At 70.2% G+C, this 57,671-nt stretch carries 40 protein-coding genes (1 of these 40 running past the window's edge); 25 read left to right on the top strand and 15 right to left on the bottom strand.

Translation table 11 applies throughout. The annotated features are described in order from the left end of the window. Window positions 1-100: 100 nt before the first annotated feature. Entirely contained in the window at window positions 101-946 is an 846-nt protein-coding gene (locus C7C45_RS28715; RefSeq protein WP_110567278.1) for an SseB family protein, read from the bottom strand. Further along, complete coding sequence (locus C7C45_RS28720; protein ID WP_110567280.1) at window positions 943-1,362, bottom strand: YbaB/EbfC family nucleoid-associated protein; 420 nt, start codon at window positions 1,360-1,362, stop codon at window positions 943-945. Before C7C45_RS28720 ends, C7C45_RS28715 begins: the two co-directional genes overlap by 4 nt. Window positions 1,363-1,461: 99 nt before the next feature. Between C7C45_RS28720 and C7C45_RS28725 the strand changes: the two genes are divergently transcribed. From C7C45_RS28725 to C7C45_RS28735, 3 genes are read left to right on the top strand one after another with little or no spacing between them, the layout of a single operon-like run. Then, a complete protein-coding gene (locus tag C7C45_RS28725; protein WP_110567282.1) occupies window positions 1,462-1,794 on the top strand; it encodes a hypothetical protein in 333 nt (110 codons plus the stop codon). Continuing rightward, window positions 1,791-2,852, top strand: coding sequence for a WXG100 family type VII secretion target (locus C7C45_RS28730; RefSeq protein WP_110567284.1), 1,062 nt, complete (start codon window positions 1,791-1,793; stop codon window positions 2,850-2,852). Before C7C45_RS28725 ends, C7C45_RS28730 begins: the two co-directional genes overlap by 4 nt. A gap of 14 nt (window positions 2,853-2,866) precedes the next feature. Then, a complete protein-coding gene (locus C7C45_RS28735; RefSeq protein WP_110567288.1) occupies window positions 2,867-3,772 on the top strand; it encodes a hypothetical protein in 906 nt (301 codons plus the stop codon). Window positions 3,773-3,785: 13 nt separating this feature from the next. Here C7C45_RS28735 and C7C45_RS28740 read toward each other — a convergent pair whose 3' ends face one another. Continuing rightward, a complete protein-coding gene (locus C7C45_RS28740) occupies window positions 3,786-4,757 on the bottom strand; it encodes an aldo/keto reductase (protein ID WP_110567290.1) in 972 nt (323 codons plus the stop codon). 186 nt (window positions 4,758-4,943) lie between these two features. On the opposite strand from C7C45_RS28740, the gene C7C45_RS28745 reads away from it, so the two are divergent. From C7C45_RS28745 to mshC, 6 genes are all read left to right on the top strand, one after another. Then, on the top strand, window positions 4,944-5,996 hold the full coding sequence (locus tag C7C45_RS28745) for an LLM class F420-dependent oxidoreductase (RefSeq protein ID WP_110567292.1): 1,053 nt from the start codon (window positions 4,944-4,946) through the stop codon (window positions 5,994-5,996). Then, window positions 5,993-6,829: an undecaprenyl-diphosphate phosphatase gene (locus C7C45_RS28750; protein ID WP_110567294.1), complete on the top strand. Its 837-nt coding sequence runs from the start codon at window positions 5,993-5,995 to the stop codon at window positions 6,827-6,829. The genes C7C45_RS28745 and C7C45_RS28750 overlap by 4 nt, the downstream gene beginning before the upstream one ends. A 146-nt stretch (window positions 6,830-6,975) precedes the next feature. Further along, entirely contained in the window at window positions 6,976-7,689 is a 714-nt protein-coding gene (locus tag C7C45_RS28755) for an MSMEG_4193 family putative phosphomutase (protein ID WP_110567296.1), read from the top strand. Between the two features lie 187 nt (window positions 7,690-7,876). Then, complete coding sequence (locus tag C7C45_RS28760) at window positions 7,877-8,455, top strand: DUF3090 domain-containing protein (protein WP_110567298.1); 579 nt, start codon at window positions 7,877-7,879, stop codon at window positions 8,453-8,455. Next, window positions 8,452-9,270: an SCO1664 family protein gene (locus tag C7C45_RS28765; protein ID WP_110567299.1), complete on the top strand. Its 819-nt coding sequence runs from the start codon at window positions 8,452-8,454 to the stop codon at window positions 9,268-9,270. Before C7C45_RS28760 ends, C7C45_RS28765 begins: the two co-directional genes overlap by 4 nt. Window positions 9,271-9,336: 66 nt before the next feature. Beyond that, window positions 9,337-10,575 carry a cysteine--1-D-myo-inosityl 2-amino-2-deoxy-alpha-D-glucopyranoside ligase gene (gene mshC / locus C7C45_RS28770; protein ID WP_110567301.1) on the top strand — a complete coding sequence of 413 codons (1,239 nt, stop codon included), beginning with the start codon at window positions 9,337-9,339 and terminating at the stop codon, window positions 10,573-10,575. Window positions 10,576-10,911: 336 nt separating this feature from the next. Here the strand turns inward: mshC and C7C45_RS28775 are convergent, their stop codons facing one another. From C7C45_RS28775 to C7C45_RS28795, 5 genes are all read right to left on the bottom strand, one after another. Then, window positions 10,912-12,084 carry an alpha/beta hydrolase family protein gene (locus C7C45_RS28775; RefSeq protein ID WP_244200619.1) on the bottom strand — a complete coding sequence of 391 codons (1,173 nt, stop codon included), beginning with the start codon at window positions 12,082-12,084 and terminating at the stop codon, window positions 10,912-10,914. Between the two features lie 251 nt (window positions 12,085-12,335). Further along, complete coding sequence (locus tag C7C45_RS28780; protein ID WP_110567306.1) at window positions 12,336-12,668, bottom strand: winged helix-turn-helix domain-containing protein; 333 nt, start codon at window positions 12,666-12,668, stop codon at window positions 12,336-12,338. Next, window positions 12,665-13,399, bottom strand: coding sequence for a hypothetical protein (locus tag C7C45_RS28785; protein ID WP_146247434.1), 735 nt, complete (start codon window positions 13,397-13,399; stop codon window positions 12,665-12,667). The genes C7C45_RS28780 and C7C45_RS28785 overlap by 4 nt, the downstream gene beginning before the upstream one ends. A gap of 216 nt (window positions 13,400-13,615) precedes the next feature. Then, on the bottom strand, window positions 13,616-14,407 hold the full coding sequence (locus C7C45_RS28790; RefSeq protein ID WP_110567436.1) for a GntR family transcriptional regulator: 792 nt from the start codon (window positions 14,405-14,407) through the stop codon (window positions 13,616-13,618). 144 nt (window positions 14,408-14,551) lie between these two features. Next, window positions 14,552-15,421 (bottom strand): PAC2 family protein, encoded by an 870-nt coding sequence (locus C7C45_RS28795; protein ID WP_110567310.1) that lies wholly within the window; start codon window positions 15,419-15,421, stop codon window positions 14,552-14,554. Between the two features lie 277 nt (window positions 15,422-15,698). Between C7C45_RS28795 and metH the strand changes: the two genes are divergently transcribed. From metH to C7C45_RS28815, 4 genes are all read left to right on the top strand, one after another. Then, on the top strand, window positions 15,699-19,199 hold the full coding sequence (gene metH, locus C7C45_RS28800) for a methionine synthase (protein WP_425271182.1): 3,501 nt from the start codon (window positions 15,699-15,701) through the stop codon (window positions 19,197-19,199). A 122-nt stretch (window positions 19,200-19,321) separates the two neighbouring features. Further along, entirely contained in the window at window positions 19,322-26,851 is a 7,530-nt protein-coding gene (locus C7C45_RS28805; protein WP_110567314.1) for a SpvB/TcaC N-terminal domain-containing protein, read from the top strand. An 11-nt stretch (window positions 26,852-26,862) separates the two neighbouring features. Further along, window positions 26,863-33,888, top strand: coding sequence for a neuraminidase-like domain-containing protein (locus C7C45_RS28810; protein ID WP_110567316.1), 7,026 nt, complete (start codon window positions 26,863-26,865; stop codon window positions 33,886-33,888). A 9-nt stretch (window positions 33,889-33,897) separates the two neighbouring features. Beyond that, a complete protein-coding gene (locus tag C7C45_RS28815) occupies window positions 33,898-37,191 on the top strand; it encodes a Tc toxin subunit A-related protein (protein ID WP_110567318.1) in 3,294 nt (1,097 codons plus the stop codon). A 158-nt stretch (window positions 37,192-37,349) separates the two neighbouring features. Here C7C45_RS28815 and C7C45_RS35260 read toward each other — a convergent pair whose 3' ends face one another. After that, the gene (locus C7C45_RS35260) at window positions 37,350-37,523 is read right to left on the bottom strand and encodes a hypothetical protein (RefSeq protein ID WP_244200620.1); all 174 of its coding nucleotides are present in this window, start codon (window positions 37,521-37,523) and stop codon (window positions 37,350-37,352) included. 491 nt (window positions 37,524-38,014) lie between these two features. Here C7C45_RS35260 and C7C45_RS28825 point away from each other — a divergent pair, with 491 nt between their 5' ends. Further along, on the top strand, window positions 38,015-38,848 hold the full coding sequence (locus tag C7C45_RS28825; RefSeq protein WP_110567320.1) for a metallophosphoesterase family protein: 834 nt from the start codon (window positions 38,015-38,017) through the stop codon (window positions 38,846-38,848). Further along, entirely contained in the window at window positions 38,845-39,498 is a 654-nt protein-coding gene (locus C7C45_RS28830) for a 4'-phosphopantetheinyl transferase family protein (RefSeq protein WP_110567321.1), read from the top strand. The genes C7C45_RS28825 and C7C45_RS28830 overlap by 4 nt, the downstream gene beginning before the upstream one ends. 31 nt (window positions 39,499-39,529) lie before the next feature. On the opposite strand, the gene C7C45_RS28835 is transcribed toward C7C45_RS28830, so the two are convergent. Then, window positions 39,530-40,381, bottom strand: a complete 852-nt coding sequence (locus C7C45_RS28835) for a helix-turn-helix domain-containing protein (RefSeq protein WP_110567323.1) — start codon at window positions 40,379-40,381, stop codon at window positions 39,530-39,532. A 118-nt stretch (window positions 40,382-40,499) separates the two neighbouring features. Here C7C45_RS28835 and C7C45_RS28840 point away from each other — a divergent pair, with 118 nt between their 5' ends. The 6 genes from C7C45_RS28840 (at window position 40,500) to C7C45_RS28865 (ending at window position 44,717) form a co-directional block, all read left to right on the top strand. Beyond that, window positions 40,500-41,687: an MFS transporter gene (locus tag C7C45_RS28840; RefSeq protein ID WP_110567325.1), complete on the top strand. Its 1,188-nt coding sequence runs from the start codon at window positions 40,500-40,502 to the stop codon at window positions 41,685-41,687. Window positions 41,688-41,835: 148 nt separating this feature from the next. Beyond that, a complete protein-coding gene (locus C7C45_RS28845) occupies window positions 41,836-42,279 on the top strand; it encodes a hypothetical protein (RefSeq protein WP_110567327.1) in 444 nt (147 codons plus the stop codon). Window positions 42,280-42,381: 102 nt separating this feature from the next. Then, a complete protein-coding gene (locus tag C7C45_RS28850; protein WP_110567329.1) occupies window positions 42,382-43,131 on the top strand; it encodes an MBL fold metallo-hydrolase in 750 nt (249 codons plus the stop codon). Window positions 43,132-43,345: 214 nt separating this feature from the next. Beyond that, window positions 43,346-43,786 (top strand): VOC family protein, encoded by a 441-nt coding sequence (locus C7C45_RS28855; RefSeq protein ID WP_110567331.1) that lies wholly within the window; start codon window positions 43,346-43,348, stop codon window positions 43,784-43,786. Between the two features lie 209 nt (window positions 43,787-43,995). Beyond that, window positions 43,996-44,199: a hypothetical protein gene (locus C7C45_RS28860; protein WP_110567333.1), complete on the top strand. Its 204-nt coding sequence runs from the start codon at window positions 43,996-43,998 to the stop codon at window positions 44,197-44,199. A gap of 68 nt (window positions 44,200-44,267) precedes the next feature. Next, entirely contained in the window at window positions 44,268-44,717 is a 450-nt protein-coding gene (locus C7C45_RS28865; protein WP_110567335.1) for a GNAT family N-acetyltransferase, read from the top strand. Here the strand turns inward: C7C45_RS28865 and C7C45_RS28870 are convergent. Next, the gene (locus C7C45_RS28870; RefSeq protein WP_110567337.1) at window positions 44,674-45,627 is read right to left on the bottom strand and encodes an NAD-dependent epimerase/dehydratase family protein; all 954 of its coding nucleotides are present in this window, start codon (window positions 45,625-45,627) and stop codon (window positions 44,674-44,676) included. The genes C7C45_RS28865 and C7C45_RS28870 overlap by 44 nt on opposite strands. A gap of 161 nt (window positions 45,628-45,788) precedes the next feature. Next, complete coding sequence (locus tag C7C45_RS28875; protein ID WP_110567339.1) at window positions 45,789-46,274, bottom strand: MarR family winged helix-turn-helix transcriptional regulator; 486 nt, start codon at window positions 46,272-46,274, stop codon at window positions 45,789-45,791. A 184-nt stretch (window positions 46,275-46,458) separates the two neighbouring features. On the opposite strand from C7C45_RS28875, the gene C7C45_RS28880 reads away from it, so the two are divergent. The 3 genes from C7C45_RS28880 to C7C45_RS28890 all read left to right on the top strand — a co-directional run bounded on the left by C7C45_RS28880 (window position 46,459) and on the right by C7C45_RS28890 (window position 50,805). Then, window positions 46,459-48,744 (top strand): MMPL family transporter, encoded by a 2,286-nt coding sequence (locus tag C7C45_RS28880; RefSeq protein WP_110567341.1) that lies wholly within the window; start codon window positions 46,459-46,461, stop codon window positions 48,742-48,744. A 226-nt stretch (window positions 48,745-48,970) separates the two neighbouring features. Further along, window positions 48,971-50,167 carry a sensor histidine kinase gene (locus C7C45_RS28885; RefSeq protein WP_110567343.1) on the top strand — a complete coding sequence of 399 codons (1,197 nt, stop codon included), beginning with the start codon at window positions 48,971-48,973 and terminating at the stop codon, window positions 50,165-50,167. After that, window positions 50,155-50,805, top strand: coding sequence for a response regulator (locus C7C45_RS28890; protein ID WP_110567345.1), 651 nt, complete (start codon window positions 50,155-50,157; stop codon window positions 50,803-50,805). The genes C7C45_RS28885 and C7C45_RS28890 overlap by 13 nt, the downstream gene beginning before the upstream one ends. Window positions 50,806-50,839: 34 nt before the next feature. Here C7C45_RS28890 and C7C45_RS28895 read toward each other — a convergent pair whose 3' ends face one another. Together C7C45_RS28895 and C7C45_RS28900 are read right to left on the bottom strand one after the other, a co-directional pair. After that, window positions 50,840-53,446, bottom strand: a complete 2,607-nt coding sequence (locus C7C45_RS28895) for an ABC transporter permease (protein ID WP_244200621.1) — start codon at window positions 53,444-53,446, stop codon at window positions 50,840-50,842. Next, entirely contained in the window at window positions 53,443-54,270 is an 828-nt protein-coding gene (locus C7C45_RS28900) for an ABC transporter ATP-binding protein (protein WP_110567349.1), read from the bottom strand. Before C7C45_RS28900 ends, C7C45_RS28895 begins: the two co-directional genes overlap by 4 nt. 187 nt (window positions 54,271-54,457) lie before the next feature. On the opposite strand from C7C45_RS28900, the gene C7C45_RS28905 reads away from it, so the two are divergent. Continuing rightward, entirely contained in the window at window positions 54,458-55,402 is a 945-nt protein-coding gene (locus C7C45_RS28905; RefSeq protein ID WP_110567440.1) for an acyltransferase domain-containing protein, read from the top strand. Between the two features lie 48 nt (window positions 55,403-55,450). Here the strand turns inward: C7C45_RS28905 and C7C45_RS28910 are convergent, their stop codons facing one another. After that, on the bottom strand, window positions 55,451-57,671 hold the 3' portion of the coding sequence (locus tag C7C45_RS28910) for a PQQ-dependent sugar dehydrogenase (protein WP_110567351.1). The gene runs 611 nt beyond the window's last position; the window shows 2,221 of its 2,832 coding nt (coding positions 612-2,832); its start codon lies beyond the right edge, outside the window; the stop codon is at window positions 55,451-55,453.

A 57,671-nucleotide genomic window follows, 5' to 3' on the forward strand; every position in this document is an offset into this window, starting at 1 on the left:
GTACATAGAAGCGTCTTGCAGTTTCGGTTGCCGAGATGAGTGGAACGCCCGCTATGCCGCGACAGCAAGTGCAAGATCGCGGAAAAGTGGGGGCGGGGCGTCAGCCGGTGCGGACGTTCGCAGTCAGCAGGGCGGCCAGTGCTGGTGCGGCCAGGGCGACCGCCCGGGCGCTGCCCGGGTCGACCGCCAGCCCCCAGGACGGGTCCGGCCAGTCCTCGAACAGGTCCGCGCAGGGCAGCGCGACGAACGGCACCCCGTCCCCCGTGAACGCCGCGAGCGCCTCGGGCGAGGTGAAGACCGGCAGTAGCGGCGTGCCGGTCGCGTCGCCGACCACCGTCCACGGGAAGCTGGCATCGGGCGCCGGTTCCCCGGCCAGCGGGACGCACACTGTCGCGCCGGCCAGCGTTCCGAGGTAGCCGGGCAGGTCACGCCGGTCGACGGCCGCGGCGAGCACCGCCGCCACCGTCGGCTCGGTCGGTGCCGTCCCGGCCGCAGTCGGCTCGACCTGGGTCACCTCGACCGGTGCAGACTCGTTTGGTGCCGGCCGGGTCGCGACCGATCGCGTCGTCGGGCCCGGGCCCGCAGCCGATCGTGCCTCCGGGCCACGGCGCGCGGCCGGCGGCACGGGCCGGCAGGAGAGCGCACCCGGCCGGTGGGTGAGTACCTCGGCGGCGGTGCGGGTCACGAACACGCTGAGGCGCTCCACCTGCTCCGGAGTGCGCGGCGCCTCGTACCACCAACCCCCGCCGTCGGTCGGGCGGTGCCAGCCGAGCACGGCCAGGCGTGCCTCGTCGTGACCCGGGCAGACCACCCGCACCGCCTGGCGGCGCACCAGCAGCCACATCCCGCGCGGACCGGCGGAGAGCTCCAGGTCGGTGTCCCGGTCGCAGCGGTCGATCGTGTCGCGCAGACGTGCGGCGATCTCCGGCCAGGTCGGCGACGTCACGCCGGTGAGCCCGGGAGCCGGTCGTCGAGCCGCCCGAGCCGGGCGACGGTCTCCTCGAGACGGCCGAGCGCCGAGAAGTCGCCGGGCTTGCCGAACAGGTCGGTGAGGCCCGCGCCGAGCGCGACCTCCAACCCCTCGGTGTGCTCGTCGACGTGCTCGGTGGCTGCCACACGGGCCCGCCGGTACGCGTCGAGCACCAGCTCGGCCACCCCCTCGGTGCCGGCGCGCAGGGCGGCGGGCGTGATGGTGAGGCCGGTCAGCGCGCCGGTGGCGTCGACGGTCGCCGAGACCAGCCCGCTCTCGTCGGTCGCGGTGCCGGACAGGTCGGCCAGGTCGTCGCCCAGGCCCGCGAATCGGCGTTCGATGTCGGCGATCCGCCCGGCGAGCGCGTCGAACGCGGACGTCGGGTCAGTCATGAGAATCCTCCCCCGTGGATGGTGCCACCGGGACCGGGTGGTGCCCGGCGGCCGGGGAATCGTATCGTCGGTGCGCTCGACTCATGGGGGAGGAACGGTATGCCACCGGACATTGAAGTCGACGTGCAGGCGGTCCGTCGACTGGAGACAGCCGCCAAGCAGGTCGCCAGCTCGCTCGCCGCGTTGGAGGGGCAGATCCTCTCGGCCGGTGACGTGCCGTCGGACGCCTTCGGCCACCTGCCGTTCGCCAGCGACCTGCTGCGCGAGAAGTACGCCGAGCAGGTCACCGGCGGTAAGGAGTTGTTCGGCTCGGCGAATGCCGCGTTCGGTCGGGTGGCCGGCGCGTTGGCCGACACGGTCGAGGCGTACGAGCGCAACGAGCAGGACCTCGACGACGGGTTCAAGGCCATCCAGTCGGGGCTGCCCGGATGAGCGGGCCGGCCGGCAGCGCCGTCCAACTGTGGAACGGTCTCGACAGCGCGCTCTCCGGGGTGCAGGACGCGGTCGACAGCGTCTGCCGAACCCTGGCCTGGCCGCTGATCCAACTCGTCGACATGGTCGACGGTGAGCCCGCCGTCCTGCGCGCGAAGGCCGCCGAGTGGGACGCGTTGGCCACGCAGGTGCGCGAGCTGGCAGACGGGCACCGCGGCGCACGCGAGGCCGCGCAGCCCGGGTGGCGCTCACCCGCAGGCGAGGCGTACGGCCAGCGGCTGGCCGAGGTCGAGCAGCAGATGCTCGACGTCGCCGAGCAGTTCGCCGCGACCGCCGAGTACCTGCGCGGCGTCGCCGACGGCCTGCAGACCGTGCACGACGTGCTCGTCGACCTCTGCGTCGAATTCGTGAACTTCCTGTTGGTCACGTTGGTGACGGCGTTGCTGATGGCGCCGGTCACCATGGGTGCGTCCTGGGCGGCCGGCATGGGCGTCGCCGTCACCAGGGGCATGATCGTGCTCACCCGGATGCTGAAGGTCATCCGGCCGCTGGCAACGCACCTGCAGAAGGTCATCCGTCTGCTCCAGCGGGTCATGCTGTACCTGCGGAAGCTGCGTACGCACCTGGACAAGCTGGTCGACATGCAGAAGGGGCTGCGCGCCGGCAAGAAGTACGCCGACAAGCGCCGCGCCGCCGGCAAGCTCGACAAGTGGCACCACAAGTTCCTCGACCCCTCGAAGGGCACCTACAAGCTGGGCAAGTCGGGTTCGCCGTTCGACATGGGCACCTTGGACCGGGCCGCCGCGCTGCGGGCGCATGGCGTCGTCGACGGCGCCCGGGTAGTCGCCCGGGACTGGGCGACCAACCTGCCGTGGAACGTGCCGAACTCGGTCGTCCACGGCGTCACCTGGGGCACGGTCGCCCTCACCAGCGGCCTCTCCGTACCCGGCAGTGACCAGATCAGCGACCAGGTCGACCAAGCGGTGCAGGGCGGCGCCGACTGGATCGACCAGAATGTCTTCGGGCAACCGCCGGCCGGCCAGCCGGCGGGCCGCTAGGGGAGGAACGCGTGATGGCAGAGGAGCGAGGCCGGTTCGGTCGGTTCACCGACGCGGTGCTCGGTGGTGCGCGGGCCGCCCGGGACAAGGCCCGTGAGCTGCGCGACGAGTTCCGCACCAGCGACGAGCCCGAACGTGCCCTCGTCGCGCCGCTGCTGCCCGGGCAGGAGCTCCGCTACGTGGGGCTCGGCCCGGTCCGCGCCCCGGAGACGCACAAGGCCGGCCAGCAGCTCGCCGACGTGATGGCCAACGAGTTCGTCGACTCACTCGACCCGAAGGTCTTGTTCGGGCTGCTCAACATCGTCAACCCGGTGGTCTGGGTGGAGGCGGTGCTGACGCCCGTCCGGTTGGCGGCGGGTGTGCTGCTGCTGCCGGGCAAGGCCGCCGCCGTCGCGGTGGGTCTGCCCGCGGCGGCCGAGCCGGAGGCGGACCCGCCCCACCAGCGGGTGCAGCGGGAGCCGATTCCGCTCACCGAGGAGCAGGAGGCGTTCCGGGCGTTGTTCCGGCTCAGCCTGTACCGCCCGCTGGCCGACCAGCTCGCCGAGATCGCCTACAAGCGCCGGTTCGTCTTCAGCGGTGACCTCGCCACCCTCGCCGGTAGCCTGCTGCTGTTCCTGGAGCGTTACACGGGCACCCCGTTGGCGGTGACCGACACCCACCTGCACCTGCTGCGGATGGGGCCCCGCCCCGACGCCGACCGGCCCGACCGGCGTCAACCGCGGGTGCTGTGGAGCGTCGAGCGCGGCCGGGTGGCCCGGATCGACTCGGAGGGCGGTGTGGCCGGTCTGATGCGTTTCCCGTCCACCATCTTCTTCGACGACGGCTCGTGGATCCGGATCGTCAACCCCGCGACCCGCGACGACCAGTCCCGGTTCCTGACCGCGATCCGCGAGCTTCCCGGGAACCGCCCGGCGCCGTGACCCGGCCGGCGGGTCAGCCGTCGCGTTCGGGGTAGCCCACCGGCACCCCCGAGACGTCGTCCAGTGCGGTGGTGATCTCCTCGGGCAGTGTGATCCGTTCCACTTGGAGCGCGCCGAGCAACTGCCCCACCGTCCGCGCGCCGAGGATCGGCGCGGTCACGCCCGGCCGGTCCCGGATCCAGGCCAACGCCACCTCCAGCGGCGACACCCCCAGGCCGCCGGCCGCGGTCGCCACCGCCTCCACGATGCTGGAACACCGTGGCTCCAGGTACGTCGAGACGAACCGCTCGAAGTGCGGCGACGCGGCGCGGGAATCCGTCGGACGGCCGTGCCGGTACTTGCCGGTGAGCACCCCCCGGCCCAGCGGTGACCAGGGCAGCAGGCCGAGGCCGAGCGCGTCGCACGCGGGCAGCACCTCCCGCTCCACGCCCCGCTCCAGCAGCGAATACTCCACCTGGGTGGCGACCACCGGCGCCCGCCCCGGCCAGGCGGCCTGCCAGGCGGCGGCCCGTGCGGTCTGCCAGCCGGAGAAGTTCGACACGCCGACGTAGCGGACCTTGCCGCTGGCCACGGCGTGGTCCAGTGCCGCCAGGGTCTCCTCCAGTGGGGTGTCCGGGTCGTACCCGTGCACCTGGAACAGGTCGACGTGGTCGGTGCCGAGCCGGCGCAGCGACGCGTCCAACGTCCGCAGCAGGTGCCCGCGGGAGCCGTCGCGGCGCCGGCCGCTGCCCGGGCGCAACCCCGCTTTCGTGGCGATCAGCAGCTCGTCGCGGGGCACGAGGGTGCCCAGCAGCGAGCCGATCACCGACTCGGCGTCGCCGTCGCCGTACACATCGGCGGTGTCGATCAGGTTGCCGCCCGCGTCCAGGTAACTCTTCAGTTGGGCGGCCGCATCGTCGGCGTCGGTGTCCCGGCCCCAGGTCATGGTGCCGAGCGCGAGCCGGGAAACCGCCAGCCCGCTTCGGCCGAGCGGTCGCTGTTGCATGGGTGAACCTTATTTCGAACCTGCCGCCACGGATATCCTCGCTCCCGGCAACTCTGCCGGTTCTGCCGGTTTCGCCGACGACGGGCACCGCGACGGGTGGGGAACAAACGTGTCGAGCCGGTGATCGAGTCCGTTTTCGTCATTGCGTAACCTGGTGCGACCTGTGCCACGGATGGGGGAGGACCAGTGCGACTCGGGCTCAGTCTTGGATATCAGACCGCGTGGAGCACACCGGCCGATCACCTGGCCCTGGCGCAGGAGGCGGACCGGCTCGGCTACTCGGTGGTGTGGGCGGCGGAGGCCTACGGCTCCGACTCGCCCAGCATGCTCGCCTGGATGGCCGGCCAGACCGAACGGATCGACGTCGGCGCCGCGGTGATGCAGATCCCCGCCCGGACGCCGGCTACCACCGCGATGACCGCCGCCACCATCGACGCCCTCTCCGGCGGCCGCTTCCGGCTCGGCCTGGGAGTCTCCGGCCCGCAGGTCTCCGAGGGTTGGCACGGCGTGCGCTTCGCCAAGCCGCTCGCCCGGACCCGCGAGTTCGTCGACATCGTCAAGCTGGCCATCGCCCGCAAGGAGGTGGCGTACGACGGCGAGCACTACACGCTGCCGCTGCCCGACGGCCCCGGCAAGGCGCTGCGACTGGGCTTCCACCCACCACGCGAGCACATACCCATCTACCTGGCCGCGGTCGGCCCGAAGAACCTGGAACTGGCCGGCGAGATCGCCGACGGCTGGCTGGCCGTGTTCTACGCCCCGGAGTTCGCCGAGGAGCAGCTCGCCTCGGTCCGCGCCGGGCGGGCCAAGGTCGGCAAGGAGCTGGCCGGGTTCGACGTGGTGCCGTCGGTGCCCGTGGTGATCGGCGACGACGTGGCCTCCTGCGCCGAACTCGTCCGCTGGTACGCCGCGCTGTACGTGGGCGGCATGGGCAGCCGGGAGCAGAACTTCTACAACCAGCTCGCCACCCGGATGGGTTACGGCGACGCCGCCCGCGAGGTGCAGGACCTGTACCTGGCCAAGCGGCAGCGCGACGCGGCCGCCGCCGTACCCACGGAGTTCATCGACCGCACCTCGCTGCTCGGCCCGAAGGAGCGCGTCGCCGAGCGGATGCGGGAGTACGCCGCCGCCGGCGTCACCACCCTGTCGGTGGCCCTGTTCGTGGCCGACCGGGACAGCGGTGTGCAGACTCTGCGTACCGTCGCCGAGGCACTCGACCTATCCGGAGTTGGCGAGTGACCTGGGTCGAGGCCATCGTCCTGGGCATCGTCCAGGGACTGACCGAGTTTCTTCCGGTCAGCTCGTCGGGGCATCTGCGGATCACCTCGGCGATCTTCTTCGACCGTGACGCCGGCGCGTCGTTCACCGCGGTCACCCAGCTCGGCACCGAAGCGGCCGTGCTCATCTACTTCGCGAAGGACATCTGGCGGATCACCCGTACCTGGCTGGTCGGCATCAGGGACAAGTCGGTCCGTTCCAGCCTCGACTACCGGATGGGCTGGTACGTGATCGTCGGCTCGATCCCGATCGGGCTGTTCGGATTCGTGTTCAAGGATCAGATCAAGACCGCCGGGCGCAACCTCTGGGTGGTGGCGACCACGCTGATCGTGTTCGCCTTCGTGCTGGCGTTCGCCGAGTACTGGGGGCGGCAGACCCGCACCCTGGAGAACTTCCGGATGAAGGACGGCATCGTCATGGGGTTCGCCCAGGCGATGGCGCTGGTCCCCGGGGTGTCCCGCTCCGGTGGCACGCTCACCGCCGGCCTGCTGCTCAACCTCACCCGGGAAGCGGCGGCGCGCTATTCGTTCCTGCTGGCCATCCCGGCGGTGGTCATGTCCGGCGTGTTCAGCCTCGGTGACGTCTTCGAGCCGTCCGCGCCGGGCACGTCGGTGCCCACCGTGGCCCAGACGATCGTGGCCACCGCCATCGCCTTCGGCATCGGGTACGCGGCCATCGCCTGGCTGCTGCGGTACGTCGCCCACCACACCCTGTACGTCTTCGTGCTGTACCGGGTCGCCCTGGGCACTCTGGTCCTGGCGCTGCTGCTGACCGGCACGATCAACGCCACCTGACCGGCCGACCCGTCGACGGCCCCCGTCCCGCCTCCTGGCGGGCCGGGGGCCGCCGTCGTTCCCGCGCCCGCTTGATCGACTCCGGATCGCCGATGTGGGGGCGGTCCGGAGCCCGTCACGGCCAGCGTCGGGGAGCAGGCCATAGGGTGGTCGGTGTGGCGACCCTTCTGCTTCTGCGACACGGCCGGACCACGGCGAACGCCGATGGCGGCCTGGCCGGTCGGCAACCGGTCGAGCTGGACGACACCGGGCGGGCCCAGGCGACCGCGGTGGGCGAGCGGCTGCGGGGGGTGCCACTGGCCGCCGTGGTGACGAGCCCGCTGATCCGCTGCCGACAGACCCTGGAACTGGCGCTGCCGGAGGCCGACCCGATCGTCGAGGACGGGCTGATCGAGTGCGACTACGGCAGCTGGGAGGGCCAGCAGCTGAAGAAGCTCGCGAAGGAGCCGCTCTGGCCGGTGGTCCAGCAGCGTCCCAGCGCCGCGGTCTTCCCGGACGGGGAGGCGATGGCGGCGATGGCCGCGCGGGCGGTCGAGGCGGTTCGCTCGTGGGACGCCCGGGTGAGCGCCGAGCACGGGCCCGAGGCGGTGTGGCTGGCCTGCAGCCACGGCGATGTGATCAAGGCCATCGTGGCGGACGCGCTCGGCGTACACCTGGATCTTTTTCAGCGGATCGTGGCCGACCCGGCGTCGGTGACCGCGATCCGGTTCACGCCGCTGCGGCCGTTCCTGGTCCGGCTCAACGACACCGGCGGTGACCTGCACGCCCTGGTGCCGCCGCCGCGAAAGCGGCGTCGGCGGGCGCCCCGCGCGGCTGATTCGGACGCCACGGTCGGCGGCGGGGCCGGTGCGGCCTCGTGACGGCGATCCCGGCCGCCCGCCGGGTCGGCGCGACACCCCCACCTGATCATCGGCCGAGGCCCGCGGCGGCCGGCGGGTGGGCCGCCACGCCCGGTTATACCTGCTGGTACGCCGGGCGCGCCGCCCCTGGGGCGATTCGGGTCGGTGGGGTGCGCGGTGCCATGGCGGGCCGGATAGGGTCGTGGGTATGACCCACCAGGTGCACGCCTTCGAACCGCCGGAGCGGTTCGTCGCCGGGACTGTCGGGCCGCCGGGGGAGCGCGCGTTCTTCCTGCAGGCCCGCGGCGGCGGCAGGCTGGTCAGCGTCGCGCTGGAGAAGGTCCAGGTGTCCCTGCTGGCCGAAAAGCTGGAGGAACTGCTCACCGAGGCGCAGCGGCGCTTCGGGGTGGACCTGCCCGAGCTGGCGCCGGTGATCGGCGACAACGAGCCGCTGGACACGCCGGTCGACGAGGAGTTCCGGGTCGGGACCCTCGGGCTGGCCTTCGACGTGGACACCGCCACCGTCGTGATCGAAGCGATCGCCGCGGGTGAGGTGGAGCCCGAGGTCGAGCTGGACGACGACGAGGACGAAGACGACGACGAGGACGAAGAGCCCGACGAGGACCTGGACCGCCTCCGGGTCCGGCTCACCCCGCAGGCGACCCGCCAGTTCATCGAGCGGGCCCGGCGAGTGGTCAACGCGGGTCGGCCTCCGTGCCCGCTCTGCGGCCAACCGTTGGACCCCGCCGGGCACCTCTGCCCGCGGCACAACGGTTATCACCGGTGACCTCGTCGGGCCTCCAGCCTCGCCAGGACGGCGACGCCGCGCTGCGGTTGCTGCGTGACGGCGAGCTCGACCTGGAGGGTCGGCTGGTCGACGCGTCGAACACCACGCTGCGCGGCATCCTGACCCTGGACGGGATCACCGCCCGCTGCGTCTACAAACCGGTCCGTGGCGAGCGTCCGCTCTGGGATTTCCCGGACGGCACCCTCGCCGGCCGGGAGGTCTCGGCGTACCTGGTGTCGCGGGCCACCGGTTGGGGCCTGGTGCCGCCCACCGTGCTGCGCGACGGCCCGTTCGGTCCCGGCTCCTGCCAGCTCTGGATCGACGAGCCGGAGGACGCCGAGCCGCTCGTCGGTTTCCTGCCGGCCGGTGAGCTGCCGCCCCGCTGGATCCCGATCGCCGCGGCCAGAGACGACGACGGCACCGCGTACGCGCTGGCACACTCCGACGACCCACGGCTGGCCCGACTCGCGGTGCTCGACGCGGTGATCAACAACGCGGACCGTAAGGGCGGTCACGTGCTCATCGGGGCCGACGACCGGATCTACGGGGTGGACCACGGGGTGAGCTTCCACGTGGAGGACAAGCTGCGTACGGTGCTCTGGGGTTGGGCCGGCAAGCAGTTGCCCGCGGACGCCGTGGAGATGCTCGACGGGCTCGCCGGGCAGGTCGCCGGGGCGCTCGGCGCGGAGCTGGCCGACCACCTGACGATCAGCGAGATGACCGAGTTGGCCGCCCGGATCGACCGGCTACGGGAGACCGGCCGCTTCCCGCAGCCCCCGGAGGAGTGGCCCGCGGTGCCCTGGCCGCCCATGTGACCCGCTGTCATCTTGATCACCCGTGGGGCGCTCCGACGTCGTCCTCCGGCTGGCTAGGCTGATCCCATGGAGTCTTGGGCGGGACACGAGGTGCCACGGCTGCCGGGCCGGGGCGAGCCACTGGCGTTGTACGACTCGGCGCGGCAGGGTGTCCACCCGAGCGAGCCGGCCGACGCGGGGAGCATGTACGTCTGCGGCATCACCCCGTACGACGCCACGCACCTTGGTCACGCCGCCACCATGATCACGTTCGACCTGGTACAGCGGATGTGGCGTGACGCCGGCCGCCCGGTGCGCTACGTGCAGAACGTCACCGACATCGACGACCCGCTGCTGGAGCGGGCCGCCCGCGACGGCGAGGACTGGGTGGTCCTGGCGATGCGCGAGACGGCGCTGTTCCGGGAGGACATGGAGGCGCTGCGGATCATCCCGCCGGCGCACTACGTGGGAGCGGTCGAGTCGATCCCGGACATCGCCGACAAGGTCGAGGTGCTGCTCAAGGACGGCGCCGCGTACCGCCTCGACGACGGCACCGGCGACGTCTACTTCGACATCTCCGCCACGGGCCGGTTCGGCTACGAGTCGAACCTGACCCGCGAACAGATGCTGGAGATCTTTCCGGAGCGCGGCGGAGACCCCGACCGGGCCGGCAAGCGTGACCCACTGGACCCGCTGCTGTGGCGCGGCGCCCGCGAGGGCGAGCCGTCCTGGCCGGGCGGCGAGTTGGGTGCCGGCCGCCCGGGCTGGCACATCGAGTGCGCCGTGATCGCGCTGAACCTGCTCGGTGACCAGATCGACGTGCAGGGTGGCGGCAACGACCTGCTGTTCCCGCACCACGAGGCATCCGCCGCGCACGCCGAGCGGCTCACCGGTCAGGCGCCGTTCGCCGCGCACTACGTGCACGCCGGGATGATCGGCCTGAACGGCGAGAAGATGTCCAAGTCCCGCGGCAACCTGGTCTTCGTGTCCCGGCTGCGCGCCGACAAGGTCGACCCGATGGCGATCCGGCTGGCGCTGATCTCCGGGCACTACCGCAGCGACCGCACGTGGACCGACGCGCTGCTCGCCACCGCGCAGGAGCGCCTGGCCCGCTGGCGGCGGGCCGCCGCCGCGCCCGCCGGGCCGTCCGGGGCCGAGCTGCTGGCCGGCGTACGCGAGCGACTGGCCGACGACCTGGACACTCCGGGCGCCCTGGCCGCAGCCGACCGTTGGGCCGACGCGACCCTGTCGGGTACTGCCGTTGAGGCTGGCGCCCCGGCGCTCTTCGCCCAGACGGTGGACGCCCTCCTAGGCATCAAGCTCTAACCAGCCCTCCAGCCCTCCAGCCCTCCAGCCCTCCAGCCCTCCAGCCCTCCAGCCCTCCAGCCCTCCAGCCCTCCAGCCCGGGGGGATCATGGACTTGTGGTGCCCGGCACAGGATGCCATGCACCTTTTGCGAGGCACCACAACTCCATGATCGACGGGGCGCCGGCCTCCGGGCGGACGGCCGCGTGCCGTGCCGGGCTGTGATCGAGTCGGTTTTCCGGAGATCGTGGTGTCCGGACGCGTGCGACGCACCGATTGTCAGGAAACCGAGCCGATCAAACGGCTCAGCCCAGGACCGGGCCAGGACCGGGCCGGGGGCGGGCTTGGACGGCCGGGCTACGGAATGAACGCCACCTCGGGGAAGGACCGGCTCGGGCCGCTCAGAAGGTGGCCGCCCCGGTGCCGCAGGTGCCGGTCGAAGAACGCCAGCGGGTACGCCTGCCCGATGCGGACCGCGCGGGCGGGGTCGAGGGTGCCGACCAAGCCGGCGAGTTCCTTCCCGCTCATCCCGATGACCCGTGCCAGTTGCGGAATCAGCCACTGGTTGTCGCCGTACGACGAGTGGACCGCTTCGGCGGCCTGGATGTTGAGCCGCCATCCGCGTAGGTGCGTGAAGAACTCGGCGACGGCGGGCTCCGCGGCCCGGGTGAACGCCGCTGTCATCAGCATGAACGGCCGGTACAGGTCGGTGGCGGGCAGCGGCTGCGACACCATCGGGCCGTCCAGGCTCAGCCCCGCGCGGATCCGCCGGTCGGTGCCCATGGTCAGAGCCGTCGCGGTGCCGCCCTTCGACCAGCCGAACATGCCGATCCGGCTCAGGTCGAGGGCGGCGCCCAGCCCCGCCGGCAGCGGCGCGTGGTCGACGTCGGGGTTGCCCCCGGTGGCGAGGTCGGTGATCTGGTCGAGGACGAATCGGACGTCGCGGGTGTAGGTCCACGGGGTGGAGTCGAAGTCTTCCTCCTGGACGGTGACCCGGCCGTCGGGGAACTCGCCGACCCCGTCGTACGTGTGGTCCACCGTGACGACCACGTACCCGTGGCTGACGAGTTCCTGCACCACGATCGTGGTGTCCGAGCGGTGGCTGCCCGAACCGTGCGAGTACAGCACCACCGGCAACCGCCGGCCCGAATGCCGTACGGGGGCACCCTCGTGCCCGGCCGTCAGGGGCGCCAGCGCGGCGTCGGGTGCGAACCCGGCGGAGGCCAGCAGCATGCGCATCGACGCCGGGGTCATCCAGGGGGCAAGCGGGTACCGGCGCACGTCCCGGGCGGGATACCAGACGCTGACCATCAGCTCCCGGTACCGGCCCGGGCCGGCCAGCGGATCCGGCTGCGAACGGTCGACCAGGTGCAGCGGCACCGTGCCCACGCGGTACGGCCCGGTCGGCCGGGGGAGAGTGAGCCGAGCCGGGCCCGAATCGGCGGTGGCCGCCGTGGCGCGACCGGCGATGCCCATCGGTACGCCGACCCCTACCGCCAGCGCGGCGCCGACAAGGCCACGGCGCGTCATCCCTTGTGCACCAACAGGTTTCAAGACTGGCATTGGTCCTCCCCTGGGTTGCTCGACGCCGAAAACGGAGCGCTCCGGCCATCGATATAACCGCAGTGTATACACTGAGGGTGTAGTTGCAAGGGCGTCAGCTCTTCGATGATGAAGACATCAGCGCGACGAGGGTGGAGACACCGGGCCTGCCCGTGCCGAGGCGGGACGGACCCCCGTGCGGCACCAGATGCGGTCCGCGCACGTCGGCTGGCCGTCGGTCACTGGTCGGCGGTCGGCGCTGTCTCCGCTTGTTCGACCTGATGGATGAGTTGCTTGAGGTGGGCGATCTCGTCGCGCAGCGCTGCCCTCCCGGCAGCGGTGAGAGTCACCCAGGTGCGTGGGCGCTTGCCCTCGTAGCCCTTCTCGATCTGGATCAGCTCGGCCTTCTCCAGGACGGTCAGGTGCTGCCCGAGGTTGCCTGAGGTCAGCTGCAGGGTGGTGCGCAGGAAGCCGAACTCGACCTGGCGGGCCTGGTGCGCGATGGCCAGGATGCCCAGTCGGACGCGCTGGTGGACCACGTCGTCGAGGCCGTTGGTGGGATGGTTGATCATCGCCCGGGAACCTCGGTGGTCGGCCGGATCAGGGCGAAGGCGGCACTGCCGAGCAGCAGCAGCGCCGCCGGGACGAGCAGGTACGGCAGGAAGAACCACGGCGAGGTCGAGTGGATGACCTGGCCGCCCTGCACCATCACGATCGCCAGGTAGACGAGGCTGTACGCCAGCAGCGCCCAGTTGCGCTCGACTCGCGCGAGCACCAGCAGCGCCAGCGCGATGACCGCTATGGGACTGGCCAGCCCGTTGACGAGCCACGCCGCCGGCCCGACCTCGATCTCGACCGGGTCGGTGGAGAAGGGGTCGGCGGGGACGGGGATGAGCGGGTGGAACGTCAGCCAGATCGACACGGCTGCCATCAGAACGGCCAACGCGACGCCGACGACGACGTAGGGGCGGATCGGGGTGCCCACGCCACGCCGTCGGGACTGCCTGACGTAGAAGCCTGCGATCGCCGCGTAGGCGAGCACCAGCGCGACAGTCCAGTACCCGAGCTGCGTGGGGTTGGGAGCCATGCAGACCGTGTGCTGCGGGCGGGATCGGCAGGTGTCGAACAGGTCGAGGTAGGGGGCGTACCGGTAGACGGGTATCGCGACCAGGGTGATCACCGCGAAGACCAGCAGTGGAAACCAGGTGCCGCGCTGGGCGACACGCACCTGATGGGTCAGGTCGCGCACGACCGCCAACAGCTCGTGAGGCCCGTCCGCCTGGGGAGCGGATTCGTGTGTCATGCAGTTAGCTTTGCATTACAGACCTCTCCGCGCAAGAGAGCCTGACCGCATCTCACGGGCCGTGTTAACTGTGACCGCGCCGCCTACCGCGAACGCGAACGCGAACGCGGGTTCGACAGGCGGGCTGGCCACCGACTACCGAGTCGCCCCCAACCGCGTCGTGGCGCTGGACCGGCTACGCGCCATGCCCGGCGGACATGATCGGCGAGCCGGAACCTAGCCCAGGACCAGGCCGGGGTCGGGATCGGCCTCGGGGGTGGGGGCAGGAATCTTGTACTCCTCGGTGAGGGTGGTCATCGGGCCGGGCCAGGTCGCCTGGGACACCTCGATCGGCTTGCGGTGGGCGTCGTACGCGACGTGCAGCAGGTGCAGCACCGGGGTGTCCGGCCGGATCTGGAGCGTCTCGGCCTCTTCGCGGCTGGGCTGGCGGGCGCTGATCGTGTCGGTGGCCGAGACGTACCGCCGCCCGGTGACCTCCTCGGCCTCCTGGTAGAGGGGCCGACCGAACGCCTCGGTGCGCTCCAGTGAGGTGCCCGCGGTGTCGGTGGGCAGGAACCAGGAGGCGCCCACCTCGACGGGGGAGTCGTCGGCGCGTACGAGGTGTCGGCGGCAGAGCAGGTCGGTGCCGTCGGGCACCCCGAACGCGTCGGCCACCTCGGCGGGGGCGGGGGCGCGACCGACGGAGACGAGTTGCTGCCGGTATCGGGCGGCGAGATCGGTGTGGTAGCCGCGGAAGCCACCGTACCGGCCCCGGGACAGGCGGTTGAGTCGGCGGCGGGTGCCTCGGACGTACGTACCGGAGCCGGGTTTGGTGATCAGGATGCCCTCGACCCGCAGCTGGTCGACGGCGCGTTGCACGGTCTGCTTGGCGACGCCGAACATTTCGGCGATGGCCGGAATGGACGGCAGCCGTTCGCCGGGTCCCCAGTCGCCGCGGCGGACCTGGGCCTTGAGCTGCGCGGCGATCTGTCGGTGCGGGAACTCCGCGGCCCCGGGATTGATCTGCACACTCGCCTCCTTGATCACATCTAGGTTCCTAGGATGCCTTAGAGGGTGTGACGGCGCCACCCCTGACACGCGAAAACCGGACTGCGAACACGAAAACGGGCCCCGGACAGATCCGGGGCCCGCAACGAAACTGGGGGAGGGGAGTTACCAGGAACCGGCAGTGGGGCCGGCCGAACCGCCCCGCCGACGCAGGTACTTCTCGAACTCCTGAGCGATCTCGTCACCGGTCAACGGGGTGATCCCCTCGTCGCCGACCCGCTCCTCCAACTCGCGGACGTACTCGCCGAGCTCGGCATCCTGCTCGGCGGCGCTGCGCACCCGCTGCTCCCACTCGGCGGACTCCTCGGCCAGGTCGGCCATCGGCACCGGCAGGTCGACGACCTCCTCGACCCGGTGCAGCAGGGCGAGAGTGGCCTTGGGGCAGGGCGGGTTGTTGGCGTAGTGCGGCACGTGCACCCAGAACGAGACGGCATCCACGTCGGCACGGGAGCAGGCGTCGTGCAGCACGCCGACGATGCCGGTCGGCCCGTCGTACCGGGTCGGGGTGAGCTGGTAGCGCTCGGCGGCCTGCGCGTCGGAGGCGCTGCCGCTGATCGGCAGCGGCCGCGTGTACGGAACGTCGGCCAGCAACGCGCCGAGCAACACCACCCGTTCCACCTCGAGGCTGTGGCAGATCTCCAGCACCTGCTCGCAGAACGTCCGCCAGCGCATGCTCGGCTCGATGCCACGGATCAGCACCACGTCGCGCTCGGTGCCCTCCGGGCTGGCCACCATGAAGCGGGTCGTCGGCCACTCCACCCGACGGGTCTCCCCGTCGGCCATCGTGATGGTCGGCCGACTGACCTGGAAGTCGTAGAAGTCTTCCGGGTCCAACTCGGCGATCTGCCGGGCGTTCCAGACCTGCTCGAGGTGCTCGACCGCGGCGGTGGACGCGTCGGCGGCGTCATTCCAGCCCTCGAACGCGGCGATGGCCACCGGGGACCGCAGCACCGGCAGTCCGTCGAACTCGGTCACGCCGTCACCTCACCCTGCTCGTCGCGGCCGGCGCCGGGATGGCGCCCGGTCGTCATACCGTGGGGCACGGCAGCGTCCCTGTTGTCCTTCACGTCCGTCAGCCTACGTGCCGGGCGAAGGTACGGCCTGTCGGCCGCGCCGGTCGACCCCGCCGAGGCCCGGTCATACCCGAACGAACCAGACAGCGTGATCCCGCTGACACAATATGGGATCGGGTGCCGACGGACGTTGAGTGCGGCATGTGCCGCACTAACCTGAACGGGTGCGGACTTCGTTGATGGATGTGCTGGCCGACCGGATTCTCATCGCTGACGGCGCGATGGGCACGATGCTGCAGGCCGCGGACCTCACGCTCGACGACTTCGACGGCCTCGAAGGGTGCAACGAGATCCTCAACGTCACCCGGCCCGACGTGGTGCGGGGTGTGCACGACGCCTACCTGGCCGCCGGCGCGGACTGCGTGGAGACCAACACGTTCGGCGCCAACCTCGCCAACCTCGCCGAGTACGACATCCCGCAGCGCATCCGCGAACTGTCCGAGGCGGGTGCCCGCATCGCCCGGGAGGCCGCCGACGCGGCCAGCACCCCGCAGCGGCCCCGGTTCGTGCTCGGCTCGATCGGGCCGGGCACCAAGCTGCCGACCCTGGGGCACGCCGACTACGCGACCCTGCGCGACGCGTACCAGGAGAACGCCGCCGGCCTGATCGCCGGTGGCGCGGACGCGCTGATCATCGAGACGTGCCAGGACCTGCTCCAGGTCAAGGCGGCCGTGGTCGGGTCGAAGCGGGCGATGGCCGAGCTGGGCCAGTCGGTGCCGATCATCTGCCATGTCGCCGTGGAGACCACCGGCACGATGCTGGTGGGTAGCGAGATCGGTGCGGCCCTCGCCGCGATCGAGCCGCTCGGGGTGGACCTGATCGGGCTGAACTGCTCGACCGGCCCGGCCGAGATGAGCGAACACCTGCGGTACCTGTCGCAGCACTCCCGCATTCCGCTGTCGGTGATGCCGAACGCCGGCCTGCCGGTGCTGACCGCCGACGGCGCGTACTTCCCGCTGACTCCCGTGGAGCTGGCCGAGGCTCTGGAGCGGTTCATCACCGAGTACGGCGTGGGGCTGATCGGCGGCTGCTGCGGCACCACGCCGGAGCACATCCGGGTGCTGTCCGAGCGGTTGCACGGCGTCACCGCCCCGGCCCGCGAGCCGCGGCACGAGGCGGGCGTCTCCTCGGTGTACCACCCGGTGCCGTTCGCGCAGGACGCGTCGGTGCTGATGGTGGGGGAGCGGACCAACGCCAACGGCTCGAAGGCGTTCCGGGAGGCGATGCTCGCCGGTGACTGGCGGGCCTGCGTGGAGATCGCCCGCAGCCAGGCGCGCGACGGCTCGCACCTGCTCGACCTGTGCGTGGACTACGTCGGCCGCGACGGCACCCAGGACATGCGCGAGCTGGCCGGCCGCTTCGCGACCGCGTCGACGCTGCCGATCATGTTGGACTCCACCGAGCCAGCCGTCGTCGAGGCCGGGCTGGAGATGCTCGGCGGCCGGTGCGTGGTCAACTCGGTGAACTTCGAGGACGGCGACGGCCCCGACTCCCGCTACGCGCGGGTGATGCCGATCGTCCGTGAGCACGGCGCCGCGGTCGTCGCGCTGCTCATCGACGAGGAGGGGCAGGCACGTACCCAGGAGTGGAAGGTCCGGGTCGCGGCGCGGCTGATCGACGACCTGACCGGCCGGTGGGGCGTGGACCGCTCCGACATCCTGATCGACGCGTTGACGTTCCCGATCGCCACCGGGCAGGAGGAGACCCGCCGCGACGGCATCGAGACGATCGAGGCGATCCGGGAGATCGCCCAGCGCTACCCGGGCGTCAACTTCACCCTGGGCATCTCGAACATCTCGTTCGGGCTCAACCCGGCGGCCCGGCAGGTGCTCAACTCCGTGTTCCTGCACGAGTGTGTGCAGGCCGGTCTGACGTCGGCGATCGTGCACGCCAGCAAGATCCTGCCGATGTCGAAGATCCCGGACGAGCAGCGCGAGGTCGCGCTGGACCTGGTCTACGACCGGCGGCGCGAGGGGTACGACCCGGTGCAGCGCTTCCTGGAGCTCTTCGAGGGCGTCGACGTCACCAGCGCACGGGCCAGCCGCGCGCAGGAGTTGGCCGCCTTGCCGCTCGACGAGCGGCTCAAGCGGCGGATCGTCGACGGTGAGCGCAACGGCCTGGAGGCCGACCTGGACGAGGCGATGGCCGGTGGCCGGGCCCCACTGTCGATCATCAACGACATCCTGCTGGACGGCATGAAGGTCGTCGGCGAGCTGTTCGGCTCCGGCCAGATGCAGCTGCCGTTCGTGCTCCAGTCCGCCGAGGTGATGAAGACCGCGGTGGCCTACCTGGAGCCGCACATGGAGACCGCCGAGGACGGCGGGAAGGGCCGCATCGTGCTCGCCACCGTGCGCGGCGACGTGCACGACATCGGTAAGAACCTGGTCGACATCATCCTGTCCAACAACGGCTACGAGGTGGTGAACATCGGCATCAAGCAGCCGATCAGCGCCATCCTGGACGCCGCCGAGCAGCACCGCGCCGACGCGATCGGCATGTCCGGGCTGCTGGTCAAGAGCACGGTCATCATGAAGGAAAACCTGGCCGAGATGGCCACGCGCGGGGTCGCGGAGCGTTGGCCCGTCCTGCTGGGTGGGGCGGCGCTGACCCGCGCGTACGTCGAGGACGACCTGCGGTCGATGTTCCCCGGGCAGGTGCACTACGCGCGGGACGCGTTCGAGGGGCTGTCCCTGATGGACAAGGTGATGACCGCCAAGCGCGGTGGCGCCCCGGTGATCGACCCGGAGCGCGAAGCGGCTCTCGCGGCGCGGCGGGCCCGCCGGGAACGGCAGCGCTCGGTGGTCACCGAGTCGCTGCCGGAGCTGCACGACTCCTCGGTCCGCTCCGACGTGGCCGCGGACGTCGCGGTGCCCACCCCACCGTTCTTCGGCACGCGGGTGGTCAAGGGCGTTCCGATGGCCGACTACGCGGCGCTGCTGGACGAGCGGGCCACGTTCCTCGGGCAGTGGGGGCTGCGGGGCGCCCGGGGCGGCAGCGGACCGTCCTACGAGGAGCTGGTCGAGACCGAGGGGCGTCCGCGCCTGCGCTACTGGCTGGATCGGCTGATCGCCGACCAGGTCCTTGAGGCAGCCGTGGTGTACGGCTACTTCCCCGCGTACTCCGAAGGCAATGACCTGGTGGTGCTCGACGAGAACGGGCACGCGGAGCGCGCCCGGTTCTCCTTCCCCCGGCAGCGGCAGGAGCGGCGGCTCTGCCTGGCGGACTTCTTCAAGCCCAAGGGCGACCAGCTCGATGTGGTCGCGTTGCAACTGGTCACCGTCGGGCAACCGGTCAGCGAGTACGCGGCGAAGCTGTTCGCCCGCAACGAGTACCGCGACTACCTGGAGGTGCACGGGCTCTCCGTGCAGCTCACCGAGGCCCTCGCCGAGTACTGGCACCGGCGCATCCGTTCGGAGATGACGCTGCCCGACGGCCGCCCGCTCGGCCACGACGACCCGACGGACCTGGCCGGGATCCTGCGCAACGACTACCGGGGCTGCCGGTACGCGTTCGGCTACCCGGCCTGCCCGGACCTGGAGGACCGGGCGAAGATCGTGGACCTGCTCGGTGCGGACCGGATCGGGGTTGAGCTGTCCGAGGAGTTCCAGCTGATGCCGGAACAGGCCACCGACGCGATCGTGGTGCACCACCCGGAGGCCAGCTACTTCAACGCCAAGTAGCGCCGTGGCGTAGGGAACCATTCGCCCAGTCGGTAATCGGACGCAAGATCCAGCCGGCTGTGGGACATACGGCTCCCCGCTTCAGGCCTAGCGTCACCCCAGGAGCGATCAAAGGGGTGGGGATGCCGGATCCGGACGTCACGCCACCGGCCGTCACCCTTCCCAAGGGCGGCGGTGCGGCGCGGGGGATCGGTGAGAAGTTTGCCGCCGACCCGGCGACCGGGGCCGGTTCGATGACCGTTCCGATCGCGTCCAGCCCTGGTCGCAACGGGTTTGGCCCGCAGTTGGCGCTGACCTACGACTCGGGCGCCGGAGACGGCCCTTTCGGTCTCGGCTGGGGTCTGGGGCTGCCCATGATCACTCGCAAGACCGACACGGGCCTTCCCAGGTACGACGAGTCTGACGTCTACCTGCTCTCCGGTGCCGAGGACCTCACACCGGTGCTGGTCAACGTTGGCGAGCATTCGTGGGAGCCCGAGCGGTTGCCGAACCGGACCGTCGGCGCAGCGACGTATGCGGTGCGGCGATATCGCCCACGGGTGGAGGGACTGTTTGCCCGAATCGAACAGTGGACCGACGTGGACGATCCCGCTGACGTCTTCTGGCGGTCGATCTCGCGGGACGACGTGACCACGTGGTATGGCCGGACTGCGGAGTCGCGTATCGCCGACCCCGCTGACCCACGTCGGATCTTCAGCTGGTTGATCAGCGAGACGCACGACGACAAGGGTGACCTGATCACGTATGCGTACCGGCCGGAGAACGACGAGCGGGTCGACACCAGGCTGGCCTCCGAACACCACCGATCGCACGGCGCGAACCGATACCTGAAGCGGGTCCGCTACGGCAACCATCGGCCGTACCTGCCCGTACTTGATCCGGGGGCCGTCTGGCCGGCCTTGCCCGGCGACGACGAGTGGTTCTTCGAGATGGTCTTCGACTACGGCGACGAGGACGGGGTCTGGCCGGTACGTCCGGACCCGTTCTCGGTGTACCGCCCTGGTTTCGAGGTTCGCACCTATCGACTGTGTCAGCGGGTGCTGATGGTGCACCACTTTCCCGACGTGCCTGACGTTGGCGCTGGTTGCCTGGTCCGCTCGACCGAGTTCGACTACTCGCACGACCTGTTCAGCACACTCGCCTCGGTAACTCAACACGGCTATCAGCGCCGCTCCGACGGCTATCAAGAGCGGTCGCTGCCGCCGCTGGAGTTCGGCTACACCAAGGCGGAGGTCCAGGGACGGTGGCGTGAGCTGGCCGGCGACAGCCTGGACAACCTGCCAATCGGGCTCGACGGCGCGCAGTACCGCTGGGTCGACCTGGACGGTGACGGGCTGCCGGGCGTGCTGACCGAGCAGGGCGGGACCTGGTACTACAAGCGCAACCGCAGCGAGGCGGGGCTGGGGCCGCTGGAGGTTGTCGCGTCCCGCCCGGTGCTGACGTTGGCCGACGGTGCGCAGTTCCTCGACCTGGCCGGGGACGGCCGGCCAGACGTCGTGCAGTTCACCGGGCCGGTTCCGGGTTTTCAGGAGCGTGACGGCGACGGCTGGGCGGCCTTCACCGCTTTTCGGTCGCTGCCCGTTGTGGACTTCGACGATCCGGAGCTGCGGTTCGTCGACCTCGACGGTGACGGGCACGTCGATCTGCTTGTCGCAGAGCCGGATGCGATGAGCTGGCACCAGGCCTTGGGCGAGGATGGTTTCGGGCCGCGCCAACGGATCCCGGCCGTGCGGGACGTGGATCGCGGGCCGGACCTGGCCCTCGCCGACATGAGCGGCGACGGGCTGAGTGATCTGGTCCGGATCGGCAACGGAGAAATCTGCTACTGGCCGAACCTGGGCTACGGCCGCTTCGGACCGAAAATAACCATGGACAACGCGCCGCGGTTCGATCGGCAGGACCGTTTCGATCCACGTCGGGTGCTTCTCGCCGACGTCGACGGCTCAGGCCGGACCGACATCATCTACCTGCACCCCGACGGCATCCGGGTCCATCTCAACCGCGCCGGCAACGGCTGGGGCGCAGCGGTGCGGCTGCCGGCCGGTCCGCCGGTCGGCTCACCGGCCGGGGTGCGGGTGCTCGACCTGTTCGGCAACGGCACCGCCTGCCTGGTGTGGTCGTCTTCCCTGCCGGCCGACGCCGGCCGACCGGTGCGGTACCTCGATCTGATGGGAGGCCAGAAACCACATCTGCTGGTCAAGGTGCGCAACAATCTTGGTGCCGAGACCGAGATCGAGTACGCCCCGTCGACCCGGTACTACCTGCGGGACCGGGCGGCCGGCACACCCTGGGTGACGCGCGTGGCATTCCCGGTGCACGTCGTCGCCCGGGCGACGGTCCGCGACCGCTGGCTCGGGACGAGCTTCACCAGCACCTACAGCTACCACCACGGCTATTTCGACGGGCCGGAGCGCGAGTTCCGCGGGTTCGGGCGGGTCGAGCAGGTCGACGTCGAGGACCATGGCACGTTCGCCGCGGCGAACCCGGCCAGTCCGTACGTCACCGCCGACAACCGCCTCTACCAGCCCCCGGTCAAGACCGTCACCTGGTATCACACCGGTGCGCCAGCGGGAGAACGTGCTCTGCACCAGCTGACCCGCGAATACCACCGGTTCCCGGGACCGTTCACCGAACGGGTGCTGCCCGAGCCGGACCTGGAAGCCCTGGGTGGCACCACCGAAGAGCGCCGCGAAGCGCTGCGGGCCTGCAAGGGCGTGGTGCTGCGCCAAGAGGTGTACGAGCTGGATGCCGCCGCCCTGGAGCGAGGCCGATCCGAGCCGGTTCGGCTCTTCTCGGTGACCTCGCACTCCTGCCTGATCCAGTTGGTGCAGCCGCGGGGCGCCAACAAGCACGCGGTCTTCCACGTCACCGACGCCGAGGAGGTGACCTACCACCATGAACTGGACCTGCGGGATCCGGCGAGCCGACCGGACCCGCGGATCAGCCACCGACTCAACCTGGAGGTCGACGACCTCGGCAATGTCCGGCAGACAGTGACAGTCGGTTATCCGCGGCGGCTGCCAGCCCCGATCGCGCCCGACCCGCTCCTGCCCGACGGGGCGGCGGCCCTCGTCGTGGCCGTTCAGGACGAGATGCACGTGAACTACGCCCGGATGGGCTACACCGCTGACGTGGTTGCCGAGCCGGACGCCTACCGGCTGCGGTTGCCCTGTGAGACGCGGTCGTACCAGGTCACCGGTCTGCGGCCAGCGGGCGACTACTTCACCCCGGACGAGGTGCTGCTCGCCGTGACCGGTGCCGCGGTGATCCCCTCGCACCTGCTGCCCGACCGGACGACGGCACAGAAGCGGCTGGTCGGGCACACCCGATCGGTGTTCTTCAACGAGACGCTGGACGCGCCGCTGCCGCTGGGTGAGCTGACCGCTCGCGCGCTGCCGTACGAGACCTATTCGTTGGCCCTGACCGCCGACCTGCTGACCGCGGTGTTCGCCGACCGGCTCACCGCCGAGGTCACCGCGGTGCTCGACGACGAGGCCACCAGCGGTTACCGCCACGACCCGGAATCGGGCCACTGGCGCTGCTCAGGCACGGCAGGTTTTCAGGCCACCGCGGCCCAGCACTTCCTGCTGCCGGAGCGCTACACCGACCCGTTCGGCAACGTCACCCTGCTGGAGCACGACCCGCATGACCTGTACCTGCGGGCGAGCACGGACGCGCTGGGCAACCGCACGGAGGTCACCGGCTTCGACTTCCGGGTGCTGGCGCCACACGAGATCGAGGACGTGAACGGCAACCGTTCGCAGGTTCGCTTCGACGTGCTCGGCCGTCCGGCGGCGGTGGCGATGAGCGGCAGAGCGGGCGAGGGAGAACGGCTCGGGCCGGCCGGCGACGATCCCGCGACGGCGGACCTGGCCGCGTTCTTCCTGACCGACGACTACGACCCGGCGCGGGCCGTGGGGTTCCTCGGCGAGGCGACCATCCGCTATCTCCACCACCTCGGCGAGACGGTCCGGGACGGCGTGGTCAGCTGGGGTGAGCATCCACCGTGCGCGGCCGTGATCATGCGGGAACAGCACGCCGATCTGCCCGGCGGTCCGGTGCAGACAGCGTTCGAGTATTCCAGCGGCACCGGAGCGACAGTGGTCCGCAAGGTCCAGGCCGAGCCGGCCACGGCAGGCGGGCCGCTGCGGTGGGCGGGGACCGGTCGAACGGTCCTCAACAACAAGGGCAAGCCGGTCAAACAGTACGAGCCGTACTTCAGCCCCGCCGTGGTCGGCCACCGCTTCGAGGACCCGCCGGAGACTGGTGTCACGCCGGTGTTCTTCTACGACGCGGTCGGCCGACTGGTCCGCACCGATCAGCCCGACGGCGCCTGGAGTCGCGCCGAGTTCTCGCCGTGGCAGGTCGCCGCGTACGACCCGAACGACACAGTGCTCGAACCGGGCAACGCCTGGTATTCCCGGATGAGTACGTCGGCGGCCGGGTCCGAGCGACGGGCCGCGCTGCTGGCCGCCGGGCACGCCGACACCCCGCCACTCACCATTTTGGACAGTCTCGGCCGGACCGTGCTGACCGTGGACCACAACCGCACCGCCGCAGGCGACGTCAGGCATGTCACGTTCACCAGGTTGGCGGCCGACGGGCAGCCGCTGTGGGTGCAGGACGCCCGCGGCAACCGGGTCATGCAGTACGTGACACCCCCGCCGGCCGCCGGCCCGTACCGTCTCGACGACCCGGAGAACCTCATTCCGACTGGCGGCACTCCCGGCTACGACCTCGCCGGGGGATCGCTGTTCCAACACGGGATGGACGGCGGCGGACGGTGGCTGCTGCCGGACGCCGCGGGCAAGCCGCTGTTCGCCTGGAACAGTCGTGGTTTTCGGTCGCGCTCGACGTACGACGCGGTGCACCGACCCGTCGGCGTCTTCGTCCGGGCGACCGGTGGCACGACCCTCACCGGCACCGGGCGCGACCCGGACCAGCCACCCGGGCCGGAGGTGCTGGTCGAGTGGCGGGTGTACGGCGAGGCGCATCCCGACCCGACTGCGAACCTGCGCGGTCGTCCGTACCAGGTCTTCGACGGCGCTGGCACGACCGTCAACGAGGCGTACGACTTCAAGGGCAACCTGCTCACCGGCGGACGCCGCTTCGCCGCCGATCACCGAGGCGTGCCGGACTGGTCGGTCCTCATCGGCCTGGTCGACCCCGGTCAGGTGACCGCCGCCGCCGAGCCGCTGCTGGAGCCGGGACCGACCCGCACCACCCGGGTCAGGTACGACGCGCTGAACCGCCCGGTCGAGGTGACCACCCCCGACGGCAGCGTCCGCCGGACGACCTTCAATGTGGCGGGGCTGCTCGACCGGGTCGACGCGGAACTGTCCGGCGTGCTCACGTCGTTCGTGACGAACGTCGACTACGACGCGCGTGGCCGACGGCAACGGATCGACTACGGCAACGGCACCACCACCACCTACGAGTACGACACGCGTACGTCGCGGCTGTCCCGGATGCGAACGACCCGTCCGGGTGGTCCGGACGCCACCGCGTCGGTGCTCTTCGTCAGCCCGGCCGTGGTGCAGGATCTGCGCTACACGTACGACGCCGTCGGCAACATCACCCGCATCGAGGACGCCGCGCTCGGCACGACGGTCCAGGCCGGCAACTCGTGCGACTACGCCTACGACGCGCTGTACCGCCTGATCGCCGCGAGCGGCCGCGAACACCGGGGGCAGACCGACTTCGCGGCCGATGCCCCCGGCCTGCGTGATCACCCGTTCGTCGGCCACCGGGTCCACCCGAACGATCTGCAGGGCCTACGTGGCTACGTGGAGCGCTACACCTACGATGCGGTGGGCAACATCGAACGGGTGGCGCACCATGACGGCGGTGACGTCGACCAGGCCGGCCCGGTGCGGTGGCAGCGCCGCCACCGGTACGCGGCGGACAGCAACCGGCTTCTCGCCACCAACCGCCCCGGCGATCCCGACGGCACCTACTCGGCGGCGTACCCGCACGACGCCCACGGCAACATCACCGGCATGGCGCATCTGCCGCTGATGCGGTGGGACTACCGGGACCGGCTGTGCGCGGTGGCGCAGCAGGTGGTCAACGACGGGCTACCGGAGACCACGTACTACGTCTACGACTCGGCCGGCCAGCGGGTCCGCAAGGTGACCGACACCTCCGGGGGCGACCGCAAGAACGAACGGTCCTACCTGGGCGACTACGAGATCTACCGGGAGTACGGCGCGACCGGTGCCGTGACGCACGAGCGCGAGACGCTGCAGGTGAGTGACGACAAGCGGCGCATCGCTCTGGTCGAGACCGCCACCAGGCCGGCCGCCGCACCACGGCTGCGCTTCCAGTTCGGCAACCACCTTGGCTCGGCGAGCGTCGAGCTGGACGAGGCCGGCAACCTGATCGACTACGAGGAGTACCACCCGTACGGCACGACGGCGTTCCAGATCGGCCGCTCCGGTGCGGAGGTCAGCCTCAAGCGTTACCGCTACACCACGAAGGAACGTGACGACGAGAGCGGCTTCGGGTATCACGGTGCGCGTTACTACGCGCCCTGGCTGGGCCGGTGGATCAGTGCGGACCCGGCGGGTCTGATCGACGGCCCCAACCTCTACCAGTACGTCTCGGGCAGCCCGGTCGGCGACACCGACCTGACCGGTACCGAGGGCGACAGCAACGCGCACACCAGCACCTACGCCCCCTCCCGACCACGACTGACCAGCACCGACGACGCCCTCAACCACCTGGCCTCGCTCGCCCCGGACTGCAAGGTGAGCAACGTCGACCAGGACAATACGATGCCGGTGTCGCTGATCATCCGCGGCGACAAGATGGTGATGGTGGCGAACGGCAAGGAGGTGGCCAGCCAGCGGGCACCCACCGATCAACCGGATCCGGAGCCCTCCGGGTCGTCGGACTGGCCGGACAGCGTCCCGACCGAGGGCGGTCACAGTGGTTACTTCGCCGCCGGCGCCACCTACGGCTGGCTACAGCACCAGGCCGGGATCAGCGGCATGCTCCCGATGCCGTGGGACATCACCGGTGCCCATCATGACCCGATGGATGAGGCCGCCTTCGCCCAGGGTGCGGCCTGGGCGCTGATGCTCGCGTCCACCCTCGACCTGGCGGTCGCCTTCACAGCGGCCAGGGCAATCGGCGTGGTTGAGACGAACCCATGGCAGTACGGCCAGATCGGCAAGGGTCCGCAGCTGTCGCTGGCCGGGGACATCGCGATGGATCGGGTCCACGTGCTAGAGGCGCGCGCCGCGGCAAGTACCGCGGCCGCGACCTTGCTGATGAAGAAGTACGGCGGCGGTTCCGCACCGACCGGGCCGGACAAGAGCGACTATCGCGGCCGCTACAACCAGGAGCGCATCCAGCAGGGCAAGAAGCCGCTGCCAGCGGAGTACGACGCGCACCACCGTATTCCGCAGCACTACCGCGATCATGCCGAGTTCAAGAAGGCCGACTTCGACTTCGACGCGCCGTCGAACATCCGGGGAGTCAAGGGCTGGCGTGCTGTCGAGGCGGGCAAGGCCCGAGCCAACTATCACGGCGAGATCAGCGAGTGGTGGCGGCAGTTCCAGCTGGCGTTCCCGTCGGCCACCCGTGACCAGATCAAGCGGTTCGCGATTGAAATCGACCGGGGTTACGCGCGCTACTACTTCCGATGACGGGGTGAGTCATGCATGAGATAACCGCGCCGCTGCGCCCTCGCGACCAGGGTGCCGAGGTCGCCAACCTGCAGGCCGGTCTGGTCCTGCTCCTCGTTCACCAGGTGATCCCGGCGGACCCCGACCTTCGCGCCGAGCTGATCCGCGACCTGATGCGGGAGTCGTCGGAGCAGGTCTACCAGGGTGTCAGCGAGAAGACCGTGGCGATGTACCAGGAGTCGCAGGGGATCGAGGTGAACGGCGTCGTCGATGAGCGGAGTGCGGCCGCGCTGAACGAGACGCTGCGCGAGCTCGGACTGCTCGGCGGCGCTCAGGCGACGGCCCGCACCGAGCGGATGGTGGCGGGTCAGGTCCTCCACTTCGACCAGACACCGTTCGCCGGCCGGGTGATCCTCTACGCCCACAACGGCAACGGCCCTGTGCGCCTGGGCGAGGATGCCACCGATCCCGAGGGCCGCTACGCCGTCACCCACCCGGTGACCGGCGCGGACATGCGCCTGCCGCTGCGGGTGGCCGCGTTCGACCCCGACGGCCAGCACCGTGCCGAGGCGACCATCGACGCCACCAGGCCGGTCGAGGTGGTCGACCTGGTGGTGCGCAGCGACGGTACGGCCTACCGGGTGACCGGCCGGGTGTCCACCGGCGGGCGGGCTGGCGTCAGTGGGCTGCTGATCCAGGTGGTCGACCGCAACGTCGGCGGTGACAACCAGGTCGCGGAGGTCTCGACCGGTGCGGACGGCGCCTATCGCGCCGCCTTCACCTACGACGGCGGCAAGGACCGGCCCGACTTCCAGGCGTACGTCGTCAGTGGCGACACCCGGATCGGCGCGTCCGAGGTCCGCTACGACGCGGGCCACGACGAGGTGCTCGACATCGCGGTACCCGAAAACGCCCAGATGTCGCTGGCGACCGAGCACACGGCGCTCACCGGAGACCTCGCCAGGCACGTCGTCGGCAGCCTGCGCGACCTCCGCGAGGACGACGACCGGCGGGACGTCAGCTATCTGGCGAACAAGACCGGTTGGGATGCTCGTGCGGTCGCGATGGCGTCGCTCGCCGACGAGTTCAGTGCCCGCACCGCAGTGGCCGACGGCAGCCCGGCGATCCCGCCCGCCCTGTTCTACACCCTCTTCCGCGCCGGAACGCCTGCCACCGACGAGGCGATCTACCGGATCGACGCCGGTCGTGTCGCGACGATCTGGCAGCAGGGCATCGACCAGGGCATCGTGCCATCCGGCCTGGCCGCCGACGTGCCCGCCGCGATCGAGGAGTTCCGGACGCTGTCCGCCCGGCAGACCCTGAGCGGTCCGGCCGTGGCGGGGCGCTCCTCACTCGCCGCACTGCTGGCCGTCTCGTTGCCGGACGCCACCGAGGCGCAACCGGAGCGGTTCGCGCGCCTGCGGATCGACCACCAGGGCGACCCGGCGGGTTTCTGGTCCGCTGTCACGCACGAGTTCGGCCGACCCGCGGCGGACCGGCTCAAGCTCGACGGTCAGCTCGCCTACCTGACACTGAACAACGCGCCGCTGATCGAGCGCCTGCACGCCGGTCACGCCGCACCCCTGACCGACCCCGCGGACCTCATCGAGCGTGGCTTCCATCGCGCCGCGCAGTGGCTCCCCTTGATCGACGAGGTGCCGCCGGAGATTCCCGGTGCGGGCGACGAGGCCAAGCAGGCCAACTACGCCGACCTGCTCGCCGCGCAACTGCGCCTCAGCTATCCGACCGCGACAGTCGCCGCCATGGTGGCCGACGGGGAGACCGCCGTCGCACCGGGGACCGCGAACGGCGTGCGCGACTTCCTCCGCGCGCACCACAACGAGTTCGACATCGGCCTGCAACCGGTCGAACAGTTCCTCACGCGCACACAGGTCCCGATCGACGCGGCCGTCCAGGCGGAGATCGCCCGGATCCAGCGGGTCCGTCAGATCACCCCGGGTGACGACGCGATGAACGCCCTGCTGGCCAAGGGACTCGACTCGGCGTACGCGGTGGCGCGTTACGACCGCGCGGAGTTCGTCGCCGGCTTCGCCACCGAGGTGGGCGGCACGACCGAGGCCGCCCTCATCCACGCCCGTGCCCAGCAGGTCCACTCGGCGGTCCTCAACATCACCACGTCGTACGTGTTGGCCAGTAACGCCCCCGGAATCGGGGTGCACAGCCCGGCGCAGATCGTGAACCCGGCGCCGGTCGTCCCGGACAACGTCGGCGATGTGATCGCCTATCCCACGCTCGAGAAGCTGCTCGGCGACATGGACTACTGCGACTGTGAGCAGTGCCGGTCGATCCTCAGCCCCGCCGCGTACCTGGTGGATCTGTTGCAGTTCGTCGACCGCGACGAGGTCCGCTGGGAGCAGTTCCGCGCACGCTGGGGCACTGACCACGGCGGCGCGCCATACCCGTACCCGACGATGGCGGCCTGGAACGACGCGGGCCAGCCGGGCGGCACCCCGCCGACGCCCATCGAGGTGTTGCTCTCCCGGCGGCCGGACCTGCAGCATCTCCCGCTCACCTGCGAGAACACCAGCACCCCCGTGCCCTACATCGACCTGGTCAACGAGACGCTCGAGTATTTCGTGGCGAACAAGCTCACCCTCGACGGCTTTCAGGGGCACGACACCGACGACAGCGCCACCCCGGCGGAGCTGCTGGCGAATCCGCAGTTCGTGCAGGACGCCGCCTACGACATCCTGGCCGGCAAGGGCACCCCGGCACCGCTGCTGCCGCCCGCTCCGGGGCTGCCTTTCCATTTGCCGCTGGAGCGGCTGCGCCGCCTGTTCGCCGCGTTCGGGACCTCGTTGCCCGTGGTCATGGAGGCGTTGATCGCCGACGGCGCGAGCTACGGCTGGGTCGACGTCCGCATCGAACAGTTGGGCCTCTCCCGGGCCGAGTACGCGCTGCTGACGGACCGGACCAAGACCCTGCAGGAGTTGTCCGGCCTTCCCGCGACCACCTCCGACGGTGATGTCGTGGCCGCGTTGTCCGGCGCGAAGGACTTCAGCCGCCGACTCGGCATCGGCTACGACGACCTGGTCGAGCTGCTACGCACCCGGTTCGTCAATCCGGCCGGCGGCCTGATTCCCCGGCTGGAGCGCCTGGGTGTCCCGGTGAGCACGCTGAAGGCCCTCAAGGACGGCACGATCACCGATCAGGCGTTCGATGACGCCGTCGCGCCGCAGGTGGATCCGGCCCGGTACGGCGGCGACATCAAGGCCTGGGTACGCGACCAGGCGAACTACGACCGCATCATGGGTCTACTCGTGCTCGCCGACCCGACGGGCGCGGACGGTGCGGGTGGCTTCGACACCCTGGAGTTCCGCTACGCCGACCCGGACCTGCTGGCCCAGCGGGTCCACCCCATCGAGTTCGTCCGCCTGCTGCGCTTCATCCGGCTCTGGAAGACCCTTGGCTGGACGATCGAACAGACCGACAAGGCGATAAGCGCGCTCTGGCCCGCCGACCCGGCACCGGGCGACGACCTCGCGAAGCTGGACGCGGGGTTCCAGGTGCTCGTGCCGCGCCTCGGCGTGCTGGTGCGGGTGATCGAGCGGCTGGGGCTCAGCGTGCCGAAGGGTCTGCTGCCGCTGCTGGCCTGCGTCGCCCCGATGGACACGTACGGCGCGGCCTCGCTCTACCGCACGTTGTTCCTCAGCCCGACGGCACCGGCCGGGGATCCGGTGTTCGCCGAGGACGGTTACGGCAATGTCCTGGACGGCTCGGAAAAGCTGCTGGACCACACCGAAGCGCTCCGCGCGGCGCTCAGCCTCAGCGGCGACGAGTTGACGGAGATCGCCAGCGCCCTGGCCTTCGACGCGGGCACCCCGTTGACCGTCGAGAACGTCAGCGCCGTGTACCGCCGTGGCTGGCTGGCCCGCACACTCAAGCTCAGCGTGGTGGAACTGCTGCGGCTGACCGAACACACCGCGATCGACCCGTTCGCGGCCGTCGACCCGGTCGCGCCCACGATGATCGCCCTGCTCGACCTGGTGGACCGGCTGCGATCGGTGGGGCTGAAGCCAGCCCAGGCGCTCGCCCTGGTCTGGGACGAAAAACTGAGCGGTGTTTCGGCGCCGGGGGCCGGGCAGATCGACCAGTTCATGCGGGATCTACGCGCCGGCTTCGCGGCAGTCGACGCGGATTTCACGGTGGCCGACGATCCGGACGGGCAGCTCGCCCGCGCCAGGATGGCGCTGGTGTACGACAACGCCGCGACCGATTTCTTCTTCGGCTTGTTGGCGGGGTCGCCGGGAGCGGGTGAGCCGGCTGTCGCGACGTTCTTCGCGCGCTACCCGGAGCTGCGGCCGCTGTTCGACGCCTACGTCGCCTCCGCCGATCCGCCGCCGATCCGGCGGGCCGCACTGCTCGCCGCGTTCCTGCCGGATCTCGCCCGGCGCCGCAAGCAGCAGCAGGCGTTGCAGATGATCGGCGCGGCGGCGCAGACCGACGCGGCGTTCGCCACCACCATCCTGGACACCTCCGGGGTGCTGCCCGCCGTCGCGGATCTGGTCGCCGTCGAACGTCCGGGCCTGGCCGTGCGCTACTTCTTCGCCGACGTCGTGGGTGGGGAGCCGGATCGTACGGCCGACGCTGAGGCCGTTCTGAACTACCGCTCGGGCAGCGCCAACCAGTTACCCGAGCATGCCGGCGCTCCGATCTCCGGCGTCTGGAGCGGCTACGTCGAGGCACCCGCGGGTGAGCTGTTCGGGTTCCGCGTCGAGGCCGACGCCGGCGCGACCGTCCGGCTCACGATCGGTGCCATGGATGTCGAGCTGGTGCCCGACGGCAGCGTGTGGGCCACCCCAGCGCCGGTGGCGCTGACCGCGGGCAAGCCCTACGCCGTGGTGCTGACCGTGGAGAAGGTACGCCACACGCTGAGGGTGCAGTGGCACACGACCGGGCGAGGCTGGGAGGTCGTCCCGGCTCGCCACCTCTATTCGGCCACCCTGCGGGAACGGCTCGCCGGGGCGTACCTCCGCCTCTTCAAGATCGCCTCGCTGTCCACCGCACTGCACCTGAGCGCCACCGAGATCGCGTACCTCGGCCGCGGCTGGCTCGGCGCGTTGCCGGTCGCCGGACCATCCACCGACCCGGCCCTCTTCGGCGGGTTCGACACGCTGCTCGGATACGCCGAGCTGAAGGCCGCGTTCGGCTCGGACGACGAGCAACTCCTGGCAGTGCTGCGCGAGCCGCGGGCCGGCACACTCACCGCCCTGACCCGCTGGGAGCCCGGCTCGCTCGACGCGCTGCTCAGCCGCTTCGGCATGACCATCGCGGGCCTGCGCGACAGCACCGCCTTCCGGCGGGTGCACGACGCCTTCGCGCAGCTGACCGCGCTCGGCGTGACGGCCGGCCCGCTGATCGCCGCGACGACCAACGACCCGTCGGCCGCCACGGTCCGGGACCTGCAGGCCGCGCTGCGGGCCCGGTACGCCGTCGCCGACTGGCTCGCCGTCGTCAAGCCGATCAACGACGAGCTGCGGGGCCGGCAGCGCGATGCCCTTGTCGCGTACGTGCTGCACCAGTTGCGGTCGAACCCCGCGTCAGCGCACCTCGACACACCCGACAAGCTCTTCGAGTACTTCCTGATGGACGTGCAGATGGAGCCGGTCATGCAGACGTCGCGGATCCGCCACGCGCTCGCCGCCTGCCAACTGTTCGTCGAGCGGTGCCTGATGAACCTCGAGCCGCGGGTTGCCTCGTCGGCGATCAACGGCGCGCAGTGGGAGTGGATGAAGCGGTACCGGGTGTGGGAGGCCAACCGCAAGGTCTACCTCTGGCCGGAGAACTGGCTCGAACCGGAGCTGCGCGACGACCAGTCGCCGTTCTTCAAGGAGCTGATGAGCGAACTGCTGCAGAGCGACATCACCGAGGATCGGGCCGCCACCGCCATGGGCGCGTACCTCGCCAAGCTGGACACGGTCGCGAAGCTGGAGCCGGCCGGCGTCTACTACGCCGAGAACGACCCGGGCACGGCCGACGACATCGCGTACGTGGTGGGGCGCACCGCCGGCGCCAACCGGGCCTACTACTGGCGTCGACGCGAGTACGGCTACTGGACGCCGTGGGAGCAGATCAAGCTCGACGTCGAGGACAACCCGGTGCTTCCGGTGCTCTGGAAGAGTCGGCTCTTCCTGTTCTGGATCAAGATCATTCAAGAGCCGGACCTCGGCGGGGGCCAGCCGTTCGCGGCGCCGCCCGACACCGACCTGTTCAAGCTGAAGACCAGTAACGTCAATAGCGAGCTGCCGCAGATCGGCGTTCGGGCGATGCTCTGCTGGAGCGAGTACTACAACGGTGTCTGGCAGCCCGTCTCCACCTCGGATCCGCACCAGCCGACCTACCTGGGCGGATTCGCCCCGGGCACCTTCAACCGGTCCGGCCTGCGGCTCTCCTCCTCGGTCGCCGACGGCGTGTTGCGCATCGACATCGGCGGCGAGGGCAGCTCCTTCTTTCTCCTCTACAACACTCACAGCCTGCCGGTACGCGCCGAGGACGTGCCGGTGTCGCTGGGCCCACTGCACGGCCCGCAGCGCTTCCTCGGTGTCACGAAGGGAACGCTCAACGCCGCGTACGCGCTCCGGCCCACCGTCGACACGGGTTTCCCGGATCCGACGGTGCTGCGCCGTGACGTGCTGCGTAACCCGCTCGGCGCCTCGATCGTCGAGCCGAAGCACGACCTGACCGACCCGTGGAACGCACCCTTCTTCTACAGCGACAGCCGGCACGTCTTCTGGGTCGAGACCACGCAGGCGCCGGTCACGGTCAAGCAGTGGCAGAGCTACGGCGAGCTGACGCCGGGCCCGCCTGTGACCGCCTACACCCTCCCGGACCTGGTGCTCCCACCGAAGTACATCCTCCCGGACCGGATCGGCCCGATCATCAGCGGACGCAACAACGGGCTCAGCGATCCCGATCCGATCGCCACATTCGTGACCGAGGACGCGTACATCACCAAGGGCCTCGGCACGATCGGCACGGTCCGGTTCAACGCCGCCGAGATCGGGCCGGCCGGCGCGATCATCAAGCAGATGGGCTAGGGGACGGCGATGACCAACTATTTCCACGAGGCCCTTGCCGACACGGTGCTGTACAACCTCGGCGGCGAGTGGATCGACAAGCAGGACACCGCGTTCAGCTACTCGTTCGAGAACTTCTTCCACCCGTTCGTCGGAGAGCTGATCGAACAGCTCAACCGCAGGTCGCTGGCCGGCATGCTCGACCCGGATTTCCACCAGGGCCTGAGCGACCCCACGTTCTTCGACTCCCTCTACACCGCGCTCGCCAACGATCTGGTCAAGATCTCACACGAGCCCAAGGAGATCGACCTGGGCGCGGGTGGCCCGTACTCGGGCTATAACTGGGAACTGCTGTTTCACGTACCGCTGACGATCGCCGTGCACCTGAGCAAGAACCAGCGCTTCGCCGAGGCCCGTAAGTGGTTCCACTACATCTTCGATCCCACCTCGAACGACACGTCGTTGCCCGTACCGCAGAGGTTTTGGAAGTTCCTCGCCTTTCGGAAGGCGGGGGTGGTCAAGCAGGTCGACGAGCAGCTGATGATCCTGAGCAAGCCGCTGGCCGAGTGCACCCCGGCGGAACTGGACATGAAGCAGAAAATCCTGCAGGGGTACGAGGCGATCAAGAACCGCCCGTTCCAGCCGCACGCGGTCGCGCGCACCCGCCAACTGGCGTACCAGTACTGCGTGGTGATGAAGTACCTGGACAACCTCATCGCCTGGGGCGACAGCCTGTTCCGGCAGGACACGTCGGAAAGTCTGAACGAGGCGACCCAGCTCTACGTCCTCGCGGCGACCCTGCTCGGCCAGCGGCCGCAACGCATTCCGCGAACCGGCACCGTCCGCCCGAAGACCTACGCCGAGCTGCGCAAGCAAGGGCTCGACGCGATGGGCAACACCCTCGTCGAGATGGAGGGCAAGTTTCCGCTCAGCGCGGGGATGCCGAAGATGGGCGAGGACGACCCGGACGCCGCCGGCCCGCTCTTCGGCATCGGACGCACCCTCTACTTCTGCATTCCGCGCAACGAGAAGCTGCTCGGCTACTGGGACACGGTCGCCGACCGACTCTTCAAGATCCGAAACGGGATGAACATCGAGGGCATTGCTCGCCAGCTCGCCCTGTTCGATCCACCGCTCGACCCCGGCATGCTGGTCAAGGCCGCCGCTGCCGGAATCGACATCGGCGCGATCATCAGTGGCACCAATCAGCCGATCAGCCCGGTGCGGGCCCCCTTCCTGATCCAGATGGCACTCGAACTCAGCGGCGAGGTACGCGGGCTCGGCAGCGCACTCGTGGTGGCGATCGAGAAGGGCGACGGGGAACGGCTCGCCGTGCTCCGGCAGGGGCACGAGACCCGGATCCAACAGATGCAGCAGGAGGTCCGCTTCCTGCAGTGGGCATCGGCCCAGGAGGCCACCCGCTCACTGCTGACCAACCGCAGGCCCGCACTCGAACGGCTGCACTACTACCAGCGTCTGCTCGGCCTGCCCGCCGACCCGAATACGGCGGACGAGCTCGCGGTGAGCTTCGAAGGGCTCGCGCTGACCGAGGAGACCTTCGCCGAGGCGTACGGCAAGCTGGTCGCCCAGTACGACAAATCGGTCGCGGCGCAGGACCTCCCGAAGCTCCGACTCGCTGAGGAATCGTCGCCGACGATCCTGTCCGGCGCCAGAGGCTCGGGCAAGCTCTACCTCTCGGCGAACGAGGACGTCGAGCTCAACACCCACCTGCCGACCGCGCGGGACACCAGCCTGCACGCCTCGGTGGCCAACGCGATGGCGTCCGCCTTCGCCCCGGTGCCGGACGCGGACGCGGACGCCCACTTCTGGGGCATCGGCGGCAAGATCAAGCTGAACGTCGGGACGGCACTCGTCGCCGCCGCGAAGATCGCCGGTGACATCTCCGGAATCGTCGCCGCCTGGGAACGCGACCAGGCCGGGATGGCGGCGCGCACCGCGTCCTACGAGCGCCGGGCCGACGAATGGCTCCTGCAGTACAACCTCGCCGCGCACGACCTCGCGTCGATCGGCCGGCAGATCCTCACCTCGATCCTCGCCGAACAGGTGACCCGCCACGACTACCTGATCACCAAGCAGCAGGTCGCCGACACCCAGGAGGCCGACCGGTTTCTGCGGTCGAAGTTCTCCAACGAGGAGTTGTACGCCTGGACGCAGGGCGAGGTGTCCCGGCTCTACTACGAGTACTACCGGTTCGCCATCGACACCGCCCGCAAGGCAGAGCAGGCGATGAAGCGGGAACTGATGCGCCCCGAGGTGGACGCCCAGGACTTCGTGAAGTTCAACTACTGGGACGGAGGACGTCGCGGGCTGCTCTCCGGCGAGGCACTGCAACTCGACGTCAAGCGCATGCAGTTGGCCTACCACGAGAACAACAAGCGGGAGTACGAGCTGACGCGGCACGTCTCCTTACGCCGGCTCGCCCCGGTCGCCCTGCTGGCGCTGAAAACGACTGGTTCCTGCCGGGTGACAGTTCCCGAGTGGGTGTTCGATCTGGACACGCCGGGCCACTACCTGCGCCGAATCCGCAGCGTCGGCCTCACCATCCCGTGCGTGACCGGTCCGTACACCAGCCTCAGCTGCACCCTGACACTTACCCGCAGCTCAGTGCGCACCGCACCGCTGGCCGGCGATGGCTACCGGCGCCAGGGCGGCGAGGACGGCCGCTTCGTCGACTACTTCAGCGCCACCCAGTCGATCGTCACCAGCAGTGGCCAAAACGACAGCGGCCTGTTCGAGACCAGCCTGCGCGACGAGCGGGTGCTGCCCTTCGAAGGCGCTGGCGTGGAGAGCGAGTGGACCCTTTCGCTGCCCGACGAGTTCCGCCAGGTTGACTACGCAACGATCAGCGACGCGATCCTGCACTTCCGATACACCGCACGCGAAGGCGGCGTACCGCTGCGCACCGCAGCGGTGGAGAATCTGAAAGAGCTGGTAGCCGACGCGGACGAGACCGGCCTGAGTCTGCTCCTCAGCCTCCGGCACGACTTCCCCAGCGAATGGTCAGCCTTCGTCGACGGCAACGCCGACTTCAGCGCGACACTACGCGCGGACTACCTTCCCTACCTGGCCCAGCGCAGGACGGTCACGATCGCCGGGTTCGAGCTCTACGGCCTGACGGCCGGCAGAGACCCGAAGCACCACCTTGTCGGCGACCAAGCGATGTGGGACGCGGCGAGCGCGGCCCTGAACACCCCCGACGGGTTTACGTTCACGGCCGCACCCGACGCCGCCGGACCCACCCAGGTGCTGAGCCGGTCCGCCGACGCCGACGTCTGGCTGATCATGCGGTACACGCTGGAGTAGGCGCTGGGGGCCGCGCTCGAATTCCGGCCGGCCCTGCTGAAGAAGTCAGCTCAGCGCGGCCGCTTTGCGCAGCAGCACTGAGCGTTCGCACTGGTTGGCGCACAGCCGGGCGGCCAGCTCCAGTTCGGCGCGTGCCTCCGGGCGCCGACCGAGCCGGGTCAACAACTCCCCGCATACAGTCGGGACCAGATGCGAGCCGGCGAGCCGGCGATCAGCTCGTCCATGATGGTCAGGGCTTGCGCCGGGCCTGAGGCCATGGCCACGGCGACGGCCCGGTTGAGCTCGACCACCGGCGAGGGCGCGACCCGGCCGAGTGCCTCGTAGAGCACCACGATCCGGTCCCAGTCGGTTGCCTCGGCCGAGGGTACCGACGCGTGGGTGGCGGCGATCGCCCATCCAGCACCAAGATCATGCCGTCTACAGGCCGTCTAACGTAGGCCGGTGGTGGCAATCAATGACCAGCCATGACTAGCCCCAGTCCAGGTCAGAGCGCGTCTCGTCCAGTTCGGATGCCTATGCCTGACCGGTAAATCAATACAACGCCAAGTAACGGGCGTAGGTGCGCTGACCTGCACCGGAGGTCGTCCGGAAGGCCGCTGAACCATGATCAGGCCGTCAGCGGCTTCCGGGCCGTCCTCGGCGGCCTGGTAGGCACCGAACGCGGTGTTGGTGGCGCGCCGCTCTTCGCCAGCTGCTGGGCAGTGGCGGCGGCCGGCGCTCCTCGGCCGGCCGCGCGGTGGACGAGGCCACCCTGGTGGCCTTGATCCCTGTTCTTCGATACAGTTCTTGGCGCGGAAGGCACCCACGAAGCAAGGGTTTTCACTTGTCCGGGTCGAATGGCTCCTTGTACGCGGTCGCCGACCTCCACGTTTCCTACGCGGAGAACCGCCGGTTCGTCGATGGTCTGGTGCCGACGTCAGACGGTGACTGGCTGATCGTGGCCGGCGACGTCGGGGAGATCTTCGGCGATGTCGAGCGGACATTGCGGCTCTTGCGTCGCCGTTGGGCGAAGGTCATCTGGGCGCCTGGCAATCACGAGCTGTGGACCCATCCCAACGATCCCGTGCAGCTGCGCGGGGCCGAACGCTACGCCGCGCTGGTGCGAATGTGCCGCGACAACGGCGTGCTGACACCGGAGGACGACTTCGCCGTCTGGGACGGTCTCGGCGGGCCGGTCACCGTAGTGCCCTTGTGTCAACTGTACGACTACTCGTGGTTGGCGCCCGGCACGACCAGCAAGGAGGAGTCTCTGCGGTACGCGCACTCGACCGGTGTCGTGTGCACCGACGAGGTGCTGCTCCACCCGGACCCGTACCCCGACCGGGAGTCCTGGTCGGCAGCGCGGGTCGCCGAATCCGAACGGCGGCTCGCCGCGCTCGCGCCGGGCGTGCGCACCGTACTGGTCAGCCACTGGCCTTTGGTTCGGCAGCCGACCGACGTCCTCTGGTACCCGGAGTTCGCCCAATGGTGCGGCACGAGCCGCACCGCGGACTGGCACACCCGGTTCGGGGCCGAAGTCGCCGTCTACGGCCACCTGCACATCCCTCGCACCACCCACTACGACGGCGTGCGCTTCGAAGAGGTGTCGCTTGGCTACCCGCGAGAGTGGAGTGCTCGGGCCACCCCACCCCGACTACCTAAGCGGGTGCTTCCGTGATCGAGCGGTTGCTGCCGGAAGGCGTCGTGGCGGTCGAGGCGTTCGGCGACATTCCCGGTGAGCGACCCTTCCCAGGCGAGGAGGATCTGATCGCCAAGGCCGTCGAGGTCCGCCGCAGGGAGTTCGTCACGGCCCGGCGCTGCGCCCGCGAAGCCCTGGCCCGGCTGGGGCATCCGCCGGCCCCGATCCGGCCCGGTCCGGGCCGAGACCCGCAGTGGCCGACCGGCGTGATTGGCAGCATCACACACTGCCGCGGGTTCCGGGCCGCCGCGGTCGCGCCGCGGACAATCCTCACCGGCATGGGCATCGATGCCGAGCCGCACGAACCACTTCCCGAGGGCGTCCAGGAGAGCGTGACAGCGCCGGGTGAGTCCGAGATGCTCACTGCTCTGACGGTGGCGAGTCCGGGTGTCCACTGGGACCGACTCCTGTTCAGCGCCAAGGAATCCGTCTACAAGGTCTGGTATCCACTCACCGGCCGCTGGCTCGGCTTCGAAGAGGCCCGACTGAGCATCGACCCGACAGCCGGGACCTTCTCCGTCCGCCTGCTCGTCGACGGCGCCCGCCGCGACAGTGGGCCGCCGCTGATCCGGCTGGCCGGGCGGTTCCTCGTCGCACGCGGTCTGGTGGTCACCGCAGTCGTCCTGTAGACGGCTGCCACTGCCTCATTGGTTTGGCGGCTCACACAGACACGACGGGTGTATCCAGCAGCGCGCGGGTGCGCGTGCCGTCGGGGTCGTCGCGCAATTCGTAGATCTCGATGCGCTGGTCGGGCCGGTCCGACTGGGCCCAGAGCTGGAAGTCGACGGTGAATCCGCCGGCCCGGGGATGGATCATGCGTTTGGTTCCGGCGACGCATTCGCCGACGCGCCCCGAGGCCCACAGGGAGGCGAAGGCGTCGTCACGGACGCACAGTTCACCGATCATGCTGGTCAGGACTTCGTCGTCCGGATATTTTCCGCTGATCAGCCGCAGGTAGGCGACGTAGTCGGCGGCCTCCTGGTCCCAGTCCTGGTACAGGGCGCGGGCTTGCGGATCGAGGAAGAGCAGGCGGGGCAGGGAGGGCCGGGTGCCGGGGTGGTCGGGCGCGTTGGCGGGCAGGTGCGGGGCGACCAGGGCGCGCCCGAGGTCGTTCCAGGCCAGGACGTCGTTGCGCCGGCCGAGGATGACGGCGGGCCGTGCGGCGATCAGCGACAGCAGGGTCCGCGCGTTCGGGCTTACCGCCTCTGGGCCGGAGTCGATGGCGGCGGGGCGTTTGGCGCGCGCCAGGTCGAGCAGGTGCTCGGTCTCGGTGACGGACAGCTGCAGCGCCCGGGCCAGGGCCAGCAGGACCTCGTCGGAGGCGTGGCGGCTGTGGCCCTGTTCCAGGCGGGTGTAGTACGTGACGCTGACCCCGGCCAGTTGCGCGACCTCTTCCCGACGCAGCCCGGGAACGCGCCGGCGCACCCCGAAGCCGTTCAGCGGGGTCGCCTCCGGCGACAGGGCAGCACGCTTGGCCCGGAGGAATACGGCCAAATCACCCGGATCACTCATATATCAACTATATGCGGCGTTCCTGGTACCGACCATATCCCTGCCAGTGCCACCCTTCTCGGGGCGTGCATAAGGCGGGATCTGGTAGCTGACCTGCACATCTTTCACGATCGAGAGCATGCCTCTACCGATCATCGCTCTCGCTCTGACCGCCTTCGCCCTGGGAACAGCCGAACTCGTCCCCAACGGCCTGCTGCCGCTCATCAGTGACGATCTCGGGGTGTCGGTATCCCAAGCGGGCTGGGTCACCACCAGCTTCGCGCTCGGCGCGATGATCGGCGGCCCGCTCGTGGCGGCCGCCACCCTCCGCCTGCCACGCAAGCCCCTCGTGACCGGCCTGGCCCTCGTATTCCTGATCGCCAACGCCATCACCGCTCTCAGCGGCAGCCTGCTCGTGGTGTCCGCCTCCCGCGCTCTCGCCGGAGCGATGCTGGGCGGCTTCCTCGGCGCCGCGATCACCATCGCCGGCGGCCTGGTCGCCCCCACCCGGCGGGCCATGGCCATCGCCGTGGTCTTCACCGGTTTCACCGTCTCCAACGTGATCGGCGTCCCCATCGGCAACATCGTCGGACGCGCGGTCGGCTGGCAGTCAGCCTTCTGGGTCGTCTCCGCCCTCGCTGCCATCGGCGCCGTAGCCATGTGGCTGCTCCTGCCCAGCCCACCCGCGGGCGGCGACGGCGCGGACGAGGACCGCGGCTTCGCCGTCCTGCGCAGCGGAGCGTTGTGGGCCGCGTTCCTCGCCATCGCGCTCAGCTACGGTGGCCTGTTCGTCGCCTATACCTACATCGCCCCCTATCTCACGACCGTCACTGGCGTGTCCGCCGACTCCCTCACCTGGCTGCTGCTGCTGTTCGGCGCGGGCCTGATCGCCGGCAACGCCCTCGGCGGCCGCTACGCGGACCGGTCCGTGACCCGAACGGTCATCGTCGTCCTCGGCATCCTGATCGTCGGGCTGCTGGCCCTGTGGGCGCTGGGTTCGGTCCTGCCCGCCGTGCTGTTTCTGCTGGTGCTGCTCGGCGGCGCGGGCTTCGGCATGGTGCCCCCGCTGCAGTCCTACGTCCTGTACCTCGCCGGCACCGCGTCCGCCCTGGTCTCCGCCCTCGCTGCCGCCTCGTTCAACGGAGGAGTCGCCCTGGGCTCCGCGGTCGGCGGCCTCGTCCTGGACCGCACCCCCCACTACCCGGTGCTGGCCGTGGTTGGCGCCTTGATGACCCTGCTCGGGCTGCTCGTCTTCCTGCTCACCCACCGCAGGCACCACGCTCGCCAGGCCACGGCACAGGACGATCCAGTGGCCCAGTACGCGTGAACCGGCTCCTGCCCGTCCTGCACCGGCTCAACGTTGTGCGGGAGGGGACTGTCCAGGGCGGGGTCGTTGCCGGTGGTGATCGGCGGATAGCCCGCGGTGGCCTGCTCCGTAACATTTGCGGCGATCACGGTCAAAGACGGAGGACACCATGAACCAGAAGCTCCAGGCCCGCGCGTTCGAGCAGGTGGCGCCGATCCTGCAGCCGGGGGAACGGCCGATCACCGCGACCCGGGCGATGGTCGGGAGCTTCTCGGCCAGTCGACTCGGGACGGTCGTCACGCAAGGGCTGATCGGGGCGGCTGCCGGAGCGACGGGCGCCGCGCTGGCGCGGACCAAGAAGCAGTTCCTCGTGCTCACCGACCAGCGACTGATCTTCCTGCCGCAGACCTTCTTCGGCGGGCCCGGCGTCGGTGTCCTCGGCGAGGTGGCCCGGGAACACGTCGCGCTCGCCGAGGCGAAGATCGGCATTGTGAGCCTGCTGCGTCTCGCCTTCGGCGGTGCGGGGGACGGCGTCACCCTGACCTTTCCCCGGGTGGACAAGAAGAACGCCGAGGCGCTCGCTGCGGCCTTGCCGCCGGCGCCGACAGCCTGATCGGTTCCGGCCCGCGTTGGCCTGGCCGGCATGGTGGCAGGAGCGCGTCCGATCAGGGGAGGTCGTGGTCGGGCGCATCGACGTGCTGGCACACTCGCGGACATGGTCGACTGGTACTCGCAGGCCGAGGTGGGTAGCGGTGTCACTCGGATCTCGGAACCGCACGTCAACGAGCTGCTGTCGGCCAACTTCTGGTGGTTGCGGGGCAACGATCGCGACGTCGTGATCGACGCCGGGCTCGGTGTCGTCGCGTTGCGGGAGGCGATTCCGGGCCTGTTCGAGCGCGATCCGCTGGTCCTGCTCACCCACGCGCACCTGGATCATGTGGGTGGGGCCGCTGAGTTCGCTGACCGGGCCGCCCACCCCGCCGAGGCGGGGCTCTTGGCGGCGGGGGTGCCGGCGAGCCTGTACGGCGCGGAGCTCTACGACAAACTCGGGCTCGACGCGGCGGGAGAAACCGTCCCGGAGCTCATGATCGACGTCCTGCCCGACCCCGGCTACGACTCGGCTGCCTACCGCGTCGAACCCATGACCCTGAATCGGATGCTCGACGACGGCGACCGGGTCGACCTGGGTGGGCAGGTGCTGACTGTGTTGCACCTTCCCGGCCACACGCCGGGAAGCATCGCCCTGCTGGAGGAGCGCACCGGGATCCTGTATTCGGGCGACATCGTCTACGAGGGTTACTTGATCGACAACCTGCCGAACTCGGACGTGGCGGCCTACCGGCGCAGCATGGAGTTCCTCGCCGGCCTCGACGTGTCGGTCGTCCATCCCGGCCACGGGCACAGCTTCGACAGGACGCGCCTTCGCCAGTTGGCCGAGGCGTACCTGCGCAGAAGCGCAGTTTGAGACGGCTTCTGCGGGTGGACGGTGGTGCGGTGATGCCACGCGAGGACCCGACCAGCAGCTCAACGCTCGTGCCCCCGCGCAGTGGGGCTGACGGCTGGGTACGCGGCCAGCACCCGAAGAAGATGTCCGCGGGGCATGTCGAGGACCGCCGTGCGGCTGGGTCTCAGGGGAGGATGTGGCGACCGTGACCGCACCACCCCGAGGAGATTCCAGCATGGCGATCCAGCGGATGGACAACGTCCTCATCGTTGTCGAGGACCTTGACGCGGTCATCTCGTTCTTCGTCGAACTCGGTATGGAGCTGGAGGGGAGAGGGCCCGCCGAGGGGCGTTGGGTCGAGAGTGTCATCGGGATCGACGACGTCCGGCAGGAGGTCGCGATGCTGCGGACCCCGGACGGCCATGGCAAGGTCGAGTTGGCGATGTTCCACACGCCCGAGGCGATCACCGCCGAGCCGAAGGACGCGCCGGCGAACACGTTGGGCATTCGCCGCATCATGTTCGCCGTCGACGACATCGAGGACGTCGTCACCCGCCTGCGCAATCACGGGGCCGAGCTCGTCGGGGAGCTTGCGCAGTACGAGGACATCTATCGGCTCTGCTACGTCCGGGGCCCCGAGGGCATCCTCGTCGGGCTGGCCGAACAGCTCAGGTGACGGCCCCCGGCGGGGTGTCCGCCGAGGGTCGGGTCAGGCGACCAGGGTGCCGCCGTCGACGGTCACCACCGTGCTGGGCGTGGTACCAACTGATGAGGCCTTTCTCGTTCCCCGTGTCGATGGCACGGCCGGATTTCGGGGCCATGGTGGATGCAGCGTCGACGCGCGGTCGGCGGTGTCCTGACACCAAGGTCGAGAGAGGTCGTTCCGTGAGCGGGGAAGAGCAACAGAACGGCAAGTGGGCGCCCTGGTGGATCTATGTCCCCGTCATCCTCGGCAGCAACTACGTGAAGCAGTACCTGGTTCAGGACCTGCCCGTGGCGGTCAACGCCGCGATCACCCTCGTGCTCGTCGGCACGCTCTTCTTGCTCATCACCGTGGTATATCGCAGGGTGAGTCGCGTCGAGCGTTAGCAACGCCGAAGCGGCGCACCGCGGGTCCGGGCACCGGACGCGGGTGGGGTGCTGGCTACTCTCAGGGCATGTTCCGTACGGCTCGACCCGCTGACTTCGGGCAGATCATGCGTCTCTACCGGCAGCTGAACCCGGACGATCCGGTGCTGGAGGACGGGTCTGACGCAGCGGCTTTCCAGCAGATCCTCGGCACTCCAGGGCTGCGTCTCTTCGTCCTCGAACTGGATGGGGTTGTCGTCGCCACGACGTACCTCAACGTGATCCCCAATCTCAGCCGGTCGGCATCGCCCTACGCCGTCATCGAGAACGTCGTCGTCGAGGAGTCGCGCCGAGGCACCGGTCTGGGTCGCCGGATCATGGCCGACACGCTCCAGGCAGCATGGGATGCGGGCTGCTACAAGGCGATGCTGATGACGGGCTCACGCACTCCCGCGACCCACGCCTTCTACCGCGCCTGCGGGTTCGCGCCCGACGTCAAGACCGCGTATCTCGCCCGACCACCGGCGCCCCAGCGCTAGGTGCGGCGGGGAAGGTCTCGCGCACCGCCGGGTCCAGCGACCGGCCGGTCGTCGGCTCGATGAACAGCTCGGCGAGCAGGAGGTCGGCGAGGTGGTTGAGGTTGATGCCCGATTCCTTGCCGCCGAGGGCCTGCATCGCGCCGCCGAGTCGCAGGGCGGCCTTCGCCGCGCCGGACGGCAGACGGGCGACGCGGCGGCGTCGGCCGACCGCCTCGGTGATGCGCCCCAGCATGTCGTCCCAGGTGAGGTTCTCGTCGGCGACCGGGATGTCCGCGCCGCTGGCCTGCTCCAGGGCGTCCACCGCGACCTCGGCGACACTGCGGGCCGACGCGGCGGCGCTCCCGCCGGTCGGGGCGACCAGAGGGGTACGCGAGCGCGCCCACCGGTCCAGCGGCCCGGCCCAGTTCGGCAGCCGGTCACCGGCCCGGCCGAACACGAAGGGCAGTTCGAGTACGGCGACCGGCAGGCCCGTCCCGGCCGCCGCTCGTCCCTCCCGGGCCTGCTCGACCCGGCACCGGATGTACGTGTGCCGTTCAGCGAGCCGCCACTTCGGACGCAGCCGGTCGAAGTGGGTGTAATACGAGCCCATCACGACACCGCGGGTGAGACCCTCCAAGCGGGCGGCCGTGAACAGGCGCACCACCGGCTCGACGTTGTCGCGGCGAAATTGCGGATAGATCGGCTTGGGCAGTGGCCGCTGCTCGTCGGTGCGGGTGGCGTACACGACGCCGTCGTGACCGGCGAGCAGCGGCCGTAGTTCGTCGACCGAGGCGGACTCGACATCCGCCAGGTGGTCGACACCCGGGCGGGCCGTCCGTGCGACTGTGGTCGCGGCGTGGCCGCGCTCGCGAAGCACGTCCACGACGTGAGCGCCGATCAGGCCACTGCCACCCACCACGAGAATTCGCACGCTGCATCGTCCACTCTGGGACCGGCTGGTTGTCAAGCCACGGGCGCCGCGACCGACCGGGCGTCGGTCACTGGCGGTCGGAGTCACAACCCGATATTGAGTTCGGGCAGGACAGCCCGGCGCACCGATCGGGGAGCGCTGGCGGCGAATTCGTCCCGCCGTCAGCGCTTCATCGGCGCCGGGTGCCGGGCCAGCAGCCGGGCGGCGACCTCGTGCAGGACCGCCAGTTCGGCGGCGGGGACCTCGGCGAAGAACGCGGCCTCGGCCTCGTCGAGCAGGGCGGCGCCGTCGCGTAGCACCTGCCAGCCGGCGTCGGTCAGCGCGACGACGTGCCGGCGCCGGTCCTGGGGATTGCGCCGACGCTCGGCCAGCCCCTGCTTCTCGAGCTCGTCGATGACGCCGACCAGCACGTTGGGGTCGATGCCGAGCAGCCGGCTGACGTCCTGCTGCGACAGTGTGTCGTCGGCGGCCAGGGTGGCCAGCACGTTGAAGTGCCGGGGCCGTACGCCCAGGGGTTCGAGGGCTCGCTCGGCGGTGACCATCGCCAGCTCGCCCAGCTTGATCAACCGGAAACCCGTCCGGCCGGACATCGCCGAGCCCGGGCTGGTCGTACCCGTGGGTTGCTGTTCACCGTTCCGTCGCGCCATGCGCCCAGCTTAGGTCTTGGCAATATCCGTAGGCCGTGCATATGATCCGCCATACCTATGGTATGCAGAACGTACGCATGGCGTGAAGGACGCATGGTCTGAAGCAAGGGTTCCGGCTCGGCGACGGCGGCACCGACGATCCCGCCGCCGAGTCCACCGACGTACCCGAGTAGGAGAGCGCCCCATGTCCGCCCTGGACCCGTACCCCGCTCCGCCCGGGCGCCACGACGCCTCGCGGCTGTACCGGCTCGGCCGCCTGCTGGCCGCCCGCCGGCGCACCGTACTCGTGCTGGCCGCGCTGGTCACCGTCCTCGCCGGCGTCTTCGGGGCCGGCGCGATGAACGCCCTGTCCCTGTCCCGCTTCGAGTCGCCCGGCGCCGAGTCCGTCCGCGCGGACGCACTGCTGCACGAGCGGTTCGGCACCGGCAGCCCCAACCTGCTGCTGCTCGTCACCGCGAAGGCCGGCACCGTCGACAGCCCGGAGGTCGCCGAGGCCGGTCGGGCGCTGACCACGGAACTCAGCGGGCAGGCCGAGGTCGCCGACGCCGGCTCCTACTGGACGTACGACTCCAGCCCGGCGCTGCGCAGCAAGGACGGCACCCGGGCGTTGGTGGTGGCCTGGCTGCCGGGCTCGGCGACCGAGGCGCGTGAGGCGCTGGCCGACCTGTCGCCGCGCTTCACCCGTGACAGCGGTCCGATCACGGTGGCCGTCGGCGGGCAGGACGAGGTGTTCCGTCAGGTCGCCACCCAGGCCCGGATGGACTTCATCCGCGCCGAGGTCGTCGTCCTGCCGGTGGTGTTCCTGCTGCTGCTCTGGGTCTACCGCCGGCTGTCCGCGGCGCTGCTCACCATCGGGGTCGGGCTGTTCGCGATGCTCACCACCCTCGCCCTGCTCCGGGTGATCACCCTGTTCACCGAGGTGTCCACGTTCGCCGCGAACCTGACCCTGGTCCTCGGCCTCGGTCTCGGCATCGACTACAGCCTGTTCGTCATCTTCCGGTTCCGCGAGGAACTCGCCCGCGGCCGGGACGCCGCCTCGGCGGCGGCCAGTGCGACCCAGACCGCAGGCCGGACGGTCGTGTTCAGCGGCGTCACCGTCGCGGCCTCGCTGGCGATACTGCTCGCCCTGCCGTTCCCGTTCCTGCGCTCCTTCGCGTACGCCGGGGTCCTGGTCGTGGCCACCTCGGTGCTCGGCGCGGTGATCGTGCTTCCCGCGGCGCTGGCCGGCCTCGGGGCCCGGGTGGCCCGGCGCGGTGTCACGGCGACCCCCGACCTGGAGCGCGGCCGTTGGTACCGCCTCGCCCTCGGCGTCATGCGCCGGCCGCTGCTGATCGGCGGCGCCGCGGTGGTGATCCTGCTGCTGCTCGGCGCGCCCTTCCTCGGCGTCCGCTTCGGGCTGCCCGACGAGCGGATCCTGCCCGCCGACGCGACCAGTCGCCTGGTGCAGGAACACATCCGCGCCGACTTCGCCGTCGAGCAGAGCGACGCGATCCAGGTCGTCGCCGCGGGTCTGGCCGACCCGGCGACGCGCGAGGCCGACGTCGCCAGCTACGCCGCCGCGCTGTCCCGGCTGCCCGGGGTGTTCCAGGTGGACTCCCGCGCCGGCTCGTTCAGCGGGGGCGAGCAGGTCCGCCCGCCGACCGACCGGTTCGACGCCGAGCGCGGCACCTGGCTGTCGGTCATCCCGACCACGGCCGCCCTCGACGGGGACGTGCCGGCCCTGGTGGGCTCCGTACGGGCCGTCGAGGCACCCTTCCCGGTCCTGGTGGGCGGGTTCCCCGCCGACATGACGGACTTCCGCGACCGGTTGCTGAACCGGCTGCCGCTGGTCATCGTGCTGGTGCTGGCCGTGACGTTCGTGATCCTGTTCCTGATGAGCGGCAGCCTGCTGGTTCCGGTGAAGGCGACCGTCCTCAACGTCCTGAGCCTGTCGGTGCTGTTCGGCGCGTTGGTCTGGGTCTTCCAGGACGGGCACGGGGCGGGACTGATCGGGTTCACCGCCACCGGCCGGATGGAACCCAGCATCCCGATCCTGATGTTCTGCGTCGCGTACGGCCTGTCCATGGACTACGAGGTCTTCATGATCTCCCGGATCCGGGAGGAGTACGACCGCACCGGCGACCTGGTCCGCTCGGTGGCCACCGGTATCCAGCGCGGCGGGCCCCTGATCACCGCCGCCGCCGGGATCATGGCGTTGACCTTCGCCGCGTACGCGACCGGCCGGGTCGGGTTCCTGCAGATGCTCGGGGTCAGCATGGCGCTGGCCGTGCTCGTCGACGCGACCCTGATCCGGGCCGTGCTGATGCCCGCGTTCATGCGGCTGGCCGGCACCGCCAACTGGTGGGCACCCGGTCCGCTGCGCCGGCTGCACCGCCGCATCGGCCTCAGTGAGTCCGAACCGGCCGCCGTACCGGCCGCACCCCCGGAGCCGATGGCGCAACTGAACCCGGCGGCGCGTGTCGGCGAGTGAGCGTCCCGCCGGTCGGGGCCCACGGTGGCTGGCTGGCTCTGTAGGTTGTCGAGGTGGATGATGCCGAACTACTTGAGCTGTGCTGTTCGGTGCATCGCCCACTGAGCTGCTGCGTCGCTGGTTGGCCGCCGGCTGGCTGGCATGGCATGGGCGGCGACCACCGGGCAGACTCGACGCCGTGTCGGCAAGGCGAGCTTCCTCGGCGGGTGCGGGGAAACGACATCCCGTGACGTCGGGCCGGCGGTGGGAGCAGGTGGGGCGCAGCGGGGTCTACCTGCTGGGCTCATTGGTCTCCGGGGTTGCCACGGTGCTCGCGTTGCCGCTGCTGTGCATCCTGCGGCTCGCCCGGTTCTGGGCGAACTGGCACCGTGAGCGTGCCAGCAGGCTACTCGGTGCGGCGTCGGCGTCGCGTCCTGTTCGGCGCGCGACGGGACGTCGGGCATGGGCCGGTCCGGTCACGGTCCGCACATCTCGCGCGCTGCTCTGGCTGCCGGTGAACGCGATGACCGGTGTGGTGTTCGGCCTGCCCGCCCTGCTGTGCGTGGGTAACGTCGTCCTCGCTGTGATCGCCACGCCACTGTGGTGGGCGTTCGGGCTGGAGGATCGGCCACGGCTGTTCATCGACGTTCCGGTGACGGGCTGGGCGACAGCTCTCACCCTCGGTCCACTACAGATCCTCCTGCTTACCGCGCTGGCGTACGTGGCTTTCCCGCCGCTGGCTCGCGCGCACGCGCGGATCTGCCTGGCGGTGCTGTCGGACTCGACGGAGGAACAGCTCGCCGAGCGGGTTGCCGTGTTGACTCGCACCCGCGCCGACGTGCTCGACGCGCACGGCGCGGAGCTGCGCCGGATCGAACGCGATCTGCACGACGGCACCCAGGCCCGGCTGGTGGCCATCGCGATGCGGCTGGCCGTGGCCCGGCAGGCGTTCTCCGACAATCCGCGGGACGAGCGGTTGGTGGAAGAACTCCTTCGGGACGCACACGAAGGAACCGAAGAGGCGATGACCGAACTGCGCGGGGTGATCCGATCCGTCTATCCGCCGATTCTCGCCGACCGGGGTCTGGACGGTGCCCTGACGGCCGTGACCACCGGCTGCGGGGTGCCGACGCGGCTGGACGTCGGCGACCTCGATCGGGTGCCGCCCGCCGTGGAGGCCGTCGTCTACTTCGCCGTCGCCGAGACACTCACCAACGTCACCAGACACAGCCGAGCGACCGCGGCCGGCGTACGGGTCAGCCGCACGGCGGACCGGTTGTCAGTGTTGGTCACCGACAACGGTACCGGCGGCGCCGACGATCGGCGGGGCACCGGCATAGCCGGCATCCGTCGTCGGGTACTCGCCCTCGACGGCACTCTCGAAGTCGACAGCCCGGCCGGCGGGCCGACGGCCATCACCGTGGAGCTGCCGTGCGGGTGGTGATCGCCGAAGACAACGTGCTGCTGTCCACCGGACTGGAACTGCTGTTGGGGCGCGCGGGCTTCCAGATCGTCGCCATCGCCGATGACGCGGTGGGTTTTCTCGCCGCCGTGCGACAGCACCGACCCGACGTTACGATCGTCGATGTCCGGCTGCCGCCGTCGTTTCGCGACGAAGGAATCCGAGCAGCCCTGCAGGCCCGCCGGGAGCACCCCGGTCTGCCGGTCCTGGTGCTGTCGCAATACGTCGAGCAGCAGTACGCCGCCGAGCTGCTCTCCAGCACCGGCGGCGGCGTCGGCTATCTCCTGAAGGACCGGGTCAGCCGGGTGGACGAGTTCGTCGACGCCCTGCGTCGCGTCGCCGCCGGTGGTACCGCAATGGACCCCGATGTCATCGCGCAACTCGTCCAACGCGCCGGCGACCCGATCGCCGCCCTCACTCCCCGCGAACACGAGGTGCTCGCGTTGATGGCACAGGGGCACGACAACAACGCCATCGCTGCGCAGCTGGTCATCACCGACAATGGTGTCCACAAGCACATCGGCAACATCTTCGCCAAGCTCGGCCTAGCGGTGACCGACAGCGGCCATCGCCGCGTACTCGCCGTCCTCGCCTACCTCAACGCCGCGCGGGCCACCTGAACGGTCGCTGATCTGGTCCGGTCTTCGTCGTTGGTCACTCGCGCCCGCCGATCGCGTCCACCGGCGCGGGTCGCAACGCGTACCGGGTGGCCATCCTGATCGCGCCCCAGGAGAGTGCGATGGTGAGCGCCGCGATCGCGATGAGCCCGGTGAGGGAAATGCTGGGAACGGGCGACTTCGTCAGTCCGAGGCTGATGCCGATCAGCGGCGGGACCGTTGCCAGCAGACCGAACAGCAGCGCCGAGGAGACGACGATCCTGGCCTCGCCGTTCATCATCGCGCGGAGCTGGTCTCGGCTGCCGCCGATGAGTTGCAGCATCGCGAACTCGCGAACCCGCGCTGTCGTGGCCATCACGAGGGTGTTCACCACGGCAATGGCGATGTAGCCGAGCAGTACGGTCTGGAACAGCAGGTTCAGCGCCCAGTCACCCGAGCCGCCGGGCCCAGGGGTGGCCAGGAACGTCTGCCGGTCGCCGACCTGAACTGTCGGGTAGCGCTCGACGGCGCCACGCAGCGCGGCGGTGAGTGCCTCTGGGTCGGTCCCGTCCACCGATCTGATCAGCACCGCGGTGTCCGTTCGAGCGGTGGTGTGGGCGACGACGAGGTCGTTGGGCAGGGTGACATCCCCGAAACCCAGGCTGTTCTCGTAGATCGCCGCCACCCGTGGCTTGACCAGCGTGCCGTCACCGAGCCGGAGCTCGATCGTCCCGCCGATCTTCGCGCCGACGGTCTGCGCGACGATCCGGCTCAGCGCCACCGCCTCGCCCCTAAGTTCCGCTATGTCACCCTGGTCCACCGCGAGATCCATGGTTTCGGAGAGCCGAACGGGCGCCACACCCTGGGCGGCGAACACCTTGGTCGCGGTGCTGTCCTCGGACGGAAAGGTCAACAGCACCTGCATCCGTGCCACCGGCGTCGCCGTGGCGACGCCGGGCAGGCCGCGCACGGCGTCCATGACCTCCGGAGACACCCCGGCGCCGGACGACGCGGTCAGCACGTGGTCGGCACGCAGGCCGTCCTCGAGTTGGTGCTGCGCCCCCGCGATCGCCGTGGAGGCGCCGAACACCTGCACGGCGGCCAGGGTCACGCCCATGGCCAGCGGTACGGTGGCCGAACTCAGCCGCTGCGAGTTGGCCCGCGCGTTGGCCAGGGCGAGGAAGCCGCTGGCCGTGGACTGCCGGTTCACGAGCGAGCCGAACAGCACGATGGCGCCCTGAAGCAGCAGGGGTCCGAGACACCCGAGCGCCACGACGAACAACAGGACCGCGCTCCCCGCGGTATCGGCGGCCGAGTCGCCCGGCGACGCGACGTTGCCCAGGGTCAGCAGCAGGCCGAGCGGGATGAGTAGGACGCCGATGGTCAGCCGGATCCAGCCGAGTTTCCTGGGCTCGACCGTGGCGTCTCCGAGCGCCTCGACCGGGCTGACCTTGGCCATTCGACGTGCGACCAGCCAGCCGGCAAGCCGGCCGCTGGTCATGCACAGCACCAGCGAAGCGAGGACGGGCAACAACCCCACCCGCATCTGGAAGTCCGGAGGCATCGCGTCCGCGAGGACGAACACGCCGCGCATGACGAACGCGAGTCCCACGCCAGGCAGTGCGCCGACCACGGCGCCCACCGACGACACGACTGTCATTTCGGCGCCGATCATCGAGCGGATCTGCTGGGGTGTCGCGCCGATGGCGCGCAACAGGGCCAGTTCTCGTCTGCGCTGGCGCACCGACAGGGCCAGGGTGCTCGCCACCACGAACACCACGATCAGCACCATGGTGCCGCCGAACGACGCCGCCGTCTCGACCACCAGGCTGCGGGCGTCGCCCACGTCCAGGAACTCCACGTCGCCGCGTCCGGCGCCGGTGTGGGCCACCACGCCCGGCACGGTGGCCGTGATGCGCTCGGCCAACTGCTGCGGTGTGACACCGGGCGCGGCGAGCACGCCGATGGCGTCCACCCGGTCCGGACGGCCGGACAGCGTGGTCGCCTGGTCGTCGGTGACGAACACGGCGGACTGCCGGTCCAACCCGTCCCCCGGCGCGGTAGCGATGCCCACCACGCGGTAGGACGACGGGATCGAGCCGACCACCAGGCGCACCGTCGCGTCGAGCGACACGTGGGCGCGCGCGGCGAGGTCGGTGTCGAGCACGACTTCGTCGGGCGCGGCGGGCGCCCGGCCCTCACGGACCCGGAACGGCGCGAGCGCCGCAGTGGACCAGCCGTGCCCGAACACCGGGAAGCCGTCCGGGCCGGCCACCGCGTCGCCGTCCGAGGTCAGCACGCTGACCTCGACGTTGACGTCTCCGAGGGCCGAAGCAACACCGGGCACCGCGGCGACAGCGGCGACCTTGTCGGCGGGCAGGGTGACGCGCTCGCTGTAGCGGACCTCGGAGGTCTCGTCCAGCCAGTACGACTGCTGAGCGCCGAGGACCACCGCCGTTCCCGAGTAGCGCTCGGGGCTCACGCCGGTGCCAAGCCCGGACACCAGCAGCGTCCCGCAGGCGGTGATCACCGCTGAGCCCGCGGCGATCGCGACGAAGGAGCCGACGAAACCGCCCTTGCGCCCCTTGATCGTGCTCCATGCCAGCGACAGATCTTTGCGGTACGGCACCACGAGGCGGACCAACCGCCGAATGCGCCGGATCACCACTCGCCCAAGTGCGTCATGCGCGACGCAACCTGCTCCGCAGTGGGGCGGGTCAGCTCGCCCGCGATCCTGCCGTCGGCGAGGAACACCACCGAGTCGGCGAAGGAGGCGGCGACCGGGTCATGGGTGACCATCAGCACCGTCTGCCCCATGCCGTCCACCACATGCCGCAGCAGTTCCAGAACCCGTTTGCTGGACCGGGTATCCAGGGCACCGGTCGGCTCGTCCGCGACCACCACCTCGGGGTTTGTGATCAGCGCGCGGGCCACCGCGACTCGCTGCTGTTGACCGCCGGAAAGCTCGCCCGGCCGCCGCTTGACGTGCTCGCCGAGGCCGACCGCGGTGAGCACTTCTCGCAGGAACCCCTGGTCGGTCTTCCGGTCCGCCAGCCGCAGCGGCAGCGTGACGTTCTGCTCGACGGTCAGCGCCCCCAGCAGGTTGTACGCCTGGAAGACGAACCCGATCCGGTCGCGCCGCAGCTCGGTCAACTCGCTCTCCGGCCGGCCGGACAACTCCGTGTCACCCAGCATGACCCGGCCCGACGTGGGCCGGTCCAGGCCGGCCGCGCAGTTCAGAAACGTGCTCTTGCCCGATCCGGACGGGCCCATGACGGCGGTGAACGTACCGCGTGGGAACGCGGCTGTCACCGCGTCGAGAGCCCGTACCGCGTTCTTTCCCGACCCGTACTCCTTCGACACCGACTCCAGGCGCACGGCGTAGGACGATGTTCCGGACGTCGGCACTGAGGGGGTGTCTAGCGGGTCGGTCGCGGCGGTCTCGGCCTGCGGGACGCGCCGTCTCGACGGGCCCCTGAGTGATCTCATGCCGTCCGATGCTAGGAACGACGGCTGCCCGGTGCCGATACCGCACGCCACCGAATACGAGGTACAGCTGGCTGTAGTGCCGGTGAAGCAGTACGACGCTCAGGGCGGCGAACTCCTGAGTCTGCGGGCACGACGTTTCACGTTCCGGGCACCTACCAGAGACCGCCGCGCCGGTAGGGTCGTCGGCGTGGATCTGGACGCCATCGCCGCGCGGCTCGGGGTGCCCGTCGAGGACGTCGAGCGCGTGCACCAACTCGCCGGCGATCGACCGTCGGCTCCGCTGCCCGCCAGGGCCGACGCGCCCGTGATCCTCGACCGGCTCGCGGTGCGACCGGACGACGCCGCCGAGATCATGGCGGGCTGGCCCGACCCCGACTCGCCATTGTGGACTCCGGAGCTGCGCTGGCTGCTCGACCGCTCGATCGCCCTGGTCCGCGCCGACCTCGGCGGTCACGGCTGGTTGTCGCCCGGTCCGGAGCTGCCGCGCGAACGAGGGCCCGCCTGGCAGCACCTGTATGTGTACGCGTACCTGGCCCTGGTCGACGTCGCCCGGGGCTACCACCGCGACCACGGCATCCCCGATGCCGTGTCGTGGTTGAGCCTCGCGGACCTGGGCCGCAACCTCGCCATCGACCGGCGGATGCGCCGCGAGGGCTGGCCGGTCATGCAGAGTTGGCTGACGCTGCACGTTCGCGGCAGCGTCTACGAGCTGGGCCGGCTGCAACACCACCCGGGCGACGGGGCCATCGGCCTGCACGTCCCCGACACGGGGCCGCTGACCCCGGAGGCGGTCGCGGCGTCGCTCGACGACGCGCGTGCGTTCTTCCCGCGCCACTTCCCCGACGAGGCCTACACCGCGTTCTCCTGCGGCTCGTGGCTGCTCGACCCGCAGTTGCGGGAATACCTGCCCGAAGGCTCCAACATCGCCCGGTTCCAGCAGATGTTCGAGCTGGACCCCTACCAGGAGCAGGACGGTCCGGACGCCGACGTCGAGGTGCTGCGTTTCGTGTTCCGCACCCTGAGCACGCCGCTCGACCAGTTGCCCCGCCGCACCGTGCTCCAGCGCGCGATCGTCGACCACCTCAGGGCCGGCCGCCACTGGCACTGGCGGCACGGCCGCTTCCCGATCTAGGGTCGGCGGGCCCGGCCTGGTCACCGACCGGGCCGGGCCCACCACCCGTCAGCCGGTGGTCAGGGTGAACCTCTCCCAGGACCCGACCGTCGTACGGTTGGCGATCAGCGACCCCGCCCCGGCGTTCTCGGCGGCCACGATCTGGTTGTTGGCCAGAGCCCGCAGACCGACCGTCCCGTCCGAGTTGTTGATGATCTGGAACGTCTCCCACGGTCCGATCGTCGTGCGGTTCGCGATCAACGGATTGGCGCCCGCGTTGTCAGCGCAGACGTACAGGCCGTTGGCGCGCGAGCGGAGGGCGATGTTGCCGTTGCCGGCGTCCACCCGGTCAAACTGCTCGGTCGTCCCCACGGAGGCCTTGTTGGCGATCAGCGGGTTGCTGCCGACGGCCGACACGTACTGGTTGTTGACCTGCGCCCGCAGCGTGATCCCCCCGCTGGGGGCGGTGGTGCCGGTGGTGAAGGTGAACGCGTCGACGTCGAACAGGTTGCCCGAGCCACCCTTGAAGACCAGGTAGAGCGTGGTCGTCGAGGCGGGCGGGCTGGTGATGGCGGTGGAGACGTCGACGAAGGTCTCCCAGCTACCGGTCACCGGGACCGTGGCGGTGCCCAGCAGGGTGCCGGTAGCGGACCCGGCGCGGACCTCGATGGTGCCGCCGGCACCGGCCGAGGAGACCCGGGCGGTGAACCGGTTCGCGTTGGACAGGTTGTACGGCTGGTACGAGATCCAGTCGTTGTTCTCGATGAACCCGGCGGTGCGGCCACCCTCGGCGTTGGTGTGGTCGGTGGCCTGGACACCGGACTGCGCGGTGAAGTGCTCACCCTGCCGGTGCTTCGGTTGCAGGGTCTTGATGCTGTGCGTGGTGAGACCACCGTTGTCGGTGTAGGCGGCGTCGAAGACACCGTAGATGTTGGCCGCCGCGTCGTGCTCACCGTCGGTCGGGACGGTGATGGTGCCGCTGCAACCGGTCTTCGAGGTGATCTGGTGCGCGTGGCTGTCGTGACCCAGCGCGTAGGTCAGGCTCACCTTGGCGCAGTCGATCGTGCCGTCCTGCGGGTCGCTCACCGAGATCTGGTACGGCACCGTGTCACCGAAGGTGAACAGCTGCCCATCCGTGGGAGAGGTGAGCGTCACCGTCGGGGCGGTGTTCCCCACGGTGACGACCAGGCTTGCCGTGCCGGACAGGCCGGTCGGGTCGGTGACCTTCAGGGTGGGGGAGTAGGTGCCGTTCGTGGTGTACGTCTTCGTCGGGTTGGCCGCCGTCGACGTGGTGCCGTCGCCGAACGTCCACAGGTAGCTCAGCGCGCCGCCCTCCGGGTCGGAGCTGCCGGCCGAGGAGAAGTTGACGGTCAGCGGGTTCGACCCCGAGGTGGGGTTGGCCGAGGCGACCGCGATCGGGTTGCGGTTACCACCACCGATGTACTCGATCCGGAACAGCGCCTGGTTGTTCGAACCGGTGCCGTAGTCCAGCACGTACAGGGCGCCGTCCGGGCCGAAGGCCATGTCCATGACCTGGGTGCCGCTCCACGGGAAGCTGGAGATCTCCCCGCGCGAGCCGTCGGAGTTGATCTTGATCGGCTTGATCCACCGGCGGCCGTACTCGCCGGCGAAGAACTGGCCGTCCAGCGACTGCGGGAACTTGATGCTGGAGTTGAGCGAGGCGTTGTACCGGTAGACCGGCCCACCCATCGGGGACTCGGAGCCGCTGCCGAACTCCGACGGCGACCCGGAGTCGCCGGCGTACTTGATCCAGGCCGGCTTCGCCGCGGGCAGCGTGCCGAGGCCGGTGTTGCGGAACGAGTTGTTGGTCGGCCCGCCCGTGCAGTTGTACTTGGACTGCGACGGCCCGGACGGGAAGGTGTATTCGTTGTATGTTTCAGTGCTGGTGTTGCTGCCGGTGCAGTACGGCCAGCCGAAGTTGCCGGGTGCCGTGATGCGGTTGAACTCGACCTGACCGGAGGGGCCACGGCTGGAGTTCGTGGACCCGGAGTCGGGGCCGTAGTCACCGAGGTAGACGACACCGGTCGCCTTGTCGACGCTCATCCGGAACGGGTTGCGCAGACCCATCGCGTAGATCTCCGGACGGGTGCCCGACGTGCCGGGGGCGAACAGGTTGCCCGACGGGATGGTGTACGTGCCGTCCGCCTGCGGCTTGATCCGCAGCAGCTTGCCCCGCAGGTCGTTGGTGTTGCCGGCCGAGCGCTGGGCGTCGAACTGCGGGTTGCGGTTGGTCCGCTCGTCGAGCGGCGCGTACCCGGAGGACTCGAAC

The organism is Micromonospora arborensis, from assembly GCF_003205615.1.
Taxonomy (GTDB): domain Bacteria; phylum Actinomycetota; class Actinomycetes; order Mycobacteriales; family Micromonosporaceae; genus Micromonospora; species Micromonospora arborensis.

Excerpts from the sequence above, each read along its gene's own strand:
- C7C45_RS28875 (WP_110567339.1), bottom strand. The coding sequence starts at position 46,274 with ATGGCGCGACGGAACGGTGAACAGCAACCCACGGGTACGACCAGCCCG.
- metH (WP_425271182.1), top strand. The coding sequence starts at position 15,699 with ATGGATGTGCTGGCCGACCGGATTCTCATCGCTGACGGCGCGATGGGC.
- C7C45_RS28835 (WP_110567323.1), bottom strand. The coding sequence starts at position 40,381 with ATGAGTGATCCGGGTGATTTGGCCGTATTCCTCCGGGCCAAGCGTGCT.
- C7C45_RS28850 (WP_110567329.1), top strand. The coding sequence starts at position 42,382 with ATGGTCGACTGGTACTCGCAGGCCGAGGTGGGTAGCGGTGTCACTCGG.
- C7C45_RS28815 (WP_110567318.1), top strand. The coding sequence starts at position 33,898 with ATGACCAACTATTTCCACGAGGCCCTTGCCGACACGGTGCTGTACAAC.
- C7C45_RS28735 (WP_110567288.1), top strand. The coding sequence starts at position 2,867 with ATGGCAGAGGAGCGAGGCCGGTTCGGTCGGTTCACCGACGCGGTGCTC.
- C7C45_RS28880 (WP_110567341.1), top strand. The coding sequence starts at position 46,459 with ATGTCCGCCCTGGACCCGTACCCCGCTCCGCCCGGGCGCCACGACGCC.
- C7C45_RS28840 (WP_110567325.1), top strand. The coding sequence starts at position 40,500 with ATGCCTCTACCGATCATCGCTCTCGCTCTGACCGCCTTCGCCCTGGGA.
- C7C45_RS28810 (WP_110567316.1), top strand. The coding sequence starts at position 26,863 with ATGCATGAGATAACCGCGCCGCTGCGCCCTCGCGACCAGGGTGCCGAG.
- C7C45_RS28725 (WP_110567282.1), top strand. The coding sequence starts at position 1,462 with ATGCCACCGGACATTGAAGTCGACGTGCAGGCGGTCCGTCGACTGGAG.
- C7C45_RS28785 (WP_146247434.1), bottom strand. The coding sequence starts at position 13,399 with ATGACACACGAATCCGCTCCCCAGGCGGACGGGCCTCACGAGCTGTTG.
- C7C45_RS28760 (WP_110567298.1), top strand. The coding sequence starts at position 7,877 with ATGACCCACCAGGTGCACGCCTTCGAACCGCCGGAGCGGTTCGTCGCC.
- C7C45_RS28900 (WP_110567349.1), bottom strand. The coding sequence starts at position 54,270 with ATGAGATCACTCAGGGGCCCGTCGAGACGGCGCGTCCCGCAGGCCGAG.
- C7C45_RS28780 (WP_110567306.1), bottom strand. The coding sequence starts at position 12,668 with ATGATCAACCATCCCACCAACGGCCTCGACGACGTGGTCCACCAGCGC.
- C7C45_RS28845 (WP_110567327.1), top strand. The coding sequence starts at position 41,836 with ATGAACCAGAAGCTCCAGGCCCGCGCGTTCGAGCAGGTGGCGCCGATC.
- C7C45_RS28805 (WP_110567314.1), top strand. The coding sequence starts at position 19,322 with ATGCCGGATCCGGACGTCACGCCACCGGCCGTCACCCTTCCCAAGGGC.
- C7C45_RS28720 (WP_110567280.1), bottom strand. The coding sequence starts at position 1,362 with ATGACTGACCCGACGTCCGCGTTCGACGCGCTCGCCGGGCGGATCGCC.
- C7C45_RS28865 (WP_110567335.1), top strand. The coding sequence starts at position 44,268 with ATGTTCCGTACGGCTCGACCCGCTGACTTCGGGCAGATCATGCGTCTC.
- mshC (WP_110567301.1), top strand. The coding sequence starts at position 9,337 with ATGGAGTCTTGGGCGGGACACGAGGTGCCACGGCTGCCGGGCCGGGGC.
- C7C45_RS28730 (WP_110567284.1), top strand. The coding sequence starts at position 1,791 with ATGAGCGGGCCGGCCGGCAGCGCCGTCCAACTGTGGAACGGTCTCGAC.
- C7C45_RS28775 (WP_244200619.1), bottom strand. The coding sequence starts at position 12,084 with ATGACGCGCCGTGGCCTTGTCGGCGCCGCGCTGGCGGTAGGGGTCGGC.
- C7C45_RS28855 (WP_110567331.1), top strand. The coding sequence starts at position 43,346 with ATGGCGATCCAGCGGATGGACAACGTCCTCATCGTTGTCGAGGACCTT.
- C7C45_RS28740 (WP_110567290.1), bottom strand. The coding sequence starts at position 4,757 with ATGCAACAGCGACCGCTCGGCCGAAGCGGGCTGGCGGTTTCCCGGCTC.